A 50,263-nucleotide genomic window follows, 5' to 3' on the forward strand; every position below is an offset into this window, starting at 1 on the left:
TTGCCAAAACCTTAGCACTTGTCGTATGGATGACATCAGCCCATACTGAACAGTCATATTGCTTTTTAAAGCCCTTTATCGCATCGGTCGTGCTCATTATGTTTTTCCCGCCCGGCGGCAACGGATTATACTCCTCAACTTTAATACCCATAACATCTTTCAGCGGACCGGGATAGCCGCCAAGATATACGCCCACCGATTCGTCAATCAGTCCTGTAAAATAAGTGGTAATAAAGATGCCGCCTTTTTTCACAAAACTCTCCACTGCTTCTTTAAAGCCCGGCTTAATCATATGCAGAAGCGGAGCGATAACGATTTTATATTTCGAGAAATCATAATTAACGCCAATAACATCGACCGGAATATTCATATCATACAGAGCATTAAAATAGTATTCAAGTTCGCCGAAATAACTGACCAGCACCGTTGGGAAAGGCTGAGCGTTGGCATTCCAGAAAGTTTCATTATCGAGCGACTTGCTTCCTGCAGAGCCGTACGGATTATCAACCGCCCACCATGAATCGTTATCCATAACGATAGCAACTTTAGAATCGATATCGGAGCCGACAATATCTTTCGCTTTATCCAGTTCGCTGCCTAAGCCGCATATTTCCTTAAACACTCTCGAATCTTCGCCGAAATGCGGAACCATCCCGCTGTGGTATCTTTCAGCGCCTTTTTTGGAAGAGCGCCACTGGAAATACATTATCGAATCGGAGCCGTGAGCAAGCGCCTGATAACTCCAGAGCCGCATCAGGCCCGGAGGTTTATTAATATTCACCGGGTACCAGTCAACCTGCGAAGGTGCCTGCTCCATAAGCATAAACGGCCTGCCCAGCAAAGAACGCATCATAGAATGCCGAAGAGCAACCCATTTGCGAGAATCAGGATTAGCCGGGTCAGGGTAACAGTTCCACGAAACAACATCCATATGGTCTTTGAACAACGAGTGGTCAAATTTACGCCAGTCCCCTTCAAAATTAGTGGTAATAGGCATATTCGGCGTAATTTTTCTGAGAACATTGTATTCTTCCAAATACAGCGTGAAAAAGCTTTCGCTTAAAAATCTTTTATAATCAAGCAGCTTTGTGGAATTTCTCGAACCGGTACTTGCCTTGGGCGTATTTATATGTTCCCAGCAGGAGTACCTTTCTCCCCAGAAAATAGTGCCCCAGACTTCGTTCAGCCTGTCAATAGTCCCGTACTTTTTCTTCAGCCACTGGCGAAAACCTTTTTCGCAGTTTTTACAAAAACACATATCGTTTTTGTTTGCATACTCGTTATTGATATGCCACAAAGCCAATGCCTTATGGCCCTTGTAACGAACGGCCATTTTTTCGGCTAAATTACGAACAAATTTTCTGTAACTGGGGCTGTTGATGCAGTACGCCTGCCGATGGCCATAGTCGAACCTTAACCCTGTCTCTCTGACCGGTAGAACATCGTCATACTTACAGGCCAGCCACACAGGAGGAGCCGCGGTGGAAGTTGCCAGACAGGCATAAATACCATTTTCCGCTATAAGGTTCATCACCTTATCCAGCCAGTCAAAGTTATAAGTATCTTCATCAGGCTGAATGACCGCCCCTGTAAAAATGGCAATGCTGACCATATTTACATTGGCTTGTTTCATTAAGCGAATGTCTTCTTTCCAGATTTCCTGCGGCCATTGTTCCGGAAAGTAATCTCCGCCAAATATGATCTTTGGTATTTTAGGCGTTATCATTTAGACCCAGTACAATTTTGATTTATCTGGTCCAGCGTAAACCATCTTATTTCCATTGGTTTCAAAGAAACATCTCCGGATTTACCCTCTGCGTTATAGACAGTTGTTTTCTGGGCGACATCCGTGTTATTCATAACGACAAATTCCTTAACCTCCGGATAATAGGCACAGTCCGTATTATAATTGGAACTGAACCATATTTTCAACTTATTTTCGAGGCCGGCCGCCCATAAAATCGCCCGGTGCACCATTCTGATATTCTCCGGATTATGTTTATAATCCGCCAGGTAAACCGCCTTTCCTTTACCAAAAGTATGAGTCGATAACAGAACCTTATCCGGATTTCCAGCCAATAACTCCGCTTTTACACTATTAAGGTAAACTGCGGAATTACTTACACCAAAGTCGATATTACCTGCGGCATCTTCAAGAATAAAATGTGTTTTACTCACTGCCGGTTTTATATTTTTGCCCCAGCCGAGAGTATTTCCTGTTTCCTTTTGAACGCCCAATACATCGGCAAGCTGGAAACATCTGCCCTGGTATTCATATGCGGTTGGGTCTTCGACGCCTATGAAGCCGCCGCCCTTATGGACCCACTGCCGGATTTTTTCAACGATGTCGATATCTATCCAATTTTCCCCGCCGCTCCAGGCGCTATTGGCTCTGCCCCAATTAATAATTATACCGATATCATCGCTGATGCCGTTTTTGCGTATGTCATCGAAGCTGATAAATTCCACTTCCACAGGCAATCCGCACAAACACTCCGGAATGTGTCCCTGCGGCCAATTCTCATTGTGCATCCACGATCGCAATTTCCCCCAGACGTCAAGCACTGCAACTTTCTTACCAATATTATAAGCAGGTGTTTTTTTTGTTCTATCCAATACGGTTCTGAATTCATCGGCTAATTGCCCAACATAGTCGATAAAATCAGGGTATTTCATAGCAAGATCCAGATAGCCGCCGAAACCGATTCGGTCCGCGCAGCGCCTCAGCAATGCCCTTCGAATTCCCTTCCACCACTTCTTGCATTCCTTAACCGGGTCGCCGCCATCTTTAAAGACCGGCTCATCCTGAAGATTAACCTCGAAAAAGTAGGGATACAATCTGACTTCCTTAATTGCATTTCCGGGAACATCTGTAATTCTCCTCAGTTCGACACCGCTCAGGCAGGGCCCGATTATTCCATCGAATCCGAGATCTTCAAATCCTTCCATATAGGGCTCTGTTCCAATCCAATGGTCGCAGAAGAACAGCACAGCTTTCTTGCCGTACTTATGAACCATTTCCACGCATTGCTTCGTGTAGCCTCTTACAAACTTTTGAACAAATCCCATCCAGTCAAGGAATTCCGGTTTTGGAACTCTGCAGGAATTATTAAAGTAACCTTCATCAACGATATCCTCACTTCGCAGCCGGTAGCCTTTTTCTTTTTCAAATTCGTCCATCGCCAGGGCGCTCATCGCGTCCATGTATCCGGTCCATTCGAGATATATCGTTTCCCTGTTCTCATTTTTAATCAGTGGAAACTGGTACATCATGGATGTAAAGCGTACGACATCCGTTTTGGAATGTGATTGAAGCCACTGGTCAAGGTACTCCAGCAAATGCTTATATGTTTGCGGCTGGCGAGGGTCCACTCCCATTTGATGTTCGCCCGTCCAATTATTGGTAATATAATTGTACATGGACGTCGTTTCCCAAATCTGGTAAACGAGAAAATTAACCGTATAAATATGCCATTTGTCCGCATTCCGTATAAGAACTTCCTGGCTCGACTCCAGGTATCGCCAATTACTTATGCTTACAACCTGGCCGATAGTTCTGTCGATAACTTCCCAATACTTTTTGGGGTCATGTTTGCTGTCTATTTTAAACTGCTCATGGCTGTAGCCCTTTTGGATTTTAATCCTTAATTCTCCGCCGTTTTGGCTGGTTACGGGAAAGGACATAAGATATTTTTGCTGGCACTGGTCCGGATGAGCTTGGGCCCATTGCTGGTCTGCCCTGATAAGACAAATAGTGGAATAAACCTCATGGCCCAGATTGAGTATTTCCGGCGATAGAGTAGTCCCGTCGCTGTCACGGATAGCGTCAGCACCCCATTTTTTGCATAACATCTGGACTTCTTTGTCCATCCCCTTCTGGGCTGGAAGAGTAAAATGACCGGTTAAATTGCCCTTGCCGCTCATCGAATTCCTTTCGCTATTAAAATAATTTGTATGATATTTTTCCCGATAAGTAAAGGCATGACCTGCAAAAAGTGCGTTCTATTCTTTACTCAAAGACAACTCTGGTCTTTTTGCAGTTATCGCAGGCATTCGCGATTGAATAACAGTTGCCGAGTATTCAGGCAAAACCTCAATTTTTTCGATATTGGACTCTTTACCTTTAGGCGGTTTTACCCAGTTCTCCAAATATATTTGCGACTGATTCCGCATAGGCGTAATTCGAATAGTAAGACCCGCCTGTAAAATTTCCGGTGCAAACCGTTTCAAGCCGATTTCCCAGGGCAAACCATTGTAAAAATTGTCTGCTGCAAGTCTGCCGTTAATATAAGCACACGCCGTATCTCCAACATAATGTATGCGGAGAAATACATCGCTTGTTTCATCCAGTAAATCCGTCGGCACTTGTATCGACCATTCTTTATAATCCCGCTTTTCAACACCGTCAGTAGAAGCGTTAATTCCAATCTTGACATTCTTATATTGTCTTGTCATGGTATATTGAGTAAATAAACCGTCATCTTCTGAGGGCAATCTGCCAAGTCTGTCAGAAAGTTCTTCTTCCGACGCAGGATAAACCGAAAAGAACATTTGTTCCGGGTCAGTACTGTAAACTTTAAGGTCGTCTCGCCCGAAAAGAAGATTGGCTTTGGAAAGAAAAACTCTCTGCCTTCCCCATGCCTGCCCCTTCCAGCAGTGTTTTGCCTGCTCAGAGGTCAAAGTAACAATATCAATTTTTTCTCCGGATGCTGTTACAATATGAATTATACAATTCGTGCCCGGTTTCGCGCCGGAAATATAAGTCACCCCATCGGCAGAACTTATCTTTCCGCCATGAGTCTTGACGCTTTGGACGGTTGTAGAATCAAAAGCGTACTCGGCATCAATACCATCGATTCCAAAGAAAAAGTACGTATTCGTTTCTTTATCATTAAGTTTACAAAGCATCTGCGTAGTAGAATATTTGAGTAATGCGTCATTCATCGCCAGATTGAACGGCCAAACAAAATACGCTCCTTTTTTGACATCGAAAGGTTTTCTCGGCAGCGTCAATATTTCTTTTTTTAGTTTTAACTGAACACGGCAATCTTCAAAATCATTCATCTCGGTAAGCCGCTGGTAATTGTTGAAAAAGAGAAAGCCGGCATCATCTTTCGCCCTGGCGGCAAAACGCAGGGTCTTCGTATCGTTTACGTTTTCAGGCCGCTCCTGCGGCAATACACTAATCATAGGCGCTAAAAGATGACCGAAATCGTTCAAAAACAGATGCATAATCTTAAAGCCCTGATACGACTCCGGGATTTGACCGAACTCGCCGATAGGCGCCTGGAAATCGTAAGATTTAACAGGGTATTCAAGCTTATACGGCCTGCCATAAACTTCCTGCATAGTGGTTTTAATACCGTCCGGATGAGTGCCGCCGTGAAATACGAAATAACCCATCAGGTTCGAGCCGTTTCCAAGTTTTACCATAGATAAAGCACAAACATCGTCGGTGCTGACAATAGGTCGTCGATGATACGTTATCTGAATTCCCGCACCCATTTCACAAGTAGCGTAAGGATAGCGGGAAAAGTCTACAGTATAGCCGTTTGTCTTCAGATTCAATTCTTCGTCCATTATTTCGTTGTTTCGAACATGATGGAAGAAATATTCAGGCATAGGTGGCAGCTTGTCAGTATGCAGCTCCCATGGTAAATCCGCATAACCGTTCCATACGGGAATAAATTCATCCTGCGGAATCGAAGCGTCCTTCCATCCTGTAACGGTATAGAGCGGAACATCAAAGCCGATTTCTATCGCCATATTTTTCAGCGTCATCATATGCTTTTCGCCGGCTTTGCCGAACCAATACTCGTTTTCCACCTGGATTCCAATCACAGGGCCGCCGTCTTTATACATCATCCCTTTTAGTTGTTTGAAAATTTCAGTGTAAAGGTTTCTCGCGTACGTCAGATAAACAGGGTCGTCGGTTCGTTGATTCGGCATATCCCAAATCCAGTCCGGAAAACCGCCGTTACGGCATTCGCCATGAGCGTAAGGCCCTATTCGCGGAAAAACATACAGGTCGTTTTTAGCACATAACTGGACAAAATATCTAAGGTCTTTATCGCCCTTCCAGTCCCATTGCCCCTGTATTTCTTCGTGATGAATCCAGAAAATATACGTCGCGATAATATTTATGCCGCAGGCTTTCATCTTCAGTATTTCTTCTTCCCAATACTGCCGCGGATAGCGTGAAAAATGAAATTCACCCATAACGGGTAAAACTGGTTTCCCTGCAATGGTAAAATAAAAACTATTGGCATTAATTTGACAGCCGTTAGGATTTGTTCCGCCCATTTTCAAATGACCGGTAAGAACCTTTGGACAGGCATCTGCCGCATTTAATACGAGCTTCATCGTACTGCGTTTTTCAGGGTCGCTTTTCAATCCTGCCCCCTTTCAGGCATTATATTGTCTATCGTCGCAGAGTCTCCGGTCAAACCTGACCTCGTGGCGGTTACAGTAATCTGCCCGGGCCGATTCGTTGACCGAAGCAGAGCAGCCGCAATACCGGCCTCTGGGCGTATAACAGTCGGACTGACAAAAGTCGCAGGACCTGTAACATTAAACGTGATATTATCCGCGCTGCTGTTACTGCCAAATGTCTGCACCACTGCACCATTGGCACTAACAACAGTTGCGTAGACGAAAATTATGTCTGAGCCGTCCGCAGTCATTTCATCGGCACCAAAACTGACGATAATAGAACTGGCCGTTCCATACGTCTTGACAATATGCGTCGCAACTACCTGGCCGCCGATAAGACCTTCAGCTTTAAGTTCGCCTGACACCCACGTTAAACCTGAAAATGTAAACGGAGGATGCAGTAAATTCGCGGCAGGATAGGCCGTGTCCGGGCTGCGAGTACTCTGAAGAACGTTATTGATATATAATTTCACCTGCTCGCAATTACTGTAAACCTTCACATCATCAGGAGACGAGGACGCCCAGTAATTAGCTATAAAAATCATCGGGCCTGAATCAATACCCGGTATAATCAGGCTCGGGTCTCGCTGACTCTGGAAAAAGTAATAGGAAAATTTCGGGATACGAAGTTTGTCGATTATTCCCTGCTCATAATTTGCATAATCAAAAGCGACCCATAATCCATCTCCGCACATATTCGACATGCCGCGGTTCAAATGCAGCCCTTCCTGATGATTCCACGCCTGTTGGAGCATCCCCGGCTCGCCGTAACCAATAGTTCCATAACCGCCTACCCACCACGTAGCACGATCCGCATTACTTGTTGGGGTATATTCATACTCACCATATTCACTGATGACAAGCGGTTTGTTTCCGCTATATGTTCTTGCGCCGGCGTTTGGCGTAGCAATGTATACATCCGGATACGATGTGCCGGTAACTCTCCAGCCCGATACAAAACACTGGTCGCCGGGATACTCGGCATGGCCGATATTATAAGCATTATTTGCGTAAGTAGAGTTAAAACCGGTTTCGTTCAGTGAAAGTTCCCACGCTATTACGCAGGCGTGATTTCTGTCGCGCCGAATCATATCCCTCATATCCTGATAAGAGCGATTTATAAAAGTCGTTCCGCCGATATTCTGGAATCCCGGTATTTCATCCATTACCATAATGCCGAGTTCATCGCAGGCATCCATAAAAGCAGGGTCCTGCGGATAGTGCGCGGTACGCACATACTGGAAGCCGGCCTCCTTTAATCGTACAGCTTCACGGTATTGTTCAGAGTTAGATATGGCATATCCTATATAAGGATAATCCTGCATTCGGTTGGTACCCATAAACCTGAGAGTTTCACCGTTAATTTTGAAGCCGCCGTCCTTAGTGAAGTCTATACTCCTTATGCCTATATGTGTCCGGTAAGTATCGACAAGAACATCGTCATCATAGACCTGAGTCAAAACAGTGTAAAGATAAGGATGGTCAGGATGCCACAGACAAGGGTCGTCAACCGTGGTTGTTTGCGTAAAAGTATAGTCAGTATCGGCCGTAATACTCTGCGTGCTTGATATTCCATCTGTATCAACAATTTGATTATCGGGATCCAGAAGATAAGTTTTTACCACACAGTTTTTCGACACAGTATATTCGTTCTTCACATTCGTTTTAATCTGGACCTGAGCCTGAGAAGTACTTACAGCAGGATATGTAACGAATATTCCGCCGTCCGCGACTTTACCCGCATAAACCGCATCAGTAACATGCAGCTTATCGGTAATATGCAGCCATACATCCCTATAGATACCGGGCCAATTAAACCAGCCGGACTCGCCGGGCGGGACATCGGGGTTGTATGTGTTATCAACTTTTACAGCTATAACATTCTCGGTTGCGCCAAAATTAGCATAATCGGTGATGTCAACCGTAAACGGCAAATATCCGCCGTAATGAGTTGTCAAATATGTGCCGTTTATCCATACGTCTGCAACGGTATTGGCCGCTTCAAATTCTATGAATATCTTTCGTCCCTGCTGTTGATAATAACTATCTAATGTAAAATGTTTACGATACCAACTGACACCTTCGTAACTGTAACTTCCCCATGCCGGACGGGCAGGATCTGGACTTGTAAGGCTTATCGGCGGATTATGAGGAACTGTTACATTATACCAGGAACTATCATTGTAAGAATAATTACTTGCTGTATCTCCGGAAATGGCGCCTTTGTAAAACTTCCACCCGATATTGAAATTAATCCTTTCCCTATGGGTTGCCGGCTGCTGCCACAGCCAATATTGCGTAAAAACATCAAGGTCTTTCAAATCGATTGTATCGTCAGAATACAGGTCGCAAACACTGTTGAAATCTGACTGACCTAAGTTTGCCTGCCATGCACCGGCTAATTCTGAATAGTCCTGAAAGTTTACCGCCCTGTCGACATTAAAATCCGCGTCAGGCCCATAGCGATAATTTAGACAAAAACCCCTGTCGCAGAGAAGCGACAGCAGGATAAAAAGCAAAAATATACTAATACTTTTTTGCTCATAAGAAATCCATTTAAAAAAATTAACTTTATAAATCTGCATCAGTTGCATAACCCATCTAAATTATCAACCCTGATAAATATTTATTGCCCAATGTTATAATCCGGCCGGTTTTATTAGTTGCCCCAGTCCTGATTTACCCAATCAATATTCTCCCATCTTATATTCTTGCCTGTTTTAAAAGTCTGCGACCATTTCAGATCCCACAGTTCTTTAATAGAAACTTTCCGGGCACTGTTATCCAAAAAGGCCAGATTTATGGCCAATCCATGCCGCGGAATACAGTAATTAAACATACCTTTTGAGGTAGTCTTCGACTCTCCAGGTTTAATAGTAGGAGGATTATCACTATACGCTGCCTCAGTCCCTTCCCAAACGGAATCACCAAACGCCGGTATAGTGCCAGGATTTTTTTGATACATCGTTCTCCAATAATTGGGTCTATCCGCTAAAGGGATGGAATATAATACACCATCATCGATAGAAGGAGAGGGGTCGATATTGACCGGATCATCTATCCATGCGTTTATGCCATAGCTGCCGTAATCGCCTGCCTCGCCAAAATCAGGAACGCCAGGCACTTCAGAACCCGGATACCATCCCTGATATGGTTTGGAACCATAAACACCCCAGGCGGTAAAAATACTTGTAACCATATTCACATTACTCAAGTACTGTGTAGCCTTGGGACATAAACGTATTTTCCCGGCACCGGAATAATAAGGACGCAGTTTTACCATCCACATACCTTGCTTGACATTAAAACCAGGCACGAAATGTCCATTGTTGTCATTGGCATACATAGTTAACATCATACCCCATTGCTTGACGTTATTTCTGCATACCGTAGCCTTAGCCTGTCCCTGAGCTCTTCGTAAAGCCGGCATCAGCATAGCAAGCAATATAGCGATAATAGATATAACTACCAAAAGCTCAACTAATGTAAAACCGATTCGTTTTTTCATACCCAATTTTCCTTCCATATAAAATGGCCCCTCATCCCTTAGACTTTAATTATAGGGGGCTGATTGGAGGAAGTCAGCCCCCCTTCTTATATTAATATTTAAATTACGGCCACAATAATGGATTTTCCATCCATCGAGCCGCCATTACTGCGAAATCTTCAAAGTTCACCTGATCATCCGCAACTGCGTTAGCCTGGGATAATACAGGTTGTGTTATCGAACTTCCGCCGGCGAGCGACAAAATTTCCGCATCTGAAAGTGCCCGATTATACAAACGGAAATCATCCATAGCGCCTGCAAAGTAGCCGCCTTCACTGTCTTCGTATCTCCATGCGCCTATCGTAAAGTAACCGGTTCCCACCGCTCGCATGACTGGGGCGTTAGCATCTGCATACTCGGCCACGGCATAACCATTGCGGTATATCCTCATTATGCCGGTAGTATAGTCCTTGGTGAATGCATAATGTTCCCACTCGTTCAGAACATGCAGAGGATTGGTAAAACCATACCTTCCCCAGAACAGTTGATCCTGATAGGTGTTTGGATAGATTCCGCAGGTATATTGCAAATCTCCGGTCCATTCAGACCAAATCTGCAGATTTCCGCTGCCGGAACCGATTTGGAAGATTTGTTCGCCTGCCGCATGACCATTATCTTTAAGCCACAACGCAATTGTTGAACGTCCTCCAAGATTAACATCCTTAACGGCATTAGGAATTGGATCTAATGTCAAATATTGATAGGCACCATCAAAGACAAGGGCATTGCCGCTATAACCAGCTACAAAATCGCCGTCAAAAATAAGATACCCATCATAGCCATTACTCGAAGAATCATATGCGACAGCTCCGCCGGTTTCATCAAACTTATACCAGATAAGCAGGTTAGGATCCGAGGTGGGCGGTGCTGCTGCAGTAACCTGATAATCGCTATCCAGCCAACTGTCTACAAGGATTACGAAATCGTCCATATTAACCATACAGTCATTGTTGAAATCAGCATCGGCGTTTTGGTCAAGACTAATATTAAAACCTGTAGGACACCAACGAGGATACAGTGAAATATTGTCCACATAAAGAATACCCGAGCCGCCGGGCGAAACCTTGTCGCCTAAACCAATCTTAAGGTTCTTTACCTTTCCAAGATACACTCCGCCATCGCTGAATTTTTTCACATCAATAAGCCACCATGACCAATATTCATTCAACTGCTGGACAACTCCGTTCGAATCAGGATAGTTTACTGTAACACTGTGATTATTGAAATCTTTAACGGTAACGTACAACCTCTCAACCTGGTTGGTTGGCTCGCCGTGAAGTGAAATGCCCAGCAAAGCAACGCCTCCCCTAATCCAATTCCGCTTGTCTCCGGTCGTCGGGAGAGGATAATTAACTTCCGAATACCATGGAGAACTGCCGTTGTTGTAATTAATCTGCATAGCGTTATAATCAAGAGTGGCCGTTTCTCCATCTGAGAACAAAGTTGCAGTAGATATGCTGGCGCCGCCAGCAACTTTCCAGGCATCCGTTATCCACGGATGTGTGCTGCCGCCGGTTGGATAATAGCCGTCGAAATTGTCGATAAGCTTATAATCAGCAGTTGTAAACGTCCAAATCCGACCCTTCCAAAGGTTTGGCTCCGATGATATCGTGTTAACTTCATCTATTCTCCAATAATACCTCTTTGTACCCAAAAGAAGTTCTCCCGGATTATAAGACAAAGTTGTTACTCTTCCTCTATATATTCCAGCGGTCGATGTATCAGCGTTATTAACATCGCTTAAACTTGTTCCAAGGTATACATTATGTGCATTTGCTGAAATGCCTTTTGACCAGGCAAGTGTCGCATTGGCAACGACATTTTCTGCATTATTAACAGGAACAGGAGCCCATGCGATATTGGGATCCATAACGGTAAATCTCCATATTTTACCCTTATAGGTAACAGTATTAACTTCATCTATTCTCCAATAGTACGTCTTCAGTGCTGACAGAGCACTGGGAGGATCATAAGCTGCAACGGCATAGTTGCCCTTGAAAATTCCGGCAGGAGTAGTATGATCGGCCGTATTTACATCGCTAAAAGTTGTGCCTAAATAAACATCGTGAGATGCCGCACTGACACCCTTAGTCCAGTAAAGATTAACGTCCAAAGCAACTTCCTGAGCGTAATTCCCGGGGCTGGGTAACGATGCATAATTAGGATCTCCGGGCAGGCCGGTTACAGTAGTCTTACCGGCATTACGGACATCATAATCACATTGTATCTCTCCTAAACCGCTATAAGCCAAAACTTTGCTTTCACCCATAAGGTTGTTAATCGCCGTAACTTTATTTCCATTCAATATCAGCGTTCCGCCGGCAATATTTATCAGAGTTGTATCTCCAGTTTGACAATAGATGTCATTGGCTGCAATAGTTCCATTGTATAAATTAATATAGCCTGAGCCATGAGTGCCGGCCTGCTGGCCGGTATAAGAAGGCTGAAGTCCGCCTGGACACCGCAATGTTCCTATAACATTGACGTCACCATCGCGCACATTAAGATAACCGATGCCTTCGCTGCCGACCCATAAATCACCGCCGACATTAATAATACCGCCATTTATAACATTAACATCACCGGTAGCTTTGTTAGTGTTCCACGTTGTGTCCTTTGCTCCGATAGTCAGAGTACGAACTACATTAAGTGTTTCCCCATCAATATCCAGCGTAGCTATGCCTGGAACATCAGGGGCCCAATCGCCTACAAAAAGGTCGCGACAAATGTGAAAATTCGGATCAGGGTTGCAGGACGAATTTAGCGTACAGTATGCCGGAAGTGTGCTCATATGAACATCATTTACCTCCCTGGGCGGGGACGTAGCTGTACCGCCACCGATTGCACCATCATACCACCAGTTAGCCGGCTCCGTCCACAACGAACTGACAGGAGCAGGACTTTCGTCGGCGCCTTTCCACCACATATCCGGAGCCGCCGCAAAAATATTGGCGGCCAATACTAATTGCAAAGCAATGGAAACAATTATAAATAATATTGGTTTCCTACACATTTCTTGTCCTCCTTCTATATCTGAAATATATCTTTGATTTATACATAATACCAAAATATAAGACTTATATGCTTTGCTGATACATGCAAAAAGACAAAATTTAAATAAAGGGGCCGCCTAAATTGCGGCCCCAAAAACGCATTTTAAGCAATTATGCTCTTTTCCTGCGAACTAAAGCTAATCCGCCAAGACCAAGCATAACCATTGTTGCCGGCTCCGGAACAGACGCATTGTCATAAACAACTCCGTCTCCGCTGGTCCAGCCCCACTGCTCGATTTTGAAAGAAATATGTGCTGTTCCTTCCGGAGCAGTCCATAATCCTTCGCCTGTAGATGCACTGAACAGGTGCCAGGCATCATCACCGCCGCCAGTAGTGGTGTAGTCAAAGATTGGTACATAAGCATAGTTAATATAGGCCCAAGAGGAATCCAAATACTGAACGGTTAGACCTGCTCCATTCCAACTGCCCGATGGTACATAATACGCCACACCAACGGTAACATTTAAACCTTCATACGCCGCAACATCCTGACCAATCTGACCGCTCGAACCATTACCAGTAAATAGTTGCGCGGCATAAGAGCCTTCATAAACCGGGCTAGTTACAATTCCAACAGCTTGGTTGTCCGTATCGGCCAAATACGTCCACCAGCCCTCGAAAGTTCCTGTTTCGAATCCGCTGTTCCAAAGCAGATTCACGGCTTGAGCAGGAACAACAGCCGCTGCCAATACCATAATGACACATAGAATTTTCTTTACCATCTTCTCTTCTCCTAAAAAAATATTAATATTTTGAAGACATTTACTTTTGACGCTACTCTTTTTCATCTATCCCAAGGCCCTCCTAAACAATACAATAAGATTGTATCTGCCGAACTTACAATAATTATACCAAAACGCATTTCTCCAATGAACGCCACTTTGCGTTTATTTTTAACCATTTTGCGGCTAAAGCTTGACTTCAAATAGCCCTGAAGGGTATTATTAGACATTATAATAATTGCATATTATTCCTGAAATCAGGCTCAATATCCGGCATAAACTGGTAAGTAGTTAATAAAGGTGGTTAATATGTGGAAAGTTATATTGCTATTCGACACATCAGGAGCAGCCTCCAGAAGAACTATACAGGGGATAGCAAGATATTCGAGCATTCACGGCCCATGGGTCTTTTTCAGAGATCCGCCGTTTTATATGATCACCAATGGCAAGTTGAAAACAATAAAAAAGCTGCCTGATTTGGGCGACCAGAAAGCAGACGGTATTATCGCCCACATAGCCTATACAAGAAACGGCAGTCAGTTCATACCGGAGGAAATACCGGCGATAGTAAGTCCCTACTCGATACAGCAGTTTCCTAATTTTCGAAATTTGATTACCGATAACGTCGCTCTTGGAAAAATGGCGGCAGAATATTTTCTTGATCGCGGATTCCGCAATTTTGCATATTGCGGTTTTGGCGGTATGTACTGGTCGCGTGAGAGAGGAGAGAGTTTCGCTAAACGGATTACAAAAGCAGGCTTCAAAACACATTTTTATCAATACGGTCAATTATGGTCGCGACGAAAACCTTCCAGGGCGGACAACCAGGCGCTGCTCGCCGAGTGGCTAAAATCGCTGCCGAAACCGTTGGCCGTTATGGCGTGCAATGATGACCGCGGGCAGGATATCACAGAGTCCTGTAAAATCGCGGGCTTGCATGTGCCGTATGACGTAGCGGTGCTCGGAGTGGATAATGATGACATGGTCTGCGATTTGACTAATCCCCCGCTTTCGAGCATAGCGGTAAATAATGAAAGGGCAGGATACGAAGCGGCAGAACTGCTTGATTATATGATGGCCGGCAAAAAAACCACTAAGCAGGTGATAGTAGCCCGGCCGACACATATCGTAACCAGACAATCAACTGACGTCTTCGCGGCAGAAGACCGGGACGTAGGCAAGGCACTGCGTTTTATCAACGAACACGCCAAGGAGTTAATTCGTGTCGATGAAGTGGTAAGTGCCGCGGCTTTGTCACGCCGTGTACTTGAACGACGATTCCGTCAGGCTCTCGGACGTTCAATACTCGAAGAAATCAGACGTGTGCGCATCGAACAGGTCATCAGAATGCTTGTCGATACAAATATGCCGATATCCCAAATAGCGGATGCCCTCGGATACGCCGGTTTTGAGCATATCGCAAGATACTTCCGTCAGGAGAAAGGAATGAGCCTGCTGGCTTATCGAAAACAATATGGTCAGAAATAAACGTTTTCCCATTGTTATCATCATTGCTGTCTGTTTGGCAATATGCGCTAATTTATTTGCAGCGGATGAGCCATTTAAAATGCCTGCAAATAAATCGCCCCAGGAAATACGCGGTGAGATTAACGTCTGGGCATGGACAATTGCCGCAGGCAGCCTGCAGAAGTTACTGCCTCAGTTCAATGAGAAATATCCTAATATTAAAGTAAATATAAGTAAGACCGGATGGCAGGTTCAGTCGCGCCTTTTGCTTTCGCTGGCTGCAGGAGTCGGTGCGCCGGACATAACACAGTTGCTGGGAATGGAAACACAGAGATATACTTTTACCGGCCAGCTTATGGATTTAACCGGCGTCGCCGGACAATACGAAAAAGACTTCGTTCCATCGACATGGAAGAATTGTCTGTACGAAGGAAAGTTGTGCGCGATTCCATGGGACTTCGGTCCATGCGCGGTTTTTTACAAGAGACACATCTTTAAACAATACAATATAGACCCGAACACAATCGAGACATGGGACGATTACGTCGCGGCTGGTAAAATTATTTTTGAAAAATCGAATGGCAAGACCAAAATGTTTCATCTGCCGACAGGTATGCTTTTTGAAGTATATCTGATTATGATCCAGCAGAACGGCGGACAGCTTTTTGATGACCAGGGACGGATTGCAGTTAACTCGAAAGAATCGCTGCAGGTAATCTCCCTGCTGAAACGAATGCTCGAATCCGGCGTAACAGTCAACGACCCCCTTTACACCCACGCTCACTACGCCTCGTTAAGAATGGATACTGTTGCCACATATCCGATGGCGGCATGGTGGGGTGGAACAATCAAAGACTACGCTCCTGAGACTGCCGGCGACTGGGGAATTTTCAGACTTCCCGCTTTAGAGCCGGGCGGACTTCGTGCAAGCAGTTCCGGCGGTTCGGTCTTAGTCATTCCCGACCAGTGCAAAAATAAGGAAGCAGTCTGGGCATTCGTGGATTTCGCCTTATGCAATACAAAGGCACAGATAGAGCAATACAAAAATTTCGATTTGTTTCCGACCTGGCTGCCGGCGTATAAGGACCCGTTCTTTGACGAGCCTGACCCATTCTATGGAGGTCAAAAAGTCAGACATTTATTTGCCCGGGATATTGAAAAAATTCCGCCGCTGAACCGAACGAAGGATTGGCCTGAGGGTCAGGCATATCTGGCACAATCGCTAACTAGTTGGGCGTCGCGTGGAATGGTTGATACTGAAAAGATGCTCGACGACCTGGAAAAAAAACTCGGCCGTCGGTTGAGTCGCGAAATTTCCCCTTCCTCATTAAAATTTACCCGAGGAAATTAATATGAGTACCGTTAAAAAAAGAAGCTTGCTTTCAAAACTATGGGAATACAGGCATTTTTACCTGTTTATTTCACCTTTCTTTATTCTGTTCGCTGTGTTCGGACTTTATCCTCTTATTTTCTCGATGTACCTGAGCTTTGTGGAATGGGACGGGCTGGGCGCACGAAAATGGGTGGGATTTAACAACTTTATTAATATGTTTTACGATGATATTTTTTTCAAGTCCCTGTGGAATACTTTGGTTATTGGAATTATACATATCCCGCCGATGTTCCTCGGAGCTTTTTTATTCGCCCTGATTCTGAACGCCTCATGGCTGAAGTTTCGCGGCCTGTTCCGCGCGGCCTTTTTCCTGCCTTGTGTTACTCCGATGGTAGTTATCGCTATCGTTTTCGGACTGCTTTACGGTCAGGATACAGGTTTTTTAAATTATCTGATTGTAAAGATTGGCGAATTACTCCCCTGGCTGCATTTAAAACCTATTCCATGGTTAGTCAGCGAGCAATGGTCGAAACCGTCGATTGCAGTCCTGCTGGTCTGGCGTTGGACCGGATATAATATGGTTATAATGCTGGCCGGGCTGCAGGGTATTTCAACGGAGTATTACGAAGCCGCCAAAATAGACGGAGCGAGCACATTTCAGCAAATGCGGTATATAACTTTGCCGTTAATGCGGCCCATCTTTGTCTTCTGCGGGATAATGTCATTAATCGGAACAGTATTTATGTTCGATGAGGTGTTTGTATTAACCGCGGGCGGCCCCGGCGTCTCATCGACTAATTTCGGTCTGTATCTTTTTAATACATCCTTCACTGATTTCAGGTTCGGGCGGGCATCTGCAATGGCTTATACCGTTGCACTGATTGTCCTTATGCTTACACTCATGATTCTAAAGTTCAGGAAGTCAGCAGCGGAGTAATAATATGTTAAAAAAACAAATTTCCAGCAGCCGACGCAAACAACTCTTTCAGAGATTGGCTATCTACGTAGGCCTGGCGATACTGGTTGTTATTTTTATATTTCCTTTTTACTGGCTGTTTATTTCGGCTTTCAAAAGCAAAGAGCAGATATTTACGATTCCTCCGACTTTTCTGCCTCATCCGTGGCATCTGGGCAACTTTATCAGAGTCTTCACGGAAACCAATATTATTCGGTGCTTCTTTAACTCCGTAATCCTTGCCATCGGCTATTGCACCCTTGCTTTATTTTTGTGTTCGCTGGGCGGATACGCCTTTGCCAAATACACCCGTGCGCCGGGCCACAATAAACTTTTCATCTTCGTGCTTGGAACAATGATGATTCCCGGCGCAGTAACGTTGATTCCTGTTTTTATGGTGCTCTGTAAGCTGCACATGGTCAACACATATTGGGCTATAATAATTCCCGGCGCCGCAAATGCATTCGGTATTTTCTGGATGCGTCAGTATATCAGCAGCAATCTCCCAAGCGACCTGATGGACGCCGCGAGGATTGACGGCTGCGGCGAGTTCGGAATTTATTGGCGAATCGCCCTGCCTGTTGCAAGGCCGGCGTTGGCAGCCCTTGGAATACTTTTCCTCATCGGAATATGGAACAACCTGATGTGGGCTTTTATCGTACTGCGGACAGAAGATATGTACACACTGCCGCTGATGATTTATCTGCTCAATGGTGAGTTGCGAACTCCTTATGAACTGATTATGGCGTCAGGGCTGGTGGCGACGCTTCCTCTCGTCATAGCTTTTCTGCTCTTCCAGAAACATTTTATCCAGGGTATTATGGCCGGCTCCATCAAGGCCTAATTTAGAACTTATAGAAGAACTGGAAATAAAACTGCCGTCCGGGTATCTCGGTGAAGCTTGTCGCCGAACCTGACCATTGCCTGCCTCCCTCGGTATGCGACTGGTCAAAGAGATTGGTAACGCCGATAGCAAGTTCAGCCGTATCTTTCCAGATGCTTCTGGCCAGGCGAACATCGAGTCTCCATGTGGAGTCTGTTTCTTCTATAGTATCGAGTGACTTGGTAATCCCTGCGCCGGTCCAATACAATTGAGTATTCAGCGTGGTGGATTTATCCAGATAAAAACGGTTGGTCAAACCTGCACGCTGCTGCGGACTCAGCATCATATCCAGTTTGTCACCATTACCATACCCGGTAAGTTCATTTCTGCACGATTGATGCATATACGTATGGAACCCACGTATAAGCCACCAATCGACAGGTCTCCAGTCGACCGACGTCTCAACGCCGTAAGTTGTAACATTATACATATTTTTGAATTGTTGGTGCCAGCTCGGGACTGTCAGGGTCTCTAAGGATATCAGGTCTTTAGTCTGATTGACGTATCCTTCAACATTAACTGATACGTTTTTCGCCCATTGCCCGCGGTAACCGACTTCGTAGGAAACCGATTCTTCATTCTTCAGAGAATCGTTTCCGAACTTACCCCATGATATACTGCTGTTTAAAAATTCTTCCCGTATAGTCGGCCTTCTAAATGCCTTTGATATTGCACCCCTTATAAAATGTTTCGGCGTAAACTCCCAGACCAAAGCCATACTTCCTGCCCAGTCATAGTTTGTAAACTCATTATAATGTCCTCTGAAACCAATGGTGTACCACAGGTTGTCAGCCAGGGTAATCTCATCTTCAATAAAAGCACTGACCTGGTCGTTGGCAAAACTCGACGGGGAAGTAGGATTAAATTGTCCTGCCATATGCGTCGTGCTGCTGTACATATCCCGTGTGTAGTCCGCCCCCAGAACAAAGTTGTGCTTATCGCGCACAAAGTTATACTGTACTTCGACCATTTCCTCATGAGAGCGTGTGTCTCCGCCAAGCCAGTTTCCCCAGTCCGGATCATCCTTCCAGTTATTCTTGTTACGCGTAATATAGCTTTCTGTCCACCGTATTTGAAACTTACTATCATCATCAAAAGTTTTCTCAAATAGAAGATTCATATACTGGAGAGCCTCACCTGCATTCTGCTGGCCGCCTGTAAAGGTCAGCATCTTATCATCGTCCAGTTTAAGTTCACCGCGCACGGTGCTTTGGAATGCATCGTAATCGTCGCCATTAAATCTATTAATGTCGCCGTTATAGTCGCGGGTAAATCCTTTTTCGTGAGAGGTACCCACCATGCCTCGATAGGAGAAAGGGCCGTCGGTGCCGCCGTATCGTATAAATCCCTGCTGCAATTCGCGGCTGCCCACACTGCCGGAAACCAGTCCGCCCTGAGTATCGGCCGCTTTTTTAGTGATAATATTAATTACACCATTCATCGCGTTGACGCCCCAGACAACACCGCCGGAACCGCGAATGACTTCGATTCGTTCAATCTCGTCCAGGAATACCGGATTCAGGTAAAACAAAGTTCCGCCGAGATACGGGTCGTACAACGGCCGGCCGTCCAGCAGAACCTGCATTCTTTCATTACTCCACTTGGCAAATCCTCGGCTGCCTACTTCATAAACAAGCCCTTTAGTCCGGAACACATCCATTCCGGGCACCTGCCGGAAAAGTTCCTCTATTCTTACTGGACCTGCCTGCCTGATATCTTCTGCTGTTATTACATACACCGCTCGGGACGCTCGATTTAAGGATTGAGACCTACGTGCCGAAGAGGTAATTTCCACCTTCATCAGGTCCTCAAGGGACATACTGAATAAACTATTCGTATCGGAAGACTCTGCACCAAAAGCGTCAAGCGAAACCGATAAAAGAATCAACAGAAATGCAATAACACAAAAAGCTGACCCCGCCCTGCAACTTTTGCCCTTTATTTTAAGCATACAGTATTCCTAATTAAACAACGCAATTGCAACCTCTGTCGTAATATCGTCTTATTGGAAATCTTAAATAATACTATTTTGCGTTTTTCTTTAACCATTTTGCGGCACAAACTCATTTCCCCAAAGCATGTGAAGCCTGTTATTGGACATTGTGACAATTATGTGTTGTCTATGAAATTCAGAATATTATGAGAAGTCTTTTGGAGATGACATAAAAAAACTGCCCGGCGGATAACCGGGCAGTTTTTTTATACTTGTTGGAAAACCCTCAGTTTTACGGGCGCGTACCGCCGCCAAGAATCACCAGACCTTTTGTCATTTCAACGTTTTTCCAGTTCCCGTCAATCGGTTTGAACAACGCCCTGTTGCCGACCGGCGAACTGAATATCCATGCCGGCTCCCAGTAAACCACGTTACTATTTATTGCCAGCACATCAGCGATATATTTTGCCTGGGTATCTTCGGTTGCTGAATTGCCCCTGTAGTAGTCTCCCAATTCGCAGATTACAATTTCTTTTTTATACGACTTGGCCTGTTCATGAATGACCCTGAAGTTGTTGATATTGCCATGATGCTCCGGATAGTAAGACAGCCCTATCACATCGAACGAGACGCTTGATGCGAGAAGATTATCAAAGAACCATTTGAGGTCCGCTGCTTTGTTCTCAGCGACATGAATTATACTGAGCCCGCCCCCTCCGTCCTTGATTCCTTTGTGGGCCGAGGTAATAAGTTCTCTAAGAGTCGCCCAATTTCCATCACAGGCGTTTCCTTCCGGCCAGAGCATGCCGCAGTTTGTCTCATTGCCAATCTGTGTGTAGTCCGGCTTTATCTGCGAGCAGACATCTTTCGTATAATCATAAACTTTGGCAACAAGTTGTTCCTTAGTCAGACCGGCCCACGCTGCAGGTTTTGTCTGCACGCCAGGATTGGCCCATGTGTCGGAGTAATGAATATCCAGCATAATTTTCATCCCGGCTGCTTTGCATCTCTCGGTCAGGGCTTTCACATAGTCAAGGTTCATAGCTACCCCGGCGTCATTAGTGTCAGGGTTAACGAATAATCGTATACGAACAAGGTCTATGCCGTGATTCTTTAAAATAGTGAGAAGGTCTTTTTGTACGCCATCATCGTTGTACTTGACGCCATCAGCTTCCTGCCGAGTTAGTATGGATATGTCCACGCCTCTAAAGGCATAGGCTTTGTTTGGCATCACAACACACATTAAAAGTAATACTGCAATCGCCGAATAAATAATTTTCCTGTACATTATTTTTTCCTTTCAAAAATAATCTCAACGAAGTTTTCCCAGCGTCACATTCTCCAGTTCGATAGCGCAGGGGCCGTCGTTATAATCCTGAATAAATCGGGTACCAATTGAAATTTGCAGCGACTCTACGTTTTCAATATGAAGCCTGTCTCCTTCACCGCCGCGGTTGGTCGGCGTTGAAAGCCAATAAGAATGGCCCGACCAGCCTCGCGGCAGCATTGCCGCCTTTGCGGAAACAAACTGTGAAAGCGGAACGCAAACTTCGTTCCACTGCTGGGTAACAGGTATTGCCGCGGCCCAGTTCGAACCGTCTTTTTCCATCAGTGTAATGCCGAAATGCGTAGTTGCCTTTTCGACGGCACGAGCACGCACACACAATGTCTGGAATTTACTGAAATCGTCAAGCCTGCCGTCAGTCTCTCTGCCGAATATATACCGGCACGAAACATCCTGCGGTTCACTTTTCAAACTTTCCACTTCGAAACGAAGAGCGAGTTTGCCTGCCGTCGCAGCCTCGACAAAATTATAGGTATAATGCGGACCGTGCCAATATTGTGAAAACAAAAGCTTATCACGGTCCCTGCTGACATCATAAAGAACTATGGGTGAATTCGCATCTGCGACAAAAGTTTCCCACATATTTTCAGTTGAAAAATCCCAATCTCCCGGCTTGCCTGAAACATCGGCCGGAAAAGACTGTACCTTTTCGCCATTTTGAACTGTTATGCAATATCTGATTAAACCGTTTTTAAACTTATCGGCAGGCACTTTGACAGAATATACAGATCCTTTTTGCCGCTGCATCGGATACTCCGCAAAAAATCTGTGCGGTTCCTGCCTGAGATTCAAAGATACCTTATCGGGCAGTTTCGAATTGCATACTGTCGCTGTTACAACGAAATCTCTGCCTGATGCGATTTGCGATTGGGGCTCGAACACAACCGCCGTCGGCAATTCTTTTTCCGGCGGAGCGATAAAAGATGCTGAAACTTCCGGGTTCGGGGCATTTACATCACTGCGTTTAAGCAAATACACGCCCGGATGAATTATAAAATCGCCCTTCTCTGCTTTTGTATGAAAGTTATTTTCTTTGTTAATCGCGTCAACCGCAAAGGAACCGCCTAAATCCGGAAGATTAATTTCCATCGGCCATTCGCGACACAGAACACGTGAAACTTCGCGGCCGAAACGCAGCTTGCTGTAAGGGTCATCTACGATAATTGCATCGGGATAAACTTCCAGCCTCCAAACACCTGTCTGAAGTTTATCCAGAAAATAACAGCCTGTTCCTTCATACGAAACAATCGGCGAAGAACCGCAGCCGGCAACCTGTTCCAAATCTTGCGCCTTTGGCGGATTGGTTTTCGTATCGTTCGAATACATAAACGCGCGTTCAGAAACCATTTCACTTAAATTCTGTTCATAACTTACACGGAAATCGCCGAAATTGCAGTCCTGCGGATATTTTCCATAAGACTTCAATCGTGGAAGGTCGTGAAAAGCCCGTGATGCGATAATAAAGCTCATCGCTTTATTGGGTGTATAAATCAGATTCAGATAATGAGTCTGAAATTCGATATTACTCGATGCGATGGGCAGTGGGTCGTATGTAAACATCGCCGCAAACTGGCCGCCGCCGATGCGAAATTCTCTTGCCATCGCCGGATACATATACGCACCGCCGATATCGGCACTATCGAATTCGTAAACCACTTTTGCCTTTGAAGCGATTAATGGGTCCTTCATCATGGGAAAATCTTCAGCGTTAAGCAGGAAGTTACCGCGCAGTGTCCGGCCGGCAAGAAGTTCCGCCGGATACCACCCGAAAGTAACGCCTTCTACATTTGATTTGGCCACATCGGCCACGGCTGTTTTATTCTGACTGAAATTGAAAAAAAGCGGCTGCTTACAGCCCGTATCTCGAACCGCCTTTGCCAGAGTATTTATATAATCGGTAACATTCGGCGGCAAATAAGGCTCATTCACAAGTTCAAGACCCAAAATCGCAGGGTCGTCTTTATACGCCAGTTTTGTATATCGATTAACGTGCCGCATAATCTGGCTCAGATAGTTCGCCTGTATTTTTATTCCGTTCGGGTCTGTACCTATTTTGCTGCGGCCGCGGCCTTTGCCATATACCTTTGAAAAACCGTCAATCGGCATATCAAAAGCATCAGGCCACCGCGGGTCATACAGAACTATCGGAGAAAACAGCATATAAATTCCGTTTTCCTTTGCTTTATACACCAGATAATCAAGCAGGCGAAGATGTTCGTTGTCGACAAGATTCCCGTTTGCATCTGCACATTCCCAATCACCCCAGAAACTCAGACGAATCCCATCCAAACCCATACGAACAAAATGAGCAATGTCATCGTCTATTGTTTTTTCATAAGAGGCGCCGACCCTTGCGACCATTCGGTATGCACTTGCCGAAGGCACACAATAATTTATTCCAAAAAGCGCAACTTCATCGCCGTTGTCCTGCCATTGTATAACGCCCTGTTTGTCAACGTTAGTCCATCGCTCCGCCTGCTGTGCCGACAAAGTTGCGCCTGTAATTAAAATTAAAAATAGTATTAATTTTTTATTTTTCATATTTCAATACCATAACACCATAAGGTTTAACTTCAACTTTACCGTTATGTTTTTTGCCGGTGAGCAAATCCACAGCGCCCCTAGCAAGCGTTAATGACGCAGGACGGTTTTCAAACTCGACAGCGATAAGCCCTTTTCCTGCCTTGCCATTTCGGGGTACAACAAGAAGATTAGGACTTGCCTGTGCCGCCGGGGCGATTTCCGCTTCTTTGCATACTGACAGCAATAATTTTTTAAGGTCTTCCGGTTTCGGCATTGTGCCTAACAAAATGACCTGTCCTTTGCCGACCTTTTTCCGCATCACAGCGGCAAGACCCTTCAGCGGCCCGTCCGTATAAGCCGCCAGCACTTCCGCACCGCAGGGGTCAAATCCGTCATACCATATCGAACCGGAAGACTGGTTTCCATCGGACCAGCGGAGAGCAAAATCTTTGGGGTCGCCCGGAATCTGGTAATTACAATAAGTTTCGGTCACCTGTTCCAAAGAACCGAAAGGCGAATGTGTGAACTCTGTCGCTTCAATTGTGCGATTATCGGATAATGGGCCGACAATCCATATACCGCCGGCTTTAACCCATGCTTTTATTCGCTGACGCAGTCCCGCTTCGTCCATCGCCGGCAGAAACGGCGAGCATACTACCTTGTAAGAATCCAGCGATGCCGCCGGGTCGATGACATCAGCCCTAAGTGAGGCGCCGATTAGCGACCGATAGAAACTGCCGGTGATTTTTTCACTGTATTTGAAACCGTTAACAATGGGTTGAAAATCAAACATCAGCCAGGCCAGGCAGGAAAAGTGTACCGCAAGGCCGGAATTAACAGGCCTGGTTCCATTTATAAACTCAGCCGATGAATGAAAACCGGCAGCGATTTCTTTTACTTCGTTTATTATATGAAGCGGCCGGCCGCAACTTGAAATTACTGAGCCGTGCATCATTTCCTGACCGCTCCAGTGCCCGCGCCACAGCCAATAAAGAACCGCCTCGCCTCCCAAAGCTATCGGCAGCCATGAATTTGCCCGGCAAAATCCATCGGAACGGTATTTGCCGGCTACGGTAGAGCCGTTCCAGCAGGTCGATGTCTCCGTATTCCAAAAAGGTTTGTCTTTGAGAGACCTTATCATATCGTACCAGAACACAACCCCCCACAAATCGTATTCCTGATGATAATTATTTACCTGAACAATATCTAAATTCCGGTGGATTTTGTGATAGTTGATACCGCCAAGACACATCATATCGGTTCCGACCGGCTGGCGGCATAGTTTATGCAAAATTTCCGCCTGATGCTCCGTGAACTCTATATAAGAATCCGACTGAAAATTCATCCACGCCGTCAACAGCGAAGGATGGTGCCATGTATCGGTCCTCGGAATCGGCAGTTGTAAAAACGATTGGTATGTCTGGCTCCACAAATCTGTTCCCCATGCTTTATTGAGCGCCTCAATTCCGCCGAATCTTTTGCGCATCGACTCCTGGAACTTTTTATGACATACCGCACAGCAGCAGCCTCTGCCGTTGCGCGGCTCAGGATATTGCTCGTTATCAATCTGCCAGCCGATTATATTTTTATCACTGCCGAACTCTTCTGCTAATTTCGTTACTATTTTTGCGCAATAGTCTCGATACACAGGATTGTTGGGGCAGGCATGCCTTCGTCCGCCATGCTGGGAGATTTGACCATTATCCTTAACGACAAAAACTTCGGGATATTTTTCCACAAGCCATATCGGCGGTGTACAGGTAGGTGTACCCATAATTGTGGCAATACCCGCCCCGCCCAGTTTGTCAACAGCGAGGTGCAGCCAATCGAAATCGAACTTGCCTTCGCGAGGCTCCATTCTGCTCCAGGCAAACTCGCCGAGACGCATCAAATTCATCCCGGCCTGCTTCATCAATGCAATATCTTCGTCAATCAGTTCCAGCGGCCAGTCTTCGGGATAATAAGCCGCACCCAGATACGGCCCTTCAAATTTCTTCATATGCCTCCTAAAATGGAAAAAACGCCATTATTGTGAATATTTGCGTGCATTATACACTTTCCACAAATACTTATAACGCCACTTTGCGTTAACTTGTAACCATTTTGCGACGCAGCGAGTATGGGAAAATTTTACAAAAAAATATTATTCTGATATGTGAACTTCAGTTGTGTCTCCGATTCCTTTACGCATCACAACAATATAGATTACAGCAAAGCTGAAAATTCTTGCCGCAAGTGAAACCGGAAATACGTGCCAGATGGAAAAATATTTTACAATCAAACTGCCTATCAGTGTTCCCAGTCCGCCGAACAGACTCGATGTTATTGTCATTACCGCCAGATATGTGCTTCGCTTTTTGTCTTTTGTAAGCATTGACGTGATGGCAGGATTCACTATCGTCGTGCCGTTTACAAAAATACCCGTGATAAGCCACGCGATGGATATTAACAGTATCGGTTTTACAGACGCTGAAAGTAGGTAGAAAATCGGTATGATGCTCCATAAACAGTGGCATATGAGGAAAACTTTTCTTGTTCCGAACTTTTCGATAATCCTGCCCCAGAAAAGAAACGAAACAAATCCGCTCATCTGAACAAGACAAACCGAAATAAGCGTCAGCATAACGAATCTGTTCTCGAATCCGAGGTCTTTCATCAGATACGGAATAAAAAACGGCTCGCAGATATTTATACTTGCCGTCCACAGCAGCATTATCATCATCCATTGCCTGAATTTTTTGTCGGCCCATGGCTGCATTATAATTTTCAGGGAATTCCCTTTCGTCTCCTGCGTTTTCTTAAGCGGCTCAGGTATTTTGACATGAAAGAAAAGGTCGATTATCCCAAGTGTCAGCCCGAACGCGAATACCAGCCGGACTATTATCATCTTATGGGCGTGGTCGGACTGCTGCACCGCCAGACCTGCAAACAAGGCAATACCCATCATAAAAAATTGTATAACCGCGCTTCGCCGGGACATAAATCCGGCCAATTGCTTTTCCGATATCAAATCATAAAGCCAGCTCGACCACGATGGTGCTGCAAGATTTCCGAATATCGCGCTCGCCACGCATAACGAAATTATGCTCAACGGCCCAAGTGGTATCCAGAATGAAAATACGATAGGCACGAAACAAAGCCGCGACAAAATGGAAAATACATACCACGGATATTTCCTGTTGCCCCAGAAATCCTCTAACGCCCAGCCGAATATCTGGAACGCTACCGCGAACGAAACCAGAGAGACCATAATACCAAGCTGGTACTTGGACATACCGGAGGCAAAACAGAAAAACGTAAAGTATATTCCTGTCGGCCCCAGAAACGTACCGTAAATAGTGCCCAATACGCCTGTCCAGATATGCCGTCTGCGTATCCATGGAAGTTCATTTTCCTGAATCTGACGCGTTCTGAAGATGTCGTCGCCGCTGCTGAAAGCCGGCACAATGCTTTTAATTTTTTTTAAAACCATACGAACTGCATTTCCACAGATTTTTTAGAAACTTTTCAAATCATACTTACAATATCTGAAAAGTAAAGACACTGTTTTTCAGGTACACCTTTGCTAAAAGGCCGGACTTGACAGGTCTTTTACTCTTTTCCAACCTGTTTCCTGCTGTCACACTTTCTGATAAAGCCTGGTATAGATGAGTGTTAAAAGCGTAGTATAATATCTGATTGAGATTGAAAGGATTTATTGTAAACCATTTGATTTCAATGGTATATAAATGGAGCCAACAAGATTCTCCACAGGACATCTTACGGCAGAACCTGCGACCTCCTGCATGCCATGCAAGCACTTCGGTTATAACCAGTTATCTGCTTTTCCTAAAAACTAAACCACCCAGGCCAAGCAGCAAAAGTGTTGCAGGTTCAGGAACAACCCAGAGAATAGCGTGGTAATTACCTCCATCATCTAATGCATTGCCAATAATATTCCCGGAACTATCGATAGCATAAGCCACTGAATTTGTAAATCCTGTTGGCAGGAATTCACTTAAGTCAACATAGTCCTCCGCACTGCCATTCCAAAGCAAAGCGCGGCCATTGGCATTGCTGGAGAAGAATGTATCGTCGTCCCCACCACTGCCAACCTGCTGTATGCCATTGGTACCGTAAGCCACAGAACCGTAGAAACTGCTGGGATTCAAATCGATGAAACTTTCTGCGCTGCCGTTCCAAAGCAAGGCATGTCCATCACCACTGCCAACCTGCTGCGTGCCGCTGATTCCGTAAGCCTGAGAACTATTGAATCCGCTGGGATTCAAATCAACAACACTTTCTGCGCTGCCGTTCCAAAGCAAGGCATGGTCATCCCCATAACCAACCTGCTGTGTACCGCTGATGTCGCGAGCCACAGAGGAATTAAATCCGCTGGGATGCAAATCGACACAGCTTGCGGCAGTTCCGCTCCAAAGCAAGGCGTGTTTTAGGTTAGCATAGGAAGATGGCTCAACACCACCATAACCAACCTGTTGCGTGCCATTGGTTCTATAAGCGAAAGACTCATCAAATAATCCGTCAGGGTGCAAATCTACACAACTCGCCGCACTGCCGGCCCAGAGTAAGGCGTGCCATGTTTTACCTATACCCCAATCTTTACCTGCTCCAACCTGTTGTGTACCACATATTCCATAAGCAATGGAATATGTGAATCCGCTGGGAGTCAAGTCGATAAAACTATCCGCACTGCCGTTCCAAAGCAAGGCATTCAGTGAAGGACCATATCCGACCTGCTGTGTACCGCTGATCCCGTAAGCCAAAGAACCATAATATCCGCCGGGAGTCAAGTCAATTGCTGTATAGTTTACGCCCCAAACCTGACTTACTGCGACTGTGATAGCAAGTAACGTTACTCTGATATTACGATAATTAGTTTTCATTTTCTTCTCCTTCTAAAAAGTTAATAAATAAAAAACTAAATTCAAGAGAACCTCTCCGGTGCAAATTTTGCGCGCACCACCTAACGCCGTTTGTTGACAAACTATTGTTCAACTATTGATTAATATTTATGCACACGCTCGGCCAGCAAGCCATTATTTAATACAATTATCTGCTTTAATATGCTCCAGTACTTCATCGAGTTTGCAAAAGGCCAGACAAGTTACCGTGTCAGCCCCGCCGTAATAAATTGCTATACGGCCGGTTGGTTTATCATACAGAGAGGCGCATGGAAAAACGACATTCGGCACATCGCCTACACATTCATAATTTTCCTGCGGCGAAAGCAGATACGACGAGGTTCTGTAAATAACCTTCCACGGCTGGTCCAAATCAAGCAGAGCCGCACCCATACTGTAAACGAAGCCATTGCAACTCGTCAGAACACCATGGTAGAACAGAAGCCAGCCCTGCGGAGTTTCAATCGGTATAGGGCCTGCACCTATTTTCGTGTCCTGCCAGCCTGCGGTCGTGCCCATTACGAAACGATGTCTGCCCCAATGAATCATATTTGGGCTTTGGCTGTAAAAAATATCGCCGAAAGGAGTATGGCCGTTGTCGCTGGGACGAGAAAGCATCGCGTATTCACCGTTTATTTTACGCGGGAATAATACACCGTTGCGGTTAAAAGGCAGGAACGCATTTTCCAACTGATAAAAATCAACGAAATCTTTAGTATACGCAATACCTATCGTAGGACCATGATAGCCGTTGCACCATGTAACGTAGTAGCGGTCCTCAATCCAGCAAACCCGTGGGTCATAGCCGAATTCCCAATTCCCAAGATTTTTATCGTCACATTTAAATTTGATTCTTTCCGGTTCAATATGCCATTTGATTCCGTCATCGCTTGTGCCGGCGTGAATCTGCATATTTCTGGCTTTATCATCGCAGCGGAATACGCCTGCAAATCCCTGGCCGAAACGCACAACAGCGCTATTGAATATGCTGTTCGATGTAGGCAGCAAATTACGAGGAATTATAGGATTATGCTGTGAACGCCATACGATATCAGAACAGCCGACAGGACGTTCCTCCCATGGTATTGTTTTTATCACAGCTTCTTTCTTTTTCTTTAAAATGCCGTTAATAGTATTTGCAAGCCCATCAGTCATAGTTACCTCTCTCAAACGGAACAAGAACGTAAATAATCAAGTAATTCATCAAGTTCACAGGTGGCCAGACAGACATATTTGTCCGCGCCGCCATAATACACAAATAATTTGCCGTCAATTACGACATTTCCGCAGGGGAAAACCACACCATTATAAAGACCTTGTGTTTCGTAAGGTCCTTCAGGCTCAAGCAGCCAGTCAGGACTGCGATGGAGAATTTTGAGCGGGTTTTCCAAATCCAGCAGCATTGCCCCGACGCGATAAAATTTATCTTCGCCGACTGCGTGGTATAAAACAAGCCAGCCATATTCGGTTTTTATCGGCGGAGTGGAGCCCCCGATTTTCTGTTCCCATTTATATTTGCCTTTCGCCAGCAGTTTGATATTTTTCCAGTCGAGCAAATCATCTGAGAATGCCAGCCACATCGCAGGATAATCGGTACCGTAACCGTTTCCGCACCACTCCATCGGCCGATGAAGGGTTACATATTTGCCTTTGATTTTTTCCGGGAAAATTATTACATCGCGGTCATCGAAAGCAGGATTTGTAAGCATACCGGCATAGGTAAACTGTTTTAAATCCGGCGAAACGAGCAATCCCGTGCCTGATAGATTCTCTCGCTGAAATCTCGGATAACCTTCGTCAAGCACCGGCGGATTGTAATTTCGCTTATTACCGGCAATCCAGTATTTCCCCGGTGCGAAAGGTCGAAACGCAAAAGTTATATAATAAAGGCTGCCCATCTTCATTATTCGAGGGTCCTCAATACAGCCGACATCGACATCCCGCACAGGCGATACAAATGGCTCGCTGTCATCGCGAACAAAATCATAACCGTTTTTGCTTGTTGCAAGGCCGAGATGAACATAATGTTTATCATCATCGCCGGCAGCACGATAAATCAGTTTCACTTCGCCGCTGTCAATGTCATGCCAGGCTGCCGGATTGGTAGTAGCCAGACTTTCCCATTCGTTAGTCGGATTTGGCGCAAGTATCGGATTGTTTTTATACCTTGTCAGTTTCATTTTATTTCTTCTTTCCGGAAAATATTACCGCCTGTCCTTCAAGTAATTTCAATTTTAACGTATCGCCGGTTTTTACAAATAAATCATATTGTCCGTCTATATTAAAATCGGCATTTCTGGAGAAACCGAACTCCGTCATTTTAAGCGTTACTTCGACATCTTTTGTCGCCATTATTTTCAATTTATCCTCAGCCCAGACAAGCATAACATTAACCGGCGATGAGCTTTGAAATTTCAAACATTTGGAATCATATTTGCTGTTTCCCACGAATAAAGCGCCTTTATCGGTAAAAACATAACCGGTTTTCATCGACGTATCGGCGTGAATGATATCCAGCTTCCCATCGCCGGGACTATGCGTATCTATATATTCTCTGAAAAATTTCATTGCGTAAGCTATAGGCTTTGGATGGCCCTGCGCGGTTCCGTCATAATAATATATTCCAAACCGGGATTCATAAATCCGCCTGTCCGGCGATATCCAGGGAGCATTGTATTTCATGTTCGCAACCGGCCATTCCGATAGCATCCAGAGGTACGCGCCTGAATAATCGTTTGCAAAGGCGTAGAGATATACAGCCATTTCGGCAATGCTCTCGGCATCCTGTCCAAGATAATTCCCGTCCGGCATCTTTATACCGCCGGAAAAACCGAATTCGCCAAGGGTAATGGGCTTGTTCGGCCAAAGTTCTCTCAGACGGTCAAATGTCGTGACACTCTTTTCGATATCCTGGTAAGAATATGGCTTTTGATATATATGATGCGATGTAAAATCCAGCAGACCGTTGGCAGGCAACGCGGCAAGAGATGTATTGTAGCCGACGGCAACAAAATGATTGTTATCATATTTATTTATGGCTTCTTTTTGAAAACCAATCCAGTCGGCAAAGGTTTTGTCAACGGCACAGATAAACGACGCATAATCAGGTTCTATAGGCAGGCTGCCCTTGATGCCGTAGAGGCAGGAATAATCATCTGGAGGATTGAATTTTTCTATATATCGTTTGACCATTGAATGGGTCGCGTAAAGATTTTTCGCATCTCTTCGGCCAATCCAGCTTCCGATTTCCGGCCAGCCGTCTTTTCCTCTGGCAGTATAATCCACCCATTTCTTGTCGAAGTAATCCGGTGAGTATCTTTCATACGTCTTGTGTTTTAATATCTCGGACGGCTTACCATTAATACTTGTAGAACCGACCATCGTAATATAAGGCTCGTTCATCAGGTCGTAACCAAGTACGATAGTTTCATCGCCGGCGATTTTTGCTGTGTTCTCAAATACCCTTATGTGCTGTTTGTCGGTCGCCAGAGGATGTTCTCTGGGTTGAAGCAGCAGATATATCTGGTATTTTCTCGCAAGTTCTATCAGGGTTTTAAATCTGTCTGGATAAAGTTCTATGCGAAACTGCCATATTCTGAATGTGTTTATGCCGGTCTCTTTGGCCTTTTTAAAATCCTCTTCCAGCCGCTGCAGGTTAAAGTAATCTTCGCCGAATTCGCATTTTCTTTCAAATGGGCCGATATAATTGCAGCCGAGCGCGAAAAATTTCCTGCCGTCGGGCCTGATGAAATGTTTTCCGTCTTCGCTTAGCCTGATAAAATTGTCGGGCTGGGGCGAAACAATTTCAAGCCTGCTTTTTTTGTTTATGCGGTCTTCCTGTGCAAATTTACCGGCAAGGTCTTTCTCCTTAATTTTGTTAAGAAGTTCGACGGTTAAATTTACAAATTCTTTACTTTTATAAAAATCCGGGGAATCAATTCCGAATAAAAGCCAATTGCTGTTTTTAAATTCGCCCGCATAATTAACGAGAAGTCCACAGGCGAAACCTATATTTCTCGAATATTTGTCTTCGACGCTTAACAAAGGAATATATCTCGACACCTCTGGATATTCGAAGGCTATAGCGGAAAGACCACTATAACTGCCGGTAAGTTTCAATCCCGATTCAATTATACTCTGTCCGTCATATATGGTTATACTGGGAGCATTTTCGAACCGATAAATATCACGGTCTTCAAAAATCGGCAGGCCGAAAAAATCCGCAGTCCCGCCGAGCAGTACCATATCCGAACCTCTTTTGAGAAACTTCAATAAATTGTTTCGCCCGGCGGCAGGAAAACCATTAACATCGGCAATCACAATACAATCATATTTGCTCAGGCCTCCGCTTTTGCAGACAGTTTCGCAGCCGATGGATTCGGCAGTAAAACCATTATCAGCAAGGGAAAATGCCAGATATTCAGTGCCGCCGAATATACCGACAGAATAACTGCCCATCGCAGCCGATGAGAGCGTTATCAAAATTAAACTGACAATTTTAAAATACATTTTCTAAGCCGCCTTGTGCTGATTTGCCAAATGTTCTTCTGTAATTTTTATATCTTCCTCGGACGGGAGATTTTTGTACCAGAAAATGTAAACGAAAATCATACTAAAAACAAAAAGTCCAAGAGTGATATAAAACGCATTATATTGCCTGATAATCAACTGCATAGGAATTAAAAACAGCGTAACAAGAGCGGTCATTACAAACGGCACTGCAAGCAAATCGTTGCGATGTTCCCTTTGCATCTTGATTCTTATATCCTCCGGCAGGATATGCAAAAGTGGTTTCCAGAATCCGAACGGCCTTGTAGTTTTGTAAAAATTCTCGAGTACGACTCTATCGGTCGGCTTGGTAAGATATGTTCCGACAATCGAACATACTGCCGTAAATAATGTCAGACTTACAAACTGCCACTGCTCCGGCAAATCCGGCCAGAAAAATCTCTGAACTACGGCGCTTATGGCACCGGCCATAGTTCCGATGGCAAAGCCGCCGCCGTTGAAACGCCACCAGTACATTTTCAGCAGAGAAGGCACCGAAAGGCCTGAAACCAGGCCCATCGTAATCCATCCCCATATATCGTTGATGCTCCTTACGGTATAAGCCATCGCAAAACCGCAGGCTACTAAAGCAACCGTAAAAAGATATGTCGCCCACATCAGTTCCCTGTTGACAGCATCGGGACGCAAATATCTTTGATATATATCTTTTGTAAAAAACGATGCCGCTTTGTTTATCGTTACATCGAAGGTTGACATTTCAGCGGCAAGCAGCGTTACAAGAATAAGCCCTGTAAAACCGGTCGGAATAGCGTAAATCAAAACCGCAGGCATTATCCTCTCGGCATTTACCGTTCCTTCGAAGCTTAAAAAGTGCAGCTTATCTGCCCAGTTCTGCCCCAATAGTTCCGTCAGTCTGGCGATAAAATCAGGCGGATAAGCCGCGGGATTATTCATTATTTTCGCCAATGAATCCGCCCATTGCGCACTTGTTACATTTCCAAGCTGACTTTTTATAAGTATCGCGGCCTGATGGAGAACTTCCTGATTGGGAAACATTCCCTGGATAATAAATATTCCTAAAATTGCATAACTAATCATCATCGGCCAGCGAAATGTGCTTAGCGATATCCACAGGCAGGCTACTTTGCCGCACTCACGCTCGTTTTTGGCGGCAAAATAATGCGGGTCATCACCAGTACCGAAACCCATTATTATATTTCTAAGCAGCAGAAAAATAGTGAACATAAACAGCGATTCATACGCTTCATAGCCTTTTGGCATTTCTGCAAGCCGCTGAGGAAAAGACGACAGCCACTGTGAACAGCCGGTAACAGTCTGGGCAAGGCCGCCTAAATCACCGCCGTTATCGGCGATTTTGACTATAGCCAGAATCGTTACAAAAGCCATACCAATCAGTATAAGTCCGCACTGAAGCAAATCGCTGAACACAACACCATAAAAACCGGAAGCGACCGTGTAAAGAGTCGTAACTCCAATCATAATCAAAGCGCACTGAAACGGCGAAAGCGGAATAAACATCGAAAAGAACAGGCCGACGCCTTTTATCATATACACGAGCATTCCGAGCGTAAAGACCATCAGGGCGATTACTTTGGCAATGCGTGCGAAATTTGCTCCGAAACAATTGCCGAATCTGAAAGCCATCCACTCGGCGCCTGTCATACAGCCGGAACGTCTGTGCCATTTACCCGTCCATATCATAGTAAAAACCAGGCCTAACGGAACACCGCCGCGAAACTCGATAAACAGACTGCGGGGCCCAAGCAGATAGAGCAGCGAAACGATAAGCATCGTACCTGCAATATCTATCGACCAGCCCATACCGCCGACACCAAGTATCCACCAGGGCAGTTTTCTGCCGGCAAGGAAATAGTCGTCAAGACTCGTCGAGGCCCTTCTGCTCAGATAAAGCCCAAGCGCTATCAGAGAAAGAAAGTACGTTGCGATAATAATATAATCCGTTATTCCTAAATATTTCACAACAAGCCTCCGGCTGAACCATAGTTTTTATATGTAACCATATTATCTTTGGGGTTAAAAGGTCTGCAAGAACTAAAATCTTTACAGTTGTAATAACTTAAAAAATACAGATGGCGCCTATATTACCAGACGCCATCTGTTTATTTCGGTCAAAAATTATTTACGTCTTCTCATTAGAAGTCCGCCAAGGCCAAGTAATACCATTGTTGCTGGTTCAGGAGTGAGAATAACGTCGTCAACAAACATAGCGCCGGCACCATAATAGCCATTGTTGTAGCCTATAGTGATCTGCTCGACGTTCTCAAGATTTTTTCCTGATTCCATACCCGTGCTAAAACTGTTTTCCCAAACTATGCCAGCCGGCCAACCTGCACCACTTGGTGTAACAGAGCCTGCATAACTGGCGCTCCAAACTTTCTCGCCCCAGCAATTATACATGCTAATGAATACATCACCGCCCGAACCGCCAAGACTATCATAAGGGCCTGTGCCGCCATTAAGCGGAATGGCAATGGTCATGTTGATGCCTGTGAAACCAGCATAAGTGAGGTTCACACCGTGCACATTATGTACAGAACCAGGCAGGGTCAACTTTGTCTGAGTATAGTACGGCGACGCTTGCGCTGCATTGGTAATCAGCATAGATTTACCGTTCAGCACAGGCTCCAGTGTCTCGGTTGTGATGTTCGAACCTGTATTCATCACCCATACAGCCCGCAGGGCTGCACTGTCGGCGTATGACTCAAAATTGTCAACCACCAGATTGGCATTTGCGAACGACGCAATTGCCAGAACCACTACTAAATACATTACACATTTCTTCATTTTTCTTTCCTCCAAAAAAAGTTAATAAAAAGTTACATTCTACTTAACATTTCTTCATAAATTAAACTTACCAACACTCCGACTGCTCTACGAGAAAGCATTGCAGCCAGTTTTCACTTAAAACTTTAATGTCTTCAAAATTAACCACACAGTCTCCGTTTACGTCACCGGCTGGCGTATTGGAACATTGAAGGCTGCCGGAATTGCGAACTGAAATATCGTCAAAATAAGTTGTTCCTGCTCCATTGATGCTTCCCAGAAAGAATATATCCACTCTGCCAACCTGGGCCAGTTCGCTCGGGGATATCGATGTTAAATCAATGTCCCATTTTGTCCAGTTGCCGACCTGAGGTGTTCCATACGGAGCCGTCAAAATATTTATGCCGTTCTTGTTCACAACATTAACCTGCATTGGCTCTTTGCTGACGGTACACTTAAACCACAACGTCAAAGTGTCAAAACCCGTCCAGTTAACTCCGCTGCCGCTCGGCGCCGCATAACACATAGCCTTTGAAAACCACGGTGAAGCGCCATTGTTGTAGCTGTACTTCATAGCCTTGCTGCCGCTGTGTACAACGCTTGTATCAAGCGTAAGAACAACATTGGCGGTCGGAACCCATTTTGCCAGCATCGCAGCGGTATCGGAATACGATTCAAAATCTTCGACAACATTACCCTCGCTTTCGGCGCGATTGTCTTTGAGCCAATCAGCGGTAACTTTGGTAAAATCGGTGAATGTAACTTTACAGTCGCTGTCAAGGTCGCCGGCTGCCGTCCCACCGCACTGATTAATATCGGCTATAACAGTCAAAGTGCTTTCCGGTGGCAAAGATATCGCCATATTGCCTGCCTCAAAATCATAGCTGAAATCCGAAGTCTTGTTTATTACCGCACCGGACTGGAAAGCCAAAATAGAGGTGATACTCAAACTCGTTACGCTCTGAACACTGATGGTACGATTCACCGTTGATGCGCTGCTGTTGGCAAAAGCAAGTACAAGTTTTCCGCTGCCTACAAAGCCCGCTGCGCTAATAACCGGGTCGTTCCATGCCTTAGTCAGTACCATTGCATTATCCGGCACATACGGCATAAGCGTTGACATGACATAGTAAGTCGGACGCAGCGTCGAGTTAATTCGCAGAAAAGCATACATCGGCTGACTTTGCCAGCTTTGGTTAGCTGCCTCCCAGAAACAGAGAACATTAGCTCCGTTATTGGCCAGTGTCAGAGAATTTTCATAACATCTCTCCGCAAACTGGCTCGTATCGCCATATTCATCCGTACTGTAAGTTACGCCATTAAACGTGCGTACGCCGCTGGCATATTCGGTTACGATTACGGGCTTGAGATGAGAAGGGTCTGCCAGATTTACCGCTGCGCCGAAGTAATCCTGCCACCGCTGATCAAGATAACTCGGCAGAGCATCGGTATGTCCCCAGCCCTCGTCCCAGGCGTGCGTTGACCACGCGGCCAAAGCATTTTTACCATCAGTATCAAGGGAGCCTATCCACGATGTGCCGTAATAAAGGTATGCAAGTCCCGGTCCTGCGATTCCGACATCTGTAAGACCGCGACTGTCCAGTTCTGCGCGAACAAGTTTTACAAGAATATTATAATCCGCCGGAGGAACCTTAATGTTCCATGTACCCTCAGGTTCATTCAGTAATTCGATATAATCTACCGGAAGACCACGGCTCTTAAAGAATAAAACTTCAGATGCCCAAACTCTGGCGAAATCGTCAAAGTTTTCGCTTTTAAGTTGATTTTGATCGCCGGGGAGAATCAGCCAGCTATCGGGACAGCCGCCAAATTTAATGAAAATAACTTTAACGCCGAGATTTTGAGCCATTTGAAGCGATGCAATTACACTATTTCCACGGCTTGTATTGTTGTACTGCAAATTAACATAAGCGTCCATCTGGACAACTGTCGCATCGGTCGGCGGATTGGTGCATCCGCCCGGAGCTATGCGGTAATACTTTAAATTAAGGCTTTGAGACAATGCCTCAATTCGTGAATCGCCCGGCCAAATCTGCGCGCCGAACCCCATAAAAGGATGCGAAACGTCAGCAGCATCGAAGACGATTTCCGCCTTCAATGTTGTCCAGCACAGACAAAACAATAATATAAATAAACTATACGTTCTCATTTCTTCTTCATTCCGCCGCCAAACGGCCGGTCAGCCATCAATGGTCGTAAAAATAATATCTCCATCTTTCCTTTTGCTCTAAACTGGCGCCAGATGGATTATAGTCTGCCAAATCTTTCGGTTCCACGCTTGCATGTCCGTCAACCCATCCGATATTTCCAACACCATAATCACTTTTTGGTTTTTTAAAGTGCCAGCGGGTTTTGAATTTATATTCCGGATGATTCACTGTAAGTTCCGCAATTGTCTTGGTCGGATTAAATTGCCAATCGCAGGCAAAATAATACTCATGGTCTATAAAATACACTGTTTGTGCCGGCATTCTTATGTCCACCATTTTGTTCATGCCGCGCTCGAGCCAATGGACTTGACTTGGTCCTTTCCATTTGCCGGAACCCATAATCCTCGTATCCATACCCTGTGTGCCGGGACTTCGACTTCTGACATTTACTTCATCATAAAGATTATAGGTAAGGTAACCATTCTCCGCATAAGTATATTTTATGGAAGATGAACGAAAATGCGGATCGGTACTAAAAAAGCTGGAATGTACCGCCGTCGGACAAACTTTAACACTGCCTTTCCGCCCTCTTTCAGCACCGATATAAGGTCCAAGAGAACTATCGCCTGCACAATCCTCGCCCGGTTTATTTGGCTCTTTATCCTTAAACCAGTCTCCGGCAATTGCCCAGCCGTCATGGTCGTTCGACCAGAGTGAAGCGCCAAGCACAAGACTCTTTTCGTTTGTTCTGCATACTATCATACGACCCTGTTCTCTCGCTCTCGATAGCGCAGGCAGAAGGACTCCGACAAGGAGAGCTATGATAGATATAACAACCAGCAGCTCAACAAGCGTAAAGGCTTTTCTTGTTTTCATAAATATGTCCTTTTCATCTATAACTTCCTTCAATTAAACCTGAGGATCGGTCGTCAGTAATCCGACCCTCAGGTTATTCATATCGTTAATCTATTCCGAGCATCCAATCTTCGGCAAGAATCGTGAAATCTCTGAAATTAACCTTGCAATCAAAGTTTAAATCGCCTGTGAGGTATGGCGAACATAAAGGAAGCTCGAAGAGTTTGATTTCGTCAATATCAATTGTTCCGGTACGAGCCTCTTCTTTCGAACCGCCACAGGCTATTACTATATAACGAATAGCGGTTAATTGAGATTTAGTTACATACCCTACGCCGGCCGGGCCCTCTAACTGAGCATCAAGATTAATCAGCCATTCGCTCCACTGATTTACAGGTTTAACAACGCAGTTAGCATCCTCTATCCATGCCTCTGCCTTGCTTTGCATCGAGGAGTCGAGGAATATAACCATCAATCTGTCTTCAGTAGTATTGCCGGCATGCCTGTAAAGATAAAGCCTCATTAGATTGTATGTACTCAAATCTTTATTTGTTCCAAGGTCATAGCGAATACCAGAATAATTTCCGCCCGTAAGTGCCGGCAGGTCATAATCCCATCTTAGAGATTTGCTGCCTTCGTAAGCGTTTGTAGCAGAGCTTATCGTTCCTGTGCCGGTGAAGTTACCATCAACAACTACCGACCAGCCGGACAGAGAACCCTCCATATCATCGACAGTCATATTTACGTCGATAACCGATGGTTCAAGCCACTGACTTCCGATATCGCCAAGGTCTATTAAATCAACGTCAAGGTCATTATCAAGGTTGCCTAACGCCATCAAAGCCTGAATATCTTCCTGTGTCAGCACTCCTCTAAAGAGGTGGAAATCATCCATATACGTTCTATCCCAGTCACCAAGAAAACCGTCTTCATCCCAATAATATCCAACGGCTGCGTTCATAGTGGTTTTACCGCCGGTATAGGATATATGAGCCGTTGCCATAGCTTCACCATCTATATACAATCTTGCTTCGTTTCCATCAGCGGTAACGGCCAGATGATGCCAGGCATTACTATGCATATAGGGCGACGCGTCATAAGTGAGCATGTATTGTACATTGTAGTCTCTGTCTTTACCGTAGACTTTAATAGTTCCATCGAAACCGGCATCGCCTCGGATTATAAACGAACTGCCGTTTCCGCTCGTGGGGCTTTTTTCGGAATAAAAAGCGGTATAGTAAGGCTGATAGCTTGATTTATACCAGAATGCAACAGAATATTGAGCATTGCGAGAAATGTCCACTCCGGTCGGCGGAAAAATCGCCTGTCCACCATCGAAAAGCAGTGCTGCGCCTTTGGGGCTTGGGAAAAGCCAATTCTCAATAGGAGAGGTATAACCATAAAGTGTACCCGTGTTTGAGTTGCCTGAATGGTCGGATATTGTCGTTGTTGAATCGAGGTCATCCATAGTGTAATAAATCTTTTCTTCGACCGGCACATATTCCGGCAGAGTACCGGGAATAATCAAATCCAAAATTTCCTGCTGCGTAAGAGTGCCCCGCCAAACAGTAAACTCGTCGATTTTGCCGATAAAGAAGTATAAACCGGTCCACGGGTAAGTAGGCACTCTAACTTCGCCTGGGGCATTGAGCATTGGGATGTCTCTTGCGCCAACGAGCATGCCATTTTTATATACTTTTACTTGTGTGCCGTCATAGGTTGTGGTTATCATTTGCCATTGACCAACATCAAATGGTATACCAGTTGACACGTATTTTCCGCCAGTGGTAGTTGCACCGCTGTCATCTTTCGGACCTTCGGTAAATACTATCTTTCCGTCACCTGTAGAGTTATAAATCGCCCGTGATGTACCACCGGGAAAACCATCCCACGCATCCGGTTTGGCTCCCAGACACCACAAAATCCGCCAGTTTCCCGGTTCAACCGTCGGATATACCCATATATTGGTACTCCATGTATCAGTCGCAAGAACCGGCAAAATATTCGGGTCTATGCCGGTCTTGTACGAGGAATTCGTACCATCTGCACTAAAAGCCTGCCCGCTTACGCCTGCGGTATAAACCGGCGTGCCGTACGCAGTTCCATTGATACCGCTGCCGCTTGTATCATTAAGATTATCTTCAAACTTCCATTCAAGAACTTTGGTTGCCGCCTGCGAAATACTGCAAGCCGCCAAAACCAAAACAACAGAAAGAACTAAATATCCTAATTTCATAACTTGCCTCCTTATAAGCCAATATTCTTCAATCTTCTGCTTTTTATACTCTTGTCAATCAGGCCGTACAGGTGCGGTGGAACCTCGCACAACCAATTCACAATTCATTACTATGCTTTGAATGCCGTTTTGAGCAAATTTGCCATTAATGCGGTCAATCAAAAGTTTGGCTGCCCTGCGGCCAACTTCGTAACCGTTTTGCTTTACAGACGTTAACGGCGGCATTGTAAAAGCTGCAAAATCAAGGTCCGCAAAACCTACTACAGATATGTCTTCAGGGATTCTTATTTTCAGTTCCGCGGCCGCAAGATAAACATAACGTGCAAGCAAGTCGTTTGCAGCGTAAACAGCTGTAGGTCTTGGATTTGAGGTCAGAATTTTTTTAGCTATTTCAAGACCATCAGCATTTTTTGTTTTTTCAATAGTAAAGCAGGATGCGCCCGGAACAGCAGCTATCTGCTGTTCGAAAAATCTGCGTCTTCGCTGTGCCCAGCTAAAAGTATCAAGGCCTGTATCCGCCAAATGTGCGATTCGGCGATGGCCTAAATCGAGCAAATGTTTTGCGACAAGCTGCGCCCCGTGTTCTTCGTTTGTTGTAACAGAATCAGCTCCATATTGCAGAGGCAGCTCATGGTCTATCGTTATCACTGGAACGTTTCGGGAAACAAGTTCTTCATTATGGGCATAAAAATCAGGAGTGATTGGCGGCCACATTATGACGCCATCAATACGACGGTCAATAAGACGATGAATTTGTTCTAAATCGTCAACCGGACCGCTGCTCGAATAATTGTCTCCATGCCTGACCCACAGATTAATCGGAACATAATCAACTGAAATCAATGTATCATGAATGCCATAAAGTATCGCAGACCAATATGAATCAAAAGGAGGAACCATAACGCCTATAGTATGAGTGAGTCCGGTTTGAATACCTTTGACCAGCATATTGGGACGATAGCGAAGTTGAGTTGCTGCCGCCCAGACTTTTTTGCACGTTTCTTCGGAAAACCTGGAAATGTTTTTCTTTCTAAGAATTCGTGATACCGTCGGGACGGACACGTTTGCCGCTTGAGCGACATCTTTTAAGCTCGATACTCCAATTGCCAAAACCTTCTCTCCAAAATTAAAAACGGCTAATGCAAGTACTTACATAGCCAAATTATGCCCTTATTCAATGATTTTGTCAATGATAAATTTATTGTTTTTTCTTGAAAAATCAGCGACAAAAAGACAAATAAATATTTAGATTAAATATAAAGATATTACCAATATATACTTATGGTAATATATAATATTTTATATAAATTTTATTTCGTTCTTTAATTTATCAATAAATTTATGTAATATATGCGCGTAAATACTTGTGCAAAGTCGAATAACTCACAAAATTAATAATATTTAAGGAGCGTATATGTTTAGTAATAAACGTGTTACAGCTAATATCGCAACAATGGCGGGAATAATTTTAATTGTTTTCACTGCGGGCTGTTTAATCAGTTATGAGCTTAGCGAGTCAGAAAAAAAACTTCACGAAGACTCATTAAAGGTTAAAAGTCCTGACAGATGGAGTGCTGACATTCATAAATTTGAGCAGATTGATAGTAATAATCCCCCTCCGCAAAATGCCGTGCTGTTTATTGGCAGTTCCAGTATTAGGGGCTGGGATACTCAAAAATGGTTTAGTGATATAAAAAACATAAATCGTGGTTTCGGCGGCTCATTTATCTGTGATTCGGTTTATTATGCCGACCGTATTATTATTCCTTATAAGCCCAAAACTATAGTTTTTTACGCAGGCGATAATGATACTGCTGACGGCAAATCTCCGGAAATGATGCTTGTGGATTTCAAGGCATTTGTTTCTGTTGCAAGAAAGGCCCTGCCGAAGACGAGAATTATTTACGTTTCAATTAAGCCGAGTATCGACAGATGGAAACTTTGGCCCACAATGCAGCAGGCAAATAAACTTATCAGCGATTACTGTCAGAATCAGAAGAATATATATTTTGTCGATGTCTCAAAAGTTATGCTCGATGAATCCGGCAGTCCGCGAAAAGATATTTTCAAAGCGGACGGTTTGCATATGAATGAAACCGGATATCAGCTCTGGACATCTCTTGTAAAACCATTAATTAACAAATAACTGTGGTAAAGCAATGATACCTGGAAATATATTTAAGCAATGTATTTTAATTGTCGGTTTATTTTTATTTTTCTCTCAGGGGTGTAAACCCATGATAATAGCACATCGCGGAGCTTCTGCGATAGCACCTGAAAACACTAAGGCTGCATTTCTTCTTGCCTGGCAGATGAAAACCCCGGTTGCCGAATGTGATATTCATTTAACCGCTGATAATCAGATTGTTGTTATGCATGACAGCAATACCAAACGTACATGCGGAGTCGATGTAAATATCAGCGATGTAAATTATTCTGAAATTTCATCATTGGATGCAGGTTCGTTCAAGGATGCAAAATATTCAGGCGAAAGAATACCGCTTTTGGCAGATGTTATTGGCACGATACCTCCTGACAAAAAATTACTGGTTGAAATAAAATGCGGCCGGGAAGTTTTGCCTTTTCTGCAGGATGCAATCAACAAGAGCGGCAAACGAAACCAGATTGTAATAATTGGTTTTAATATCGATATTATAGCAGAAGCTAAAATACTGATGCCGGATATCCCGGTGTACTGGCTTGTGATGACGGAAAAAGATAAAACCGATAAATGGATACTCCATAGTTCGGAACTAATTACTACCGCAAAAAAACGCCATTTAGATGGAATAGATGTTCACTGGGCAGGGTTGAGTAAAGAATTTGTTCAGAAAGCACACAAAGCAGGCATGAAAGTTTATACATGGACAGTAGATGATCTGCCAGTCGCCAGGCAAGTCAAAAAAATGAGAGTTGATGGCATAACTTCAAACAAACCGGATTTGCTGAGGAAAAACATCTGAACGTATTTAATTCCATTATAATGCAGCAAAGACAACTATTAGATGGTAAAATATTATGTTATCGATTCCGAAATTGGTACTGTTCGATCTTGATGGAACAATATATATAAGCGGCAAGCTTATATATGGGACGAAGGAGCTTTTGCTAAAGCTGAGCGATTCGGGCATAAACTATGGTTTTATGACCAATAACAGTTCTGTCAATCCGGACGATTATCTGGATAAACTCTGCAAAATTGGTTTACCCGCCGTAAAGCAAAACATAATTACAAGCTGCCAAGCCACTATTTTAATGCTGAAGGAATTTAAACTCGGCCGGAACCTGTACATAGTCGGCACAGAAAGATTTAAAAAATATCTGGCTGAAAATCAGTATTATCACGATGCCGAAAGTCCATCCGCAGTGCTTGTCGGTTTTGATTTGGAGCTCACTTTTGAAAAACTCACACAGGCAGTCAGGTTTTTGACTAATGGTGTACCGCTTTTTGCATCACATCCTGATACGGTATGTCCCTCATCAGCAGGCCCTATTCCTGATGCCGGGATGGTGCTGGCCGCTCTTTTGGCCGGCTCAGGCGTACAGCCGACAGCTATCGCGGGAAAACCTTATAAATGGATACTTCAGGTTGCTCAGCAGCAGTTTAATGTTGGCAGCGATGAAACCGTTATTGTCGGCGACAGGCTCGCGACGGATATTTTAATGGCCAATAAATTCGGAATGAAGTCTGCGCTTGTTCTAAGCGGTGTCTCCAAAATATCGGACATTGAAAAATTTACGCATAAACCGGATGTTATTGTTGATTCTGTTGAGCAGCTTATTGATAAATATTGGTTTGGCACCCCAGTTTGGGCACAGCGATATGAGTAAAAAATATGATATAGCAATTATTGGCGCCGGAGTTGTGGGGGCATCTATCGCCAGAAGATTGTCGCGATATAAATTAACCGTTGCTTTGCTTGAAAAGGAAGTCGATGTTTCATTCGGAACAAGCAAGGCAAACTCCGGCATTATACATGCCGGTTTTCACGACACTCCGGGCTCATTAAAAGCGGAACTGTGCGTCAGAGGTAACACTGAATACGACAGGTTGGCTGACGAGCTTGAATTTCCATTTGAAAGACGCGGCGAATTAGTAGTGGCGTTCGATGAAGAGCAGCAGCAGACGCTTTATAAGCTTTATCGAAACGGACAGCAAAACGGGGTTAGATATATGGAACTTCTCGGCAGGGAGCGTACGCTGGAACTTGAGCCGAATTTGAATCCTGATGTTCTTGGCTCGCTATATGCTCCCACGGCAGGTATCATAGGACCTTATGAATACTGTTTTGCACTTGTGGAAAATGCCGTTAAAAATGGTGTAGAGCTTTTGTTGTCTTTTGAAGTTGCAGGGATACATAAAACAAACAATTTTTTTAGTGTTGAATCGTCTGATGGCAGAAGCATAGAAAGCAGTTTTCTGGTTAATGCTGCCGGTCTTTGTGCAGACCGGATAGCTGCTATGTGCGGCATGAACAATTTTAAAATAACACCGAGAAAAGGTGAGGAATATCTTTTAGATAAGCGTGTCGGCAAACTCGTCAGACGTGTTATTTTCCCTGCTCCTAAAACAAATTCCAAAGGCATTCTTGTTATTCCCACGATTGATGGTCCTGTTATGATTGGTCCGACCGCAGATGACATCGATGACAAAGAAGATTTTTCGACCACAAAGGAGGGACTTGACAGGGTATTTGCATTTACCAGTCACACGGTGCCCGCCATTCGTGTGTCAGATATTATAACATCTTTTGCAGGTTTGCGGCCGGTGCCTTCACGCAATGATTTTATTATCGACAAAACCGAGGTTTCCGGTTTTATAAATGCTGCAGGAATTCAGTCGCCGGGCCTTACGGCGTCTCCGGCGATAGCCGAGAAGATATGCGGAATTATATTATCCTGTGGTTTAAGAATGGAACTTAATCCTGATTTTAATCCAAAGAGAAAAGCTAAAATAAGAACGCGAACATTGGTTGAAAACAGAGATTATGATACGCTGGGAAAACTTATTCAGTCGGATAAAAACTATAGTAAACTTGTGTGCAGATGTGAAAATGTAAGTGAAGCGGAAATAATTGATGCCATATATAGAGGGCATACGACGATAGATTCCATCAAATATGCCACAAGAGCCTGTTCGGGCCGATGTCAGGGGGGATTTTGCACCAGCAGGATATTGCAGTTGATTTCCGAACATGCCGGCATTGATATCTTGAAGATAACAAAAAAGGGGCCTGGGTCGGAACTGATTTTGCACCGTATTGACAAGGGACATCAATGAAATCTGTCGATGTTTTAGTTATAGGCGCAGGAGCGGCAGGATTGGCCGCTGCGGTTTCGCTGAAAGAAAACAGTATCGAAGATGTACTTGTCGTTGACCGTCAGAATTTTGCCGGCGGTATTTTATTCCAATGCATACATAGCGGCTTCGGTTTGCATCGTTTTGGCGAAGAACTTACCGGCCCGGAATATGCCCAGAGATATATCGATATGGCCGAATGCCAAAATGTGGAAATGCTTCTGTCAAGCAGTGTTGTCGATATTGTCAGCAAAGATGATATTAAGGAAGTTATAATCCTTTCGCAGGATAGCGGACTTGTGAAAGTAAAGGTCAAGGCGATAATTCTGGCCATGGGTTGCCGGGAACGTAATCGCGGCAATATCAACATCCCAGGCTCAAGACCTGCCGGTATATTCACCGCCGGTCTTGCGCAGAAATTAGTCAATATTGAGGGCTATATGCCAGGCAATGAGTTTGTTATCGTTGGTTCAGGCGATATAGGTCTTATTATGGCGAGAAGACTCACGTTGGAAGGCGCAAAGGTCAAAGCTGTTCTGGAGATTCAACCTTACCCTGGCGGGTTGGATAGAAATATCGTGCAGTGCCTCGATGATTTTGACATACCGCTTTATACGTCGCACATCGTAACAAATATTTGTGGCAGCAGAAGGGTTGAATCTGTCGATGTTTCCGAAATAACGGATGGCAGGCTCACGCCGAAAATGAAAATATCCTGCGATACTCTGCTGTTGTCGGTCGGTTTGATTCCGGAAAATGAACTTTCAATTACTGCCGGAGTTTCCTTGAATGCTGCTACTGCCGGACCGATAGTCAGCAGCGATTATATGACAAACGTCCCCGGCATCTTTGCCTGCGGTAATGTGCTTCACGTTCATGACCTTGTGGACTATGTGTCTGATGAGGCCTCTGCCTGTGCAAAAGCAGTTTCAATGTATCTGGCAAATAAGCTGCCGCAGGACAAATGTATTCCTGTTCATTCTGGCAATATGGTTCGATATGTTGTTCCATCAACTGTAAAGCCTCAATGTGATGCGATTTTGAAGTTAAGGCCCGTTGCTCCGATGAAAAATGTCAAAATTAAGGTGGTCAGCGATAGAGGCGATGTGCTGAAATCCAAAAAACTTATTCGCGCGATTCCCAGTGAAATGATAACTGTTCAGTTGAATGATGTGCCGACCGGCTGCAAATCCATAACTGTTTATTTTGAAATTTGAAAATATGGCTCACAAAGAAATGATTTGTATAGCCTGCCCAATGGGCTGCTGTCTGGATGTTGAATATGACAATTCGATTATTTCAGTCAAAAACAATAGCTGTAAAGTCGGCATTAAATATGCCAATGATGAGATTTATGACCCTCGCAGGATGGTTACTACAACGGTTAAAACAAATCTGGCGATTGCTTTTTTGCCGGTTAAGACTTCCAAAGCGATATCGAAAAATCTGGTAAGAAATGTTATAAAGGAGTTAAACGATATTACCGTTTCGTCGCCAGTGCAGATAGGCAGTGTTATAAAGAAAAATATCTGTGGTACAGACGCTGATATTATAGCTGCAAGAAATATATCTTAGTGTGTCCTTAATTATGTTTTGTAATTTTTTTGAAAGAGACTGTTATGAGTATCTCAGGAATTCGCAGTTTTTTTGCTCCAGCACCTCACATTCCTCGCTTGCCTGACGAGCAAATTAAACAGCAGTATCCAAAGTATCGGTGGAATGTACTTGAATCGACATTTATAGGCTATGGTGTTTTTTATCTTGTCAGGAACAACCTTGCCGTTGTCGCGAAGGATATGGAACAGGCCCTTCACTATTCTCACTCAATGATCGGCAATATACTCGCAATATCTGCCATAACATACGGTCTTGGTAAATTTCTTATGGGGTCTGTTTCCGACAGAAGCAATCCACGTAAATTTATGGCATTCGGACTGCTTCTTACTGCGGTTTGCAATCTGCTCTTTGGCGGTTTAAGCAATTACAATATCCATTTGTTTCTGTGGGGATTAAACGGTTTCTTTCAGGGAATGGGCTGGCCGCCATGCGGACGGTCTATGGGACATTGGTTCAGCGTGCGGGAAAGAGGTACAATTTTCAGTATATGGAATACATCCCACAATATCGGCGGCGGTATAGCCGGTATATTGGCTGCACAGGCGGCCGTATCATTCGGCTGGCGAAATGCCTTTTACTTCCCGGCCTTTATTGCCTTAATATGCGCAATTTATCTGTTCGTAAGACTCAAAGATACTCCTCAATCAGTAGGTCTGCCGACTATTGAAGAATATAAGAATGATTTTACTGAAGATGAAAAACTGAATGGCACCCATGAACAAGAGCTGAACACCAAAGAACTATTTTTAAAATACGCTTTAAAAAACAAGTACATCTGGATACTGGCGATAGCCAACTTTTTTGCATATATTGTTCGCTACAGCATGCTGGACTGGGGTTGTTTATATCTGCGGGAGATTAAAAATGTAACATTGAGCGGCGGCGGTATCGCAATTCTCGCTCTGGAATTCGGCGGAATACCTTCAACTATTCTTATGGGCTGGATATCCGATAAACTCGGAGGCAGGCGAGGTATGATTTCGGTTCTTTGTATGCTCCCTATTATGATGGCTTTTGTCGGAATAATTCTAAATCCTGCCGGGTATTTCTGGATTGATATATCAATGCTCGTGTTAGTAGGCTTTTTGATTTATCCGGTAATAAACCTGATAGTAATAATGGCATTGGATTTGACAAACAAGAAGGCTATCGGCACCGCTGCCGGTTTCATAGGACTGTTCGGGTATCTTGGCAGAACGGTTCAGGCAACAGGTTTTGGCTGGATGGCGGATTATTTAGGCAGGCATTACGGCTGCCAGGCCAGTTGGAATGCCATCTTATGGACTATAGTCGGCTGTGCAATTGTTACGACAATACTGCTTGGATTAACATGGAAACTGAAACCGAAGGCATGACATATAGGACCTCTCACTATAAAACCTTATAAAACCACAGTTTAGATGCATTATAAGCAGGTCAAAATAAGCCAAAAATAGATTGGCACTGGTTTCAGAGTAGTCCCAGGATAGTATGGCAATCACAGCAGACCGGACATTGACGACATTTAGACGACAAATATTTCTAATTTCAAATAATAACTTTCTAACTACCTTCAATCTGTTTTTTCAATCTGCGGCAGGTATTATATAATTCATCGGCTGTCATCGACTTCAAAAACACAAGTCCCCTTGTCGCTCTTATTAAGGGACTATCATGATTATTGAACCACTGCCTGC

Annotated in this window: 33 protein-coding genes (1 of these 33 cut by a window edge); 11 read left to right on the plus strand and 22 right to left on the minus strand. The window is 44.5% G+C overall.

What is annotated here, in order from left to right; translation table 11 throughout:
• From WC496_03850 to WC496_03880, 7 genes are all read right to left on the minus strand, one after another.
• A protein-coding gene (locus tag WC496_03850) for a beta-galactosidase (protein ID MFA5292149.1) crosses the window boundary here: on the minus strand, positions 1-1,726 show its 5' portion. It extends 347 nt beyond the left edge of the window; 1,726 of the gene's 2,073 nt are visible here — the first part of the coding sequence; it begins with the start codon at positions 1,724-1,726; its stop codon lies off the left edge, out of view.
• Positions 1,723-3,924: a 1,3-beta-galactosyl-N-acetylhexosamine phosphorylase gene (gnpA, locus tag WC496_03855; GenBank protein ID MFA5292150.1), complete on the minus strand. Its 2,202-nt coding sequence runs from the start codon at positions 3,922-3,924 to the stop codon at positions 1,723-1,725. The genes WC496_03850 and gnpA overlap by 4 nt, the downstream gene beginning before the upstream one ends.
• A 78-nt stretch (positions 3,925-4,002) precedes the next feature.
• Entirely contained in the window at positions 4,003-6,393 is a 2,391-nt protein-coding gene (locus tag WC496_03860) for a beta-galactosidase (protein ID MFA5292151.1), read from the minus strand.
• Positions 6,390-9,017 carry a glycoside hydrolase family 2 TIM barrel-domain containing protein gene (locus WC496_03865; GenBank protein MFA5292152.1) on the minus strand — a complete coding sequence of 876 codons (2,628 nt, stop codon included), beginning with the start codon at positions 9,015-9,017 and terminating at the stop codon, positions 6,390-6,392. Before WC496_03865 ends, WC496_03860 begins: the two co-directional genes overlap by 4 nt.
• A 74-nt stretch (positions 9,018-9,091) precedes the next feature.
• Positions 9,092-9,940, minus strand: a complete 849-nt coding sequence (locus tag WC496_03870) for a type II secretion system protein (protein ID MFA5292153.1) — start codon at positions 9,938-9,940, stop codon at positions 9,092-9,094.
• 103 nt (positions 9,941-10,043) lie between these two features.
• Positions 10,044-12,992, minus strand: coding sequence for a LamG domain-containing protein (locus tag WC496_03875; GenBank protein MFA5292154.1), 2,949 nt, complete (start codon positions 12,990-12,992; stop codon positions 10,044-10,046).
• Positions 12,993-13,143: 151 nt separating this feature from the next.
• Positions 13,144-13,755, minus strand: coding sequence for a PEP-CTERM sorting domain-containing protein (locus WC496_03880; GenBank protein ID MFA5292155.1), 612 nt, complete (start codon positions 13,753-13,755; stop codon positions 13,144-13,146).
• Positions 13,756-14,064: 309 nt separating this feature from the next.
• Between WC496_03880 and WC496_03885 the strand changes: the two genes are divergently transcribed.
• The 4 genes from WC496_03885 (at position 14,065) to WC496_03900 (ending at position 18,354) form a co-directional block, all read left to right on the plus strand.
• Positions 14,065-15,243 (plus strand): DNA-binding transcriptional regulator, encoded by a 1,179-nt coding sequence (locus WC496_03885; protein ID MFA5292156.1) that lies wholly within the window; start codon positions 14,065-14,067, stop codon positions 15,241-15,243.
• A 79-nt stretch (positions 15,244-15,322) separates the two neighbouring features.
• Positions 15,323-16,573, plus strand: coding sequence for a sugar ABC transporter substrate-binding protein (locus WC496_03890; protein MFA5292157.1), 1,251 nt, complete (start codon positions 15,323-15,325; stop codon positions 16,571-16,573).
• Position 16,574: 1 nt separating this feature from the next.
• A complete protein-coding gene (locus tag WC496_03895) occupies positions 16,575-17,492 on the plus strand; it encodes a sugar ABC transporter permease (GenBank protein MFA5292158.1) in 918 nt (305 codons plus the stop codon).
• A 4-nt stretch (positions 17,493-17,496) separates the two neighbouring features.
• Positions 17,497-18,354 (plus strand): carbohydrate ABC transporter permease, encoded by an 858-nt coding sequence (locus tag WC496_03900; protein MFA5292159.1) that lies wholly within the window; start codon positions 17,497-17,499, stop codon positions 18,352-18,354.
• Between the two features lies 1 nt (position 18,355).
• On the opposite strand, the gene WC496_03905 is transcribed toward WC496_03900, so the two are convergent.
• From WC496_03905 to WC496_03975, 15 genes are all read right to left on the minus strand, one after another.
• Positions 18,356-20,344, minus strand: a complete 1,989-nt coding sequence (locus WC496_03905; protein MFA5292160.1) for a TonB-dependent receptor — start codon at positions 20,342-20,344, stop codon at positions 18,356-18,358.
• A gap of 274 nt (positions 20,345-20,618) precedes the next feature.
• A complete protein-coding gene (locus WC496_03910) occupies positions 20,619-21,614 on the minus strand; it encodes a glycosyl hydrolase 53 family protein (protein MFA5292161.1) in 996 nt (331 codons plus the stop codon).
• 24 nt (positions 21,615-21,638) lie between these two features.
• Complete coding sequence (locus tag WC496_03915) at positions 21,639-24,212, minus strand: hypothetical protein (protein MFA5292162.1); 2,574 nt, start codon at positions 24,210-24,212, stop codon at positions 21,639-21,641.
• The gene (locus tag WC496_03920) at positions 24,202-26,193 is read right to left on the minus strand and encodes a beta-galactosidase (protein MFA5292163.1); all 1,992 of its coding nucleotides are present in this window, start codon (positions 26,191-26,193) and stop codon (positions 24,202-24,204) included. Before WC496_03920 ends, WC496_03915 begins: the two co-directional genes overlap by 11 nt.
• Positions 26,194-26,337: 144 nt before the next feature.
• Positions 26,338-27,666, minus strand: a complete 1,329-nt coding sequence (locus WC496_03925) for an MFS transporter (protein MFA5292164.1) — start codon at positions 27,664-27,666, stop codon at positions 26,338-26,340.
• A 343-nt stretch (positions 27,667-28,009) separates the two neighbouring features.
• On the minus strand, positions 28,010-29,077 hold the full coding sequence (locus WC496_03930) for a PEP-CTERM sorting domain-containing protein (protein MFA5292165.1): 1,068 nt from the start codon (positions 29,075-29,077) through the stop codon (positions 28,010-28,012).
• Positions 29,078-29,230: 153 nt separating this feature from the next.
• Entirely contained in the window at positions 29,231-30,250 is a 1,020-nt protein-coding gene (locus tag WC496_03935; GenBank protein MFA5292166.1) for a glycoside hydrolase family 130 protein, read from the minus strand.
• An 11-nt stretch (positions 30,251-30,261) separates the two neighbouring features.
• Positions 30,262-31,275 carry a glycosidase gene (locus WC496_03940; protein MFA5292167.1) on the minus strand — a complete coding sequence of 338 codons (1,014 nt, stop codon included), beginning with the start codon at positions 31,273-31,275 and terminating at the stop codon, positions 30,262-30,264.
• Position 31,276: 1 nt separating this feature from the next.
• Positions 31,277-33,604, minus strand: coding sequence for a hypothetical protein (locus WC496_03945; protein ID MFA5292168.1), 2,328 nt, complete (start codon positions 33,602-33,604; stop codon positions 31,277-31,279).
• A 3-nt stretch (positions 33,605-33,607) separates the two neighbouring features.
• Positions 33,608-35,605 (minus strand): sodium:solute symporter, encoded by a 1,998-nt coding sequence (locus WC496_03950; protein MFA5292169.1) that lies wholly within the window; start codon positions 35,603-35,605, stop codon positions 33,608-33,610.
• A gap of 156 nt (positions 35,606-35,761) precedes the next feature.
• The gene (locus WC496_03955; GenBank protein ID MFA5292170.1) at positions 35,762-36,430 is read right to left on the minus strand and encodes a PEP-CTERM sorting domain-containing protein; all 669 of its coding nucleotides are present in this window, start codon (positions 36,428-36,430) and stop codon (positions 35,762-35,764) included.
• 67 nt (positions 36,431-36,497) lie between these two features.
• Entirely contained in the window at positions 36,498-38,579 is a 2,082-nt protein-coding gene (locus WC496_03960) for a hypothetical protein (protein MFA5292171.1), read from the minus strand.
• A gap of 37 nt (positions 38,580-38,616) precedes the next feature.
• Positions 38,617-39,456 carry a type II secretion system protein gene (locus WC496_03965; protein ID MFA5292172.1) on the minus strand — a complete coding sequence of 280 codons (840 nt, stop codon included), beginning with the start codon at positions 39,454-39,456 and terminating at the stop codon, positions 38,617-38,619.
• Positions 39,457-39,541: 85 nt separating this feature from the next.
• Complete coding sequence (locus WC496_03970; protein MFA5292173.1) at positions 39,542-41,671, minus strand: LamG domain-containing protein; 2,130 nt, start codon at positions 41,669-41,671, stop codon at positions 39,542-39,544.
• Between the two features lie 54 nt (positions 41,672-41,725).
• On the minus strand, positions 41,726-42,781 hold the full coding sequence (locus WC496_03975; protein MFA5292174.1) for a LacI family DNA-binding transcriptional regulator: 1,056 nt from the start codon (positions 42,779-42,781) through the stop codon (positions 41,726-41,728).
• A gap of 304 nt (positions 42,782-43,085) precedes the next feature.
• Here WC496_03975 and WC496_03980 point away from each other — a divergent pair, with 304 nt between their 5' ends.
• The 7 genes from WC496_03980 (at position 43,086) to WC496_04010 (ending at position 49,942) form a co-directional block, all read left to right on the plus strand.
• A complete protein-coding gene (locus tag WC496_03980; protein ID MFA5292175.1) occupies positions 43,086-43,817 on the plus strand; it encodes an SGNH/GDSL hydrolase family protein in 732 nt (243 codons plus the stop codon).
• A 91-nt stretch (positions 43,818-43,908) separates the two neighbouring features.
• A complete protein-coding gene (locus WC496_03985) occupies positions 43,909-44,634 on the plus strand; it encodes a glycerophosphodiester phosphodiesterase (GenBank protein MFA5292176.1) in 726 nt (241 codons plus the stop codon).
• A gap of 55 nt (positions 44,635-44,689) precedes the next feature.
• Positions 44,690-45,502 (plus strand): HAD-IIA family hydrolase, encoded by an 813-nt coding sequence (locus WC496_03990; protein MFA5292177.1) that lies wholly within the window; start codon positions 44,690-44,692, stop codon positions 45,500-45,502.
• Positions 45,495-46,952, plus strand: coding sequence for an NAD(P)/FAD-dependent oxidoreductase (locus WC496_03995; protein ID MFA5292178.1), 1,458 nt, complete (start codon positions 45,495-45,497; stop codon positions 46,950-46,952). Before WC496_03990 ends, WC496_03995 begins: the two co-directional genes overlap by 8 nt.
• Complete coding sequence (locus WC496_04000) at positions 46,949-48,187, plus strand: FAD-dependent oxidoreductase (protein ID MFA5292179.1); 1,239 nt, start codon at positions 46,949-46,951, stop codon at positions 48,185-48,187. The genes WC496_03995 and WC496_04000 overlap by 4 nt, the downstream gene beginning before the upstream one ends.
• 4 nt (positions 48,188-48,191) lie before the next feature.
• Positions 48,192-48,545, plus strand: coding sequence for a DUF1667 domain-containing protein (locus WC496_04005; GenBank protein ID MFA5292180.1), 354 nt, complete (start codon positions 48,192-48,194; stop codon positions 48,543-48,545).
• Positions 48,546-48,589: 44 nt separating this feature from the next.
• Complete coding sequence (locus WC496_04010; protein ID MFA5292181.1) at positions 48,590-49,942, plus strand: MFS transporter; 1,353 nt, start codon at positions 48,590-48,592, stop codon at positions 49,940-49,942.
• The last annotated feature ends 321 nt before the right edge of the window (positions 49,943-50,263 follow it).

The organism is Phycisphaerae bacterium (assembly GCA_041652575.1).
Taxonomy (GTDB): Bacteria; Planctomycetota; Phycisphaerae; order Sedimentisphaerales; family UBA12454; genus UBA12454.

Excerpts from the sequence above, each read along its gene's own strand:
- gnpA (MFA5292150.1), bottom strand. The coding sequence starts at position 3,924 with ATGAGCGGCAAGGGCAATTTAACCGGTCATTTTACTCTTCCAGCCCAG.
- WC496_03865 (MFA5292152.1), bottom strand. The coding sequence starts at position 9,017 with ATGCAGATTTATAAAGTTAATTTTTTTAAATGGATTTCTTATGAGCAA.
- WC496_03870 (MFA5292153.1), bottom strand. The coding sequence starts at position 9,940 with ATGAAAAAACGAATCGGTTTTACATTAGTTGAGCTTTTGGTAGTTATA.
- WC496_03875 (MFA5292154.1), bottom strand. The coding sequence starts at position 12,992 with ATGTGTAGGAAACCAATATTATTTATAATTGTTTCCATTGCTTTGCAA.
- WC496_03880 (MFA5292155.1), bottom strand. The coding sequence starts at position 13,755 with ATGGTAAAGAAAATTCTATGTGTCATTATGGTATTGGCAGCGGCTGTT.
- WC496_03885 (MFA5292156.1), top strand. The coding sequence starts at position 14,065 with ATGTGGAAAGTTATATTGCTATTCGACACATCAGGAGCAGCCTCCAGA.
- WC496_03890 (MFA5292157.1), top strand. The coding sequence starts at position 15,323 with ATGCCTGCAAATAAATCGCCCCAGGAAATACGCGGTGAGATTAACGTC.
- WC496_03895 (MFA5292158.1), top strand. The coding sequence starts at position 16,575 with ATGAGTACCGTTAAAAAAAGAAGCTTGCTTTCAAAACTATGGGAATAC.
- WC496_03900 (MFA5292159.1), top strand. The coding sequence starts at position 17,497 with ATGTTAAAAAAACAAATTTCCAGCAGCCGACGCAAACAACTCTTTCAG.
- WC496_03905 (MFA5292160.1), bottom strand. The coding sequence starts at position 20,344 with ATGCTTAAAATAAAGGGCAAAAGTTGCAGGGCGGGGTCAGCTTTTTGT.
- WC496_03910 (MFA5292161.1), bottom strand. The coding sequence starts at position 21,614 with ATGTACAGGAAAATTATTTATTCGGCGATTGCAGTATTACTTTTAATG.
- WC496_03915 (MFA5292162.1), bottom strand. The coding sequence starts at position 24,212 with ATGAAAAATAAAAAATTAATACTATTTTTAATTTTAATTACAGGCGCA.
- WC496_03920 (MFA5292163.1), bottom strand. The coding sequence starts at position 26,193 with ATGAAGAAATTTGAAGGGCCGTATCTGGGTGCGGCTTATTATCCCGAA.
- WC496_03925 (MFA5292164.1), bottom strand. The coding sequence starts at position 27,666 with ATGGTTTTAAAAAAAATTAAAAGCATTGTGCCGGCTTTCAGCAGCGGC.
- WC496_03930 (MFA5292165.1), bottom strand. The coding sequence starts at position 29,077 with ATGAAAACTAATTATCGTAATATCAGAGTAACGTTACTTGCTATCACA.
- WC496_03935 (MFA5292166.1), bottom strand. The coding sequence starts at position 30,250 with ATGACTGATGGGCTTGCAAATACTATTAACGGCATTTTAAAGAAAAAG.
- WC496_03940 (MFA5292167.1), bottom strand. The coding sequence starts at position 31,275 with ATGAAACTGACAAGGTATAAAAACAATCCGATACTTGCGCCAAATCCG.
- WC496_03945 (MFA5292168.1), bottom strand. The coding sequence starts at position 33,604 with ATGTATTTTAAAATTGTCAGTTTAATTTTGATAACGCTCTCATCGGCT.
- WC496_03955 (MFA5292170.1), bottom strand. The coding sequence starts at position 36,430 with ATGAAGAAATGTGTAATGTATTTAGTAGTGGTTCTGGCAATTGCGTCG.
- WC496_03960 (MFA5292171.1), bottom strand. The coding sequence starts at position 38,579 with ATGAGAACGTATAGTTTATTTATATTATTGTTTTGTCTGTGCTGGACA.
- WC496_03965 (MFA5292172.1), bottom strand. The coding sequence starts at position 39,456 with ATGAAAACAAGAAAAGCCTTTACGCTTGTTGAGCTGCTGGTTGTTATA.
- WC496_03970 (MFA5292173.1), bottom strand. The coding sequence starts at position 41,671 with ATGAAATTAGGATATTTAGTTCTTTCTGTTGTTTTGGTTTTGGCGGCT.
- WC496_03980 (MFA5292175.1), top strand. The coding sequence starts at position 43,086 with ATGTTTAGTAATAAACGTGTTACAGCTAATATCGCAACAATGGCGGGA.
- WC496_03985 (MFA5292176.1), top strand. The coding sequence starts at position 43,909 with ATGATAATAGCACATCGCGGAGCTTCTGCGATAGCACCTGAAAACACT.
- WC496_03990 (MFA5292177.1), top strand. The coding sequence starts at position 44,690 with ATGTTATCGATTCCGAAATTGGTACTGTTCGATCTTGATGGAACAATA.
- WC496_03995 (MFA5292178.1), top strand. The coding sequence starts at position 45,495 with ATGAGTAAAAAATATGATATAGCAATTATTGGCGCCGGAGTTGTGGGG.
- WC496_04000 (MFA5292179.1), top strand. The coding sequence starts at position 46,949 with ATGAAATCTGTCGATGTTTTAGTTATAGGCGCAGGAGCGGCAGGATTG.
- WC496_04005 (MFA5292180.1), top strand. The coding sequence starts at position 48,192 with ATGGCTCACAAAGAAATGATTTGTATAGCCTGCCCAATGGGCTGCTGT.
- WC496_04010 (MFA5292181.1), top strand. The coding sequence starts at position 48,590 with ATGAGTATCTCAGGAATTCGCAGTTTTTTTGCTCCAGCACCTCACATT.